A 57,671-nucleotide genomic window follows, 5' to 3' on the forward strand; every position below is an offset into this window, starting at 1 on the left:
TTATCCAACTGTGGTTTTCCTTTAGCGACAATGGTCCGTCCATCATTGGTCTGCATCACGTAGTTACTGGAGCAGGCGGCGAGGGTAAAAGTTAACATCAGGGCAGAGATAACTGCGGCTGTCTTCTTCATTTTGGACTCCTTGTAGTTTTAAATGCTGCGAAAACCTTTTATGTGATTTAACACCGTAGCTTAGTGCGCACATAACAGCATAACAAACTCACCTATAATTTCCAGGCGATGAATCCTAATATGCGGGATAGCTTGTCTCCGGCGATAAAATAGGACAGGATCGTTCATTGACTCAAGCCAATGACAATCAGGGTATGACACCTTTTAATCCCATCGACTTTCGAAATCAGTTTCCTGCCTTGCAGCAAGCGGGTATTTATCTCGACAGCGCCGCCACCGCGTTAAAACCTTTGACGGTCATCGCCGCTACGCAGCAATTTTATCGTGACGATGCTGCCACGGTACACCGCAGCCAGCACCGTGCCGCGCAAGATTTGACTGCGCGTTTCGAGCAGGCGCGCCAACAGGTTGCTACGCTGATCAATGCCCCTTCAGCCGATGACATTATCTGGACCCGTGGTACCACCGAAGCCATTAATTTGGTGGCACAGAGTTATGCCCGCCCTCGGCTGCAACCGGGTGACGAAATCCTGGTCAGCGAGGCCGAACATCACGCCAACCTGATCCCCTGGTTGATGGTGGCGGAGCAAACGGGTGCACGGGTGGTCAAGCTGCCGCTCGGGGCGGACCGTCTGCCGGACCTGGCCCAGTTGCCGGGGCTGCTCAACGCTAGAACCCGCCTGCTGGCGTTGGGGCAAATGTCCAACGTCACCGGCGGTTGCCCGGACTTGGCACAGGCTATCACCTTGGCCCATCGCGCCGGCGCACGCGTGATGATCGACGGCGCGCAGGGCATCGTTCACTGCCCTGCCGATGTTCAGCGGCTTAACATTGATTTCTACGCTTTCTCCGGTCATAAACTCTATGGCCCGACCGGTATCGGGGCACTGTACGGTAAAAGCGAATTATTGGCGCAGATGGCGCCCTGGCAAGGCGGCGGCAAGATGCTGACCCAGGCGTCATTCGAAGGCTTCACCCCGCAAAAACCCCCGCACTGCTTTGAAGCCGGCACGCCCAATATCGCCGGCGTGTTGGGGTTGGCCGCCGCACTGGAATGGCTCGGCAGTCAGGATATGGCGGCAGCCGAGCGCTACAGCCGTGAGCTGGCCGACAGCGCCGAACAACGGTTGGCACTCCTGCCAGGGTTCCGCAGTTTCCGTTGCTCCGGCTCCAGCCTGCTGGCATTTGATATCGCCGGTATCCATCACAGCGATATCGTCACTCTGCTGGCAGAACAGGGCATCGCCGTACGCGCCGGTCAGCACTGCGCCCAACCGCTGATGGCTGCGTTGGGGGTCAGCGGCACGCTACGCGCCTCCTTTGCGCCTTACAATACCCAGGAAGATGTTGATGCGCTGGTGACTGCCCTGCTCAACGCCATCGACCTGCTGGCCGACTAGACTGAATGAACTCCGGAGACGTTATGCTTGCTCCCCATCCCTTTGGCCGCGACATCACCGCCGAGGCGCTAATCCAAAAATTTACCGCGCTGAAACAGTGGGAAGATCGCTATCGCCAACTGATCATGTTGGCAAAACAGTTGCCGCCGCTGCCGGAAGCACTACGGGCGGAGGAAATGGAGCTGAGCGGCTGTGAGAATCGGGTCTGGTTGGGGCATCAGTTGCTGGAGGACGGCACGCTGCACTTTTACGGTGACAGCGAGGGCCGTATCGTACGCGGCCTGTTGGCCGTCATCTTGACGGCGGTAGAAGGAAAAACGCCGCAACAGATCGCGGCGATGGACCCCTTGGCGTTGTTTGATCAGTTGGCGCTACGTGCCCAGCTCAGCGCCACCCGGGCCAGCGGACTGGAAGCGCTGGCTGCCGCCGTAAAAGCGATAAGCGCCCGCTACGCCTGACGCGCGGCTTTCGCCACCATCTTCTTCAAAGCGTGGGAAACGGCGACAAAGCCAAAGGTCGCGGTAACCATGGTTGCCGCGCCGAACCCCGCACTGCAATCCATGCGTTTTGGCCCTTCTGCGGTGCTACGCGACGCGCAAACGCTGCCATCCGGCTGCGGGTAAACCAAAGGTTCGCTGGAAAACACACAGTCGATACCCAGCTTGCCCTTGCTGTTTTTGACCACGTTAAAATCATTTTTCAGCCGCTCGCGCAGCTTGGCCGCCAGCGGATCCTGAATGGTTTTCGCCAAATCGACCACCGCAATCTGGGTCGGATCGATCTGCCCGCCGGCCCCGCCCGTGGTCACCACCGGGATCTTGTAGCGACGGCAATAGGCCAGCAGCGCCGCCTTCGGCCGCACGCTGTCAATCGCGTCGATAACATAGCTGAAATGGTTATCGAGCAGTTCGGCAACGTTATCCGCAGTAATGAAATCGTCAATGCAAGTCACCCGGCACTCTGGGTTGATCGCCAGAATACGCTCCGCCATCACTTCCGTTTTTGACTGCCCAACATGCTGACGCAGCGCATGGATCTGGCGGTTGGTATTGGTGACGCAGACATCGTCCATATCAATCAGCGTTATCGCACCGATACCGGTCCGCGCCAGCGCCTCTGCGGCCCAGGAACCCACACCGCCGATGCCAATCACGCAAATGTGCGCCTGCGCAAACAGCGCCAGCGCCTGCTGACCGTACAAACGTGCCGTGCCGCCAAAACGCTGCAGGTAGGCTTCAGAATAGGCTGTGCTCATAACGCTTTAATTACCTTAACATTGCAAATGATAAGGGCCGGAAGATCCGGCCCTTCAGATTGTTGACAAAGGGGGATAAAAGCGTGGTTTTTCCCCCTTTGTGTTATCAGCCGAAAATCAATGAATTGATTTTCCTGATTTATTTTCAAAACCTGTCGCGCCTGCCGCCAAACATTATCTGTTTGTCTGCAGTCTCAAGGGCCGGAAGATCCGGCCCTTGCGGGTCAATATCGGTATCCCTGTCGCCTTTCAAGCCGCAGTTAGGCGACCCGTTTGAAATTCATAGGGTATAACGATTGCCGTTAACGGGTGACCAGCAGCGAACCGCTGGAAGCGGAGCTTGTCTGGCTGGTGAACAACGGTGCGTTAACGTTAGCGCCTTTCAGCACCCAAACGCGGCCGTAGTGGTTGTAGAAACCAGCCGAATGACCGGCATCCGGCCCGATGCCCTGGTACATATCGAAGTGCTGGCCCTTGATTGCCCCACCCACGTCCAGAGCCACCATCAGGCGCATCTCATATTTTCCCGTGAATTTACCCTTGTTGTCCAGTAGCGGCACTTCCGCCAGCAGTGTGGTCCCTGCCGGGATCAGTGAACGATCGGAAGCTACCGAGGCTTTGGCGATCAACGGCACCGCACTGGCCCCCCGCACCGGGGCAAAAGGCTCAGGACGGAAGAAAACAAAGGAAGGGTTCTGTTCCAACAGCTCACGCACTTCTGCCGGGCTGTGAGTGTCCGCCCATTTGCGGATCGCCTGCATCGACATATCTGGCTTGGCCACTTCGCCGCGATCGATCAGCACTTTGCCAATGCTGCGGTAAGCATGGCCGTTCTTGCCGCCGTAGCCGAAGAACACCAACGGCTGACCGTTGCCGTAATCCACATAGCCACTGCCCTGGACTTCCATCATAAAGTTGTCCATCAGCGAGTTGGTGTACGCCACGATATAACGGTCATCCAGTGCACCGGAGTAAATGCCCGCGCGATCGGGCAGACGGCCTTTTCCTTTTGGCGGCATGCGGTACAGCGGGTAGCGGAACTCACCCTGTTGGGTGTAACGCGCCTGCAACACCGGCGTGTAGTAACCGGTAAACTGCACGTTGCCGTAGTTGTCCACGCCTTCCATTTGATAAGCGCTGAGACCGTATTGATTCAGGGTGCTGGTATCGGCGCCGGACGCCATCCAGCTTTGTACTGCCTGGAAAGTGGTGTTGTTGCGATTAAAAAGTGAAGGAGATGCGTATTTAATCTCCATCAGTTGATCCGAGTAATCCTTGGCATTAACCGGTATGCCTTTGGCATTGGGTTTATTCACCAACTCCAGCGACTGATCCAGCTGGCCATCCTTATACTGTTGTCCCCGATCGGTCGGTTTTGACGAACAGCCTGCCAATATCGCTACCATTAACCCGCCCAGCAGGTATTTGCCCCAACGTCCTTTCATCGCGCACACTCTCAACTGATATGATCTACCGGCAGAACGATAACAAACGCCCATAGATAAAGGAATCGCCACATATAAAAAAAGCCCTTGGCCGGATAATGATGAAAAAGAACGCAAGTTGCGGACTAATTCATCAGAAAGGGTGTTTTAGTTCAATAAAATGCAAAAAGGGTTGCAACAAAACTCACGGAGAGTATAGTGCGCTTCCATCGGACGCGGGGTGGAGCAGCCTGGTAGCTCGTCGGGCTCATAACCCGAAGGTCGTCGGTTCAAATCCGGCCTCCGCAACCAACCGATACTGCAATGACAGTATCAAGTAAAGTGTTGGATTCGATGAAAAAGTATTATACGGACGCGGGGTGGAGCAGCCTGGTAGCTCGTCGGGCTCATAACCCGAAGGTCGTCGGTTCAAATCCGGCCCCCGCAACCAACCGATACTGTACCAGCGGTATCTTATGAAAGTTGGTTTTCGATAATACAAGCATTAAGACGGACGCGGGGTGGAGCAGCCTGGTAGCTCGTCGGGCTCATAACCCGAAGGTCGTCGGTTCAAATCCGGCCTCCGCAACCAATCTTAATGACTACAGATAAGCACCTTAACGGGTGTTTTTTTGTATCTGAAATCCGCGCATATCAATTTACCGCAATCGGACAAAGCCCTCTCTCGTCCCCAAATGAAACCAGGTTAGTCCCCTCTCTTAATTAATCGTCATGACTTTCGCGTTTTTGCAACCACATCGCCCCCACGGCTAGCGCAGACACTACCGCCGGCACTGCCGCAAGCAACAACAGATCGGACGCCATCCAATGACGGGCAATCAGCGCGGCGCCCAATAGTGGGCCGAGCATAGAAGCGCCCTTCCGCCGCCAATCACAAAAAAGCTGGTTATCGAGGTAATATAGGTCGCTCGCTGACGCAGGGGACTGTATTCGGCCACCAAGGTGATGCAGTTGGGTAGAACCCCCTAAGCATTCGGCGTGGGCATCAACGGCCAGCCTGGATCGGAATACGGTCTATCATTGGAAGCGCGGCAGTTCATATCCTGCCGCCTCGGCCTATCTTTATCCGCGCGCTACTGCACCACCGTTAGCGAAATACGCCTTGATCCCCGCCAGAATGGATTCCGCCACCTGCTGCTGGAAATGCGTGGTGCGCAGTTTGCGCTCTTCCTCTATGTTGCTGATAAACGCCGTCTCAACCAGGATCGAAGGGATATCCGGCGCCTTTAACACCGCAAAACCGGCCTGATCGACACGATTCTTGTGCAAACGGTTAATTTTCCCCATTCGGTTAAGAACTTCCTTACCGAATTTCAGGCTATCGTTGATGGTTGCGGTTTGCATCAGATCAAACATGGTGTGATCCAAATAGCGATCGCCGCTTTTGCTGACGCCGCCGATTTGGTCCGATTCGTTCTGGGTCTGAGCCAGGAATTTAGCGGCCGAGCTGGTAGCCCCCTTGGTCGACAGCGCAAATACCGACGACCCGCGCGCGGCACGACTGGTAAAAGCATCGGCATGGATAGACACGAACAGGTCGGCACGCTGTTTACGCGCCTTCGCCACCCTCACCTTCAGCGGAATGAAGACATCTTCATTACGCGTCATAAACACCTTCATATTCGGCTCACGCTTGATTAAGGTGCTCAGCCGACGGGCAATCTGCAATACGATGTCTTTTTCACGCGTTTTGAATTTGCCAATCGCCCCAGGATCTTCGCCGCCGTGACCGGGATCCAGCATGATGACAATCGGCCGATCGCGCCCTGCCTTACCGGCCTGCGGCGCTTCCGCCGGCAACGTCCGCTCAAGATCGCCCTTGTTGTAATCTTCCAGTAACGCCAACAGCGGATCATAGTCTTCGCCGCTGCCGCCCTTACTCGGGTACAGATCCATCACCAGACGATTGCGGTATTCCGGTACCGGCGCCAGAGTGAACATGTGTGGGGTGACGCTGCGTTTTAGCTCCAGCACTAGCCGGACGGTGTTTTGATCAAACTGGCCGACCCGCGCCTGCTTCAGGTAGGGATCGTCGGCGCGCACCTGGCCGACAATGCCTTTCAGTACGCTATTGAGCTGCACGCCTTCGATATCCACCACCACGCGATCGGGATTGGTCAACGCAAACTGTTTATATTTCAGTTCGACGTTAGATTCGAGCGTCACTCGGGTATAGGTGGAGGAAGGCCAGACACGCACGGCGATGACGTGCGAAGAAGCAGCGATGCCTACGCGACTCACACTCAGCAACCAGCTAGCGGCAACCCCCTGCAATAAACGACGGCGGCCCAGATTGTGATTTGAGTTTGGCATGCGACTCCGGCAGTGGTAACAGATTAAAACAGATGAAAAAAACACCAGTCAAACGGGAATGCCGAAAACTTTAACCAATCATTCCGGCGCTGTCATCAGAAAATCTTTTTATGGTTTTTCAATTTATTAACCATTTAGCGCCCTTGGCAGAGAAATAGAGACAATTTCCCACTTGCCATTAGGGCAAGAAAAGAATAAAAATACAAAAATATCGTATAAATATGCAAATGAGGTTTGGCCGTGAAGGAGCGTAGTACAGAGCTGGTCCAAGGATTCCGTCACTCAGTTCCCTATATCAACGCCCACCGTGGCAAGACGTTTGTCGTCATGCTTGGTGGGGAAGCCATAGAACATGAGAACTTTTCCAACATCGTCAACGATATTGGGCTGCTGCATAGCCTGGGTATTCGTTTGGTGGTGGTCTATGGCGCGCGGCCGCAGATTGACGTCAATCTGGCGCAGCATAATTATGAACCGATTTATCACAAACATACTCGCGTCACCGACGCCCATACGCTTGAGCTGGTGAAGCAGGCCGCCGGCCTGTTGCAGTTGGACATCACCGCCCGCCTGTCCATGAGCCTCAACAACACGCCGCTACAGGGCGCGCATATCAACGTGGTCAGCGGGAACTTTATCATTGCCCAGCCGCTGGGTATCGATGACGGCGTGGACTACTGCCACAGCGGGCGAATTCGCCGTATTGACGAAGAGGCCATTCACCGTCAGCTCGACAGCAATGCTATCGTGCTGATTGGCCCGGTCGCCGTTTCGGTGACCGGCGAAAGCTTCAACCTGACGTCAGAAGAAGTGGCGACCCAGTTGGCGATCAAGCTGAAAGCTGAAAAAATGATCGGCTTCTGTTCCTCGCAAGGGGTGACCAATCAGGAAGGCAATATCATCTCCGAACTGTTCCCCAACGACGCGCAAAAACGCATCGAAGAACGGGAAGAGAACGGCGATTACCATTCCGGCACCGTGCGCTTCCTGCGCGGTGCGGTTAAAGCCTGCCGCAGCGGCGTGCGCCGCAGCCACCTGATCAGCTATCAGGAGGACGGGGCGCTGGTGCAGGAACTGTTCTCACGCGATGGTATCGGTACCCAGATCGTGATGGAGAGTGCGGAACAGGTACGCCGGGCGACGATTAACGATATCGGCGGCATCCTCGAACTGATCCGTCCGCTTGAGCAACAGGGTATTTTGGTTCGCCGCTCACGTGAGCAACTGGAAATGGAGATCGACAAGTTCACCATTATCGAGCGCGATAACCTGACCATCGCCTGCGCGGCGCTGTATCCGTTCCCGGAAGAGAAAATCGGTGAGATGGCCTGCGTGGCGGTTCACCCGGACTACCGTAGCTCGTCACGGGGCGAAATGCTGTTGCAGCGGGTGGAGAGCCAGGCGCGCCAGATGGGCCTGCGTAAACTGTTCGTATTGACCACGCGCAGCATCCACTGGTTCCAGGAGCGCGGTTTTACCCCGGCGGAAGTCGACGTGCTGCCAATGCAAAAACAGGCGCTGTACAACTATCAACGCCGTTCCAAAATTCTGCTGGCCGATTTGTGATCTTGGGCGGGCGCAGTCTGTGAACTGCGCCCCAACCTTTTCCCTTACGCCGTTATCTGCAACCGCTCCGCCAACCCACTGCGGCGTTGAGTCGGGGTGCGGATCGCCCGTAGCAAAACGGCTTCGGTGGCATACAGCGAAAGCTGCCTGCGCGCACGGGTGATCGCGGTATACACCAGTTCGCGGGTCAGCACCGGCAGGAAATGATTGGGCAACACCAGCACCGTATGGTCAAACTCTGATCCCTGCGACTTGTGCACCGTCATCGCATAAGCGGTTTCATGCGCCGGTAAACGGCTCGGCTGCACCGACTTAATGCTGCCATCCGGCAGTTGGAAATGAACGCGGAGCTCGCCGCTCTCGTCCCGCAAGGCAATGCCGATATCACCGTTAAACAACCCCAGCGCACTGTCATTGCGCCCAATCATCACGGGGCGACCTGAATACCAGCGCCCTGCAGCCCCCGGTTTACGCTGGATCAGCCCGGCACGCTGCAGCCCCGTTTCGATACGCTCATTCAACCCGGCAATACCAAATGGCCCCTCTCGTAGCGCACATAACACCTGGAAATGACCAAACGCCGCCAGTATCGCCACTGCATCGGCACCGGTTGCCACCTGACGTAAATAATCGCGATAACCCGCCACGCAGGCATCCAACAATGCCTGATAGTCTTGCGTTTCCGCCAACGGATACCCCGTAACGTCACTGAAGTTTCCGCTGAGCGCCCAAGCCGCCTGCTTTCCATCCCCGGCATTCACCGCAAAAGCCAGTTGGCCAATGCCCGAGTTAGCATCAAAACGATAGCTTTTGCGCAGCAGGCACAGGCTGTCGCGCACTGCCGCCTCGGCCTCGGCACTTTGCCCCTTAAGCCGGCAGCCGGTCAGACGCGAGAGCTGTTCTGCCCGTGCCACGCTGTAACCTTGCTCGGCAAAGCGGCAGATATCCCCCAGCACCGCACCAGCCTCAACCGAAGCCAATTGATCGCGATCGCCCAGGAAAATCACCCGCGCCTGGGCCGGCAGTGCGGCAATCAAGCGCGCCATCATCGGCAGGTCGACCATCGAGGCCTCATCGACCACCAGTACATCCAGATGTAACGGATTGCCACGGTGATAGCGCATGCGCTGGCTGTTGGGCTGAGCGCCTAACAAACGGTGAAGGGTGGAAGCTTCAGTAGGGAACAATGCACGTTGCTCGGGTGTTAACGTCAGTTGCCTGCCGGCACTGCCTAAGGATTCGGTCAAACGTGCAGCCGCTTTACCGGTGGGAGCCGCCAACTGAATGCGCAAACGTCGGCCCTCAGCCAGTTGCACCAGTGCAGCCAGCAGTTTGGCCACGGTGGTGGTCTTGCCGGTACCCGGCCCGCCGGAAATGACGGCAATGCGTCGCGTGGCAGCTACCGCGGCGGCAATTTTTTGCCAGTCCGGTTCGTCGGTCGCTTCGCCAAACAACCGGTCGAGAATGGCACGTAATTCGGCTTCTTCCACCGCCTGATGGAGGCTGTCACCGCTGATAAATTCGGCAACCTCGCCTTCGTTCTGCCACATTCGCTGCAGGTACAAACGCTGCTGTTGCAACACCATCGGCATCGCCGTGCTGCCGTCGCCAACCGCAGCACTGGCCGCCAGGCGTTGCTGCCAACTGGCTACATCCAGCCTTCCCGCCGCCACCCATGCGGCCTGCGCCAGCTCCGGCTGGCGCCCGTCAAAAAGATTCTCCGGCAACAACTGTTCCAGCATCAGGCAAACATGACCGGCTCCGGCCTCGGCACTGAGACAGGCAGCAGCCAACAAAATATCAGGCTCGTCCCCCCCAGCCACCACGCGGGCAAACTGCAGATCCAGCGGGCGCAACACGCCGAGCGCCTGCGCCTGCTCCAGTAGAGCGATCATGACTCATCCTCCGCCATAATGGCCTCGCCGCTGAACAACCTGTCCATGCCTTCGACTAACGCTTGCTCTGGCCGACAGGCGAAGATGCCATTGCCTGGATGCTGTGCATCAACCCCACGCAGGAACAGATAAATCACCCCACCGAAGTGCTGCTGATAGTCATAATCCACCAGCCTATGGCGAAGATAGCGGTGCAGTGCCAGGGTATATAACTGATATTGCAGATCGTAACGGTGTTCCGCCATCGCCTGCTCCATCGCCGGCCGGGTATAGGCGCTGCTGTCCTCTCCCAACCAGTTGGATTTGTAATCCAGCAGGTAGTATTTCCCCTGCCAGCAGAACACCAGGTCGATAAACCCTTTCAACATCCCCTGCACCTGTTGGAAATCCAGTGGCGGACAGCGGGCTGAGAGCGGATCGTAATTTTTCACCAATTTATCCAGCTCACGCGCTTGCAACAGCTTGTCGATCGGCAGATAAAACTGCAGTTCGGCTTGCTTGTGCTGCGGCGCCAGCGCCGACAGCACGACACCGGCATCATTGAGCGGAGTGTTCAACAGCACCTGCATCCACGCCAGCAGTATCGGTTGCCAATGCTCGGCAAAACCTTGCTGTTGCAGTTGCTCGAGCAACCACGGCTCATCGAGGGGTTGGGTAAAATCGAGCGTTTCGAACAGGCTGTGCAGGAAAGTCCCCGGGGTAGCGCCCCGCGGGAATGTATGCGGTGTGAGTGCTGGCTCACTGTCCTGCGCTTGCTCTCCGGCGGCATCAACATCCAGCCGCGGCAACAAATCCTGCATCAGGCCCACACCGTGCTGTTGCAGACCGGTATAACTGGTCACTCGCCAAAAATCCTGCACCTGACGTGAAAAACCTTTCGCGGCCAGTTCGCTCAAGACCGGGGTTTGCGGCAGCCAGGGCTGCTCATCCAGCGTATCGACCAGCGACAGCGCAACGCCGTCCCCGGCAAGCTGTTGCAGGCATTGCTGAAGATAGACCGCATCGCCGGCTTGACCGGCCTGCACCAGATACCCCAGCGCACTGCGGTGTAAATCGGTATCGCCCTGCTTCTTGCGGGTGCCCTGAATCAACGGCGCAATACCTATGCTGCAGTGGTAAACCGAACGGGTCAGCGCCACATACAGCAGGCGTAAATCTTCCGCCAGCCGCTCTTCCTCCGCCCATTCGATACTTTCTTCATCAGCATTGAGATCCAGCAAAGCCTGAAAACTCTGACGATCGTGGTACAACACCTGCTGCTGCTGGCGAAAATTGCCGACGAACGGCAACCACACCAGATCAAACTCCAGCCCTTTGGATTTATGGATGGTGATCACCTGCACCAAGTGCCGATCGCTTTCCAGGCGTAACTGCTGGTTGTCAGACTGGCGATTGGGTTGGGCGATTTGCTGTGCCAGCCAACGGACCAGCGCATGCTCGCTGTCGAGCTGTGCAGAGGCTTCCTGCAACAGTTCCCCCAAATGCATAACATCGGTCAATCGGCGCTCACCGCCGAGACTGGCCAGCAGGTTTTCAGCCAAATGGCGTTGCTTCATGACCTCACGCAGCATCGGCAATACGCCCCTGCGCAGCCAGAGCGTGCGATAGTCGTCAAACTCATTGACCAGCGCATCCCAGGCACGCTCATCCTGATTCAAACCGTCGAGCGCCGGTGCGTCCAATCCCATCAATCCGGTCGCCATGGCGCTGCGCAGCGTGCGTTCCTGCTCCGGTGCCAATACGGCCTGCAGCAACCACAGCAAGTCTTTGGCCTCCGGCGTATCAAACACGCTGTCACGGTTGGACAAATAAACCGAAGGAATGGCCAGCGCACTAAGCGCATCGCGCACTAACGCCGCTTCATTGCGGCTGCGCACCAGCACGGTAATGTCCGACGCCTGCACCGCACGCCGCTCATCGCCATCCACCAGCCAGGCCTGCTGCTGTTGCCCGGCACTGAGCCAATCGCGTATTTGCGTGGCGCACAGGCGTGCCATCAATTGTTGGTACTCACTAACACCCACGCCATCCCCTTGCTGCAGCCAAAACTGCATCGCCGGCTGCGGACGGTTTTGCAGTTCAAACGCCAGCCCACGGTTTTTCCCGGCGGCGGCGACCTCAATAAAGGGAATTTGGCCGAACAAAAAGGGTTTTTCCACCTGAGCAAACAGATGGTTAACGCTGCCGACCATTGCCGGTGACGAGCGCCAGTTGGTTTCGAGCGTGTAGTGGGCGCTTACCTCTGAGCGGGCGCGCATATAGGTAAAGATGTCGGCACCGCGGAAGGCGTAAATCGCCTGTTTCGGATCACCGATCAGCAGCAGACCACATTCCGGCCGGCCGACATAGAGCTTTTGGAAGATACGGTATTGCTGTGGGTCGGTATCCTGAAACTCATCAATCATTGCCACCGGGTAACGCTGACGGATCGCCTGCGCTAATCGATCGCCACCTTCGCTGCGCAGTGCGTTATCCAAACGGCTTAACAGATCGTCAAAACCCAGTTCGGCACGTTGGCGTTTTTCCTGCTGAATGGAGAGGCGTATCTCGCTCAGCGCCCGCGCCATAATCAAATCACGCAGCGTCAGCGGCTCATCAAACAGGTCGTCGATAGCCACAAACAGCGGATGACGCGGCGGTTCGCCTTTTTTGGTTTTATCCAACAACACCGACTGGCGGAACTTATCCAGCTCTTTCGGTAGCTGGTAGTCCTGTGTTTCCAGCACCACCCATTCGCCCACCTTATGCAACCAGTTGGGCAAGTGTTTGCTGCTGTAACTGCGCTTATCAACGCCGGACTGGCTGATTAACGCTTCCAAATCACCGGCTGCCGCCACCCACTGGGCTTTAATGGCGTCAATGCGCGCCACGATTTGCTCATGGCGCATCAGCACCGTTTCTTCATCTTTCGGCGGTCGTCGCAGCAACGGCGCTTCGCCGTGCAGATAGCCGGAAAGATCGGCCAGCAGCGCTTCCGGGCCGCTCCACTCCTGGCTTACCGCCCGAGCCACGCCCAGCGGCAACGGATAACAATGGCGACGCCAAAAATCCGCGCAGGCCTGGCGGCGCAATGGCAACTCATCCTGCACCAGGGTCTGCTCAAACAAAATGCCGGACTCGAAGGCATTGTGGGTCAGCATACGCTGACAAAAACCGTGGATGGTGTATATCGCCGCTTCGTCCATCTGCCGCTCGGCAGCCAGCAGCTGTGCGGCGGCATCGGGCAGATTTTTAATCTCCGCCATCAGCGAGGTAAATAACGGATCCTTGCTGCTGCCACGGACGCAGGCAATACGCAACCCATGGATATTACTGCGAATACGCCCACGCAACTCCTCGGTGGCAGCCTCGGTAAAGGTCACCACCAGGATCTCCTCTACCGTCAGCGGCCGGGGAAAGGCCGCCTCCTGGCCGAGACCAAGCAGCAGGCGCAGATACAATGCCCCGATGGTAAAGGTCTTGCCGGTCCCCGCCGAGGCTTCTATCAGCCGTTCGCCAAACAGCGGCAACGTTAGCGGATCAAGCCGCTGCGGGGCAGTCTCTGTCATGGCGTTGCGACCTTACGCGGTAGGGTTTGCTGCAATGCTGAGGCATCAGGATAGGTCACCCACTCCGGCTGCACGGCATAATCCGCCTTATCCTGGCCGCTGCCGCTCACCTGTGACAACACCGCCAGCCCCTGCGGCTGGATCACCGCCTGGTGGAAATAGTCCGCCAATGTGGTCGGCGTCAACTGCTTGATTTTCTCAATCAGCTTATGGCGGGTATCGAACGCGAAATTGCCGCGATCGAAATCATTGGCAAAGCGCCCGGCTTCTTCGCTCAGGGTTTGCGGGCGCTGTTTCAGTTCGTTGATCATCGCCTGCTTGTACTGTTCGAAGTCTGCCTCTTTCATCTCACGCAGGCGTTTTTCCGTTTTCGGGTAGAAGTCCTGATAGCGCTGGTACAGATACGCCGGCTGTTTGCTGTTGCTTTGCAGCAGGAAACCAATCCCCCACTGACGGCCCACGGACATCGGGAAAGCAAACACCGCATAGCCCAATTGTTCCTGGGTACGCAATTGGCTGTAGAACCATGGCTGAATAATCTGGCCCAGCAGTGAGCTGTATGCCATGCCGGTCACTTCGTCATAGCCGGTCGGCACATAGACCGCAGCCAGCGCCGAATCGGTGCTGCTACCGGCCCGCTGCAGGTTGGCCAACTGTGTTTTAGCCACTTCGACGTCTTCGCCGTGCCACCATTCAATGCCGGTGCAACCCAAGCGGTGTTTCAGCGTTGAGGCCAGAGTGTCCACCTGCTGCTTGCTCATATTGCCCACCACCAGTAACTCCGGCGTCGCATCAGCCAGCAGGCTGTCGCGGTAGGCCAACACGTCTTTCAGCGTCAGGGTTTTCAACACCTCACGACGCTCGCTGCGTTCGGAGTACGGCACGCGAGAAACCATCTGCACGGGCTGAATGGCCAGTTCGAAGGCTTTGCCCTTCTCTGCGGAATCCAACTGCTCCAAATACCAGGATTTGGCCTGCGCCAGTTGGTCTTCGGTCGGCGTGAAGCTGGAGTATCCCTCGATCAGCGAAGTCAGCAATTGCGGCAGCCGCTGGGTAAAGCCGTTGGCGTTGAATTCCAGGCCGTTGTTCGGCGAGGTAGAGAAACTCAGCCCGCCCACCGAGGCCTGATAACTCAGTTGATCCAGCGAAATGCCCGCCAGGTAGTCAGTCAACGAGAACAGCACCTGATTGCGCGCTGAATCCATGGTTTTTGCATTGCGGAACGCCACTGTGACGTCGGCTTTAGGCTCATCGGCAAAGTAACGGCTCGGCATATACAACACGCGCAGGCCCGGTTGGTCGACCACCATCTCCGGTTTTTTGAACTCGTGCGAAGGTTTGGTCAGGCTGAAATCATCAGGAATATACGGGTTCAATGCCGGCAACGACAGGCTGATCCCCTTGCCCAATTGCTGCCACTGTTCAAAGCGTTGCGGCGTGATTTTATCGACCTGATAAGGCGCATTGACGAAGTAAGCCATTTTGTTATGCGGCTCATTCGGGCTGACAAACCAGATACGCGCGTTTTGCGGCGTCATGGCGTCCAGGCGCGCGGCAATGGCCTTGGCGTCATAGCGGTCGGCCAGGTATGGCGCGTCCAGCGTATGTTCGACCGGCACGCGCAGCATGGTATCCACCAGCCATTCGATGTAGTCCATATCACGGGTGATCGATGGATAACGGAAATCCAGGTTCAGTACGTGGGAGATCTCATCAAAATAGCTTTGTTTGATGCCTTCGCTGCGCAACATTTTCAGGTAATTGAAGATGGCGGCGACCACTTCGTCACGTTTGGCCAGGCCTTTATCGGTCAGCGAGACGCTGATCGAGAAGACGCCACCGTTGCGATCCACCATAGGATCGGCCCCGGCGTTGATTGCATCCGCCAGCCCCTGCTTTTGCAGCCAGTCCGACAACGTGTTTTGGCTACGGTTGCCAATCAGATAACTGATATAGGTGTCAGTCTTGCTGCGGAATTCAGCGCTGTTGTTGTCGATGCGGAACTCGACCTTCAGCTGCTTGCGTGGCTGGGCCGGCACATAGTGAATAATGATGCCCTGCTGCTCAGGCGTGACGGCCGGGACGGTTATCGGCGGTACGCCGGCATCATGGTTAGGCACACGGCCAAAGGTTTTGGCCGCCAGTTCGGCCAGTTCCGGCAAGGGTTGGTTGCTGTACAACACGCCCATCATCAGATTGGCAGAATAATAGCGTTGGTAGAATGCCGTCAGTTCGTCGTGCAGTTTGCTACCGGGTTTGTCTTTCAGGGTATCGAGGTTACCGCCGGAGAAACGTGCGCTCGGGTGAGCCGGGTTCAGCGTTTCCGCCCCGACCTGCGCCATACGCATCCCGTCACGCGAACGCGCCATCGTCAGTTCGGCATTGACTGCGTTACGTTCACGATCGGCATTGCCCGGATCCAACAGCGGTTCGGCGATGGCATCCGCCATGCGGTCTACCGCCGGGGCCAGTGCATCGTTTTCCACTTCCAGATAAAACGCGGTGCGGTAAGAGGCAGTGCTGGCGTTATGGCTGCCACCGTGTTTTTTCAGGAATTCCGACAGGTTTTCCGGCTGTGGGTAGCGCTTGGATCCCATCAGCACCATGTGCTCCAGGTAGTGCGCCAAGCCCAACTGGCTGTTCGGATCCTCCAGCGAGCCTACCGGCAGCGCCAGCGCCGCCAGCGATTTAGGCGCCTGAGGATCGGAAACCAGCAGCACGGTCATGCCGTTAGCCAATTTGATCGCCTGATACTGACGCGGATCGTGGTCGCTTTTGTTGATCTTCTCCGCCAGCGGTTGCCATCCTTGTGCGGCCCAGCTCAACGGCGCAAAAAACATAACCAATAATACTAACCCGGTGAGGCGGGCCAACTGTCTGCGCATATCCAAAATGAACCCCTATTCTGACGCCGTCGCGCCACATCCCTGACGTTGACGGCGTACATCAAAACAACTCAACACAATAATATCTATATGCTTGTATGTTATGTAAGACCGGAGTTAACCCCGATAGTTGAATATAACCCTAATTATTTTTACCACCTCCCGGCAATCAGTACCACCGGGGGATTGTTACCCAAGATTATGTCGCGCCACCGGCAGCAGGTAACGTTCTGTTTCGGCCAGAATTTGCGCTAAACAAGTATTATCCAACTGACGGAACACCCGCTGCACATAAGGATCTTCACCTTCCCCCGGAATGCGTTGATCACCCTGCCAGGTTTGCAACAGCTTGGCCCGCGCCTTGATTTGCACTTCTTCATCCCAATCAATCTGCTGCGTTTCCGGCTGGTAGCATTGACTCAGCCAAGCCCAGCCACTTTTATTCAACAGCAGCAACGGCTGACACAGACCGCGCTGATAACCGGCCACCAGTTCGGCCAGTTGCGCGCGAGCTTCCTCTGCGTTCAAGGCGGCAAAACGCCAGGCGGCACCTTTGCGCCCGTAAATGCGGCTTTCCCCCGTGCCACCGGCACAGCAGTACACCAGATGCTCCAGCCACAGCAATATCCCGTCGACGGCCGACAGGGTGGACGGCCGCCAGCGCAACAGCCCGTCTTCCTGAACCTGATGCAACCAGCCGCTAATGCGCACACCGGCAATGTCGATATCCAATTCCAGGCTGTGCCCTCCACTACGTTCGGCACGCACTTGCTCGGCCAGTTCGGTCATCTCCTCCTGCTGCTTCTGCCAGTAAATTTCACCGAAGGGGCCAAAAGGCAATCCGCCGGCGGCACGAACCCGCTGAAACAGACGAGTGGCGTCTTCGCCTTCAATCAAGGTATTCAGCAGTTGGCTGTTGAACTGATAACGGCTGAGATTATCCAGGGTGAAGGGTTCTTCATCCGGCAATTCGGTTTCTTCCAGGATGAAACTGACCCCCAGGCGCAGTTGGAAGAAGGCGCGGATCGGGTGGCGGTAGAAGCGCAGTAAATCATCCAGCAAAATCTGGGTCTGCGCTTCCGGCAGCAGTGGCTGATTAAACGGTGGATGCGCCGCACCTTTCCCATCGGCCGCCGGCAGCCATTCGGCGGCATAGCTCTGCTCTTCTGTGCCGGGCAGGAAATTCTCGGCGGCAAACGGCATGCGCGAATGCCAGTTAAGCAAGTGCTGACCCACGCGTTGCGCACTGCCATCAGCGTCTAATGCCTCATCCCCCGGCAGGCAGTAGCTCTGCTCAAGGTATTCCAGCAACTCGGTCACCAGCACCGAAGGATAACGCTCGCTGTTATCCTGAATGGAGCGGCCAATAAAGCTGATATACAACCGTTGCTGCGCCGACAGTATGGCTTCCAGGAACAAATAACGGTCATCGTCACGGCGGCTGCGATCGCCGCGTTTAACCTGTTGCGCCATCAGATCAAAACCTAACGGTGGCAACGTCCGGGGGTAAACCCCGTCGTTCATGCCCAGCAGGCAAACCACTTTGAACGGGATGGAACGCATCGGCATCAGCGTACAAAAGTTGATTTGTCCGGCCAGGAAACGTTGGCTGATACGTTCCTGATCGAGACGTGCCGCCAGTTCGTCACGCAGGATAGACAGCGGCACTTCATCGGGATAACGCGCCGCCAACCCAAACTCGAACAGCTTGTTCCACTGCTGCTCAATCAGGGCCAGCACCACTTCGGTTTCGCCGTCCTGCTCAAAAAAGGTCTCCAGCAGCTGACGACACAGCGGCTGCCACTCCGGCAAGGTTCGCAGTTGCCCCAGTCGTTGCCGCCAGCGGCTCAACGCCGCCAACAGCTCAGCCAACTGCCCGGCCAGCTCGGCAACCAACCCGCTCGATTCGTCGTAAGGCAAGACCCCTTGCCAGTCGCCGGCATTGCTGTCCATCGCGTAGCCCAACAGCATGCGCGTAATGCCGAATTGCCAGGTATGCTGCCCGGTGGCGGGCAAATCCAGTTCACGAACGTTGTCGTCATCCAGGCCCCAACGAACGCCGGACTCCCCCACCCAGTGACGCAACAGACGCAATCCTTCTTCCCGAATCGAGAATCGTGCCGCCAGTGCTGGCACCTCCAGCAGCGCCAGCACCTGTTCGGACGTGAAGCGGCTCTGCGGCAGATCCAACAGCGAGATAAACGCCTGCAGCGCCGGGTGCGCCTGGCTGGCTTTTCGGTCAGAAATGGCAAACGGCAGGTAGCGTTCAGGGGAAGCGTTACCGAATACCGCCTGAATATAGGGCGTGTAATTGTCGATATCCGCCACCATCACGATGATGTCGCGCGGCGTCAGTTCAGGGTCGTCCGCCAGCATGCTCAACAACTGATCGTGCAGCACCTCAACCTCTCGCTGCGGGCTGTGGCAGGCGTGCAGGCTGATGGAACGATCGGTAGGGTCGAGCAGCCGCTTGGTGGCGCTGCTTTCCAGCGTTTCCGGCGTGGTGCCGATAACCGCGCTGTTTTTCAGCTCCAGCATATCGTGCTGAATGGCATGCAGCAGATTGTCTGCGGGGATATCGACAAACGCAAAAATCTCCTGCGAGGATTCGATCTGCGAGAGTAAAAAGTGGTGGTCGCGCCCCAGCTTGCCCCATGAGGCCAACAGCGGGTTCGGCAGGTCTTGCTCACCGGCTTCATTAAACAGTGCGGCGGCATTATCAGGATCTTTGAATAACCCATACTCCGTTTGATCCTGATAATGACGTCGTTTGCGGCTCTGCAGTTTCGCCAGGAAGGACTGGCTCTGAATATCCCCCCAATAATAGTGGCACGGATTAGTGAACATCAGGTGGATATCGATGTGCCTGCCCAGCGCCTGCAGGGCCTCAAGATAGACCGGCGGTAATGCCGAGATGCCGCAGATAAACACCCGTGGCGGTAATCCCGCCGGGGGCTGATCCGCCTTTTCCAGTACGTTGATAAAACGGCGATACAGATTGGCGCGGTGCCATTCCGGCTGGCCCAATTCCTCGGTGTACTCGACTAACCGCGCCCACAGCGGCGCCTGCCATTGCTGCGCTTCCGCCAGTCCGTCAATACGTTCACCCTTTTGCCAGCTTTCCAGCCATTGCGGGCGATACACCAGATATTGGTCAAACAGGTCAGCCACCCGACCGGCCAGCTGATGAATTTTGCGTTTGTCGCCGTCGTCGGTGAGGTAATGCTGCAGCGGGGCAAACTCGGGCTGGGTGAGTAAATCGGGCAACAGCCACATCAACTTCCAGGTCATGGCATCTTTGCTGAAGGCGCTCTCTTTCGGGATCCCCGGTAACACGCGGGTGAACATGTCCCAAATGAAGGTGGCAGGCAGGGGGAAAGCGATATTGGCGGCGATACCGAACTGTTCCGCCAGTTGCATCTGTAACCACTGCGCCATACCGGGACTCTGCACCAGTACCACTTCCTGTTGAAAAGGATCGGCCAATGGCTCTCTGGCTATCAAAATGCTGGTCAGTGTTTTTAACACATCCAACTGATTGGAGTGATAAACCTTAAACATTGGGCGCTCCCTTAAAACAAAATATCTGCCGGATCACTGGCGTATGCAGTACCAACGACTGAGTTCCGCCCACTGCCGTTGGGGCGTTTGTATTCTTACCGTTAACCGCCGGCAGCCGACATCCGGGCTGCTTAAGCCGGTCTCACGCCGCCAACCGGGGGGCGGTGGCAATAGCGCGGCATCCACGCGCCCGGTAGCGGCGAAAACTTCCAATTGCTGATGCGCCAACGACCAGGCCTGTCGATACTGCCACTGACGCTGGAACGACTGCAACAGCACCTGATGATACTGTAACAATCCCAGCAGCGACACCGCGAACAGCAACGCGGCAATCAGGACCTCCGGCAAGCTGAAGCCCCGTTGGCCCCCTGGCGTTGCGCCGGACGCGTTATGCAGCTTAATCCGCACAGTCCGTCTGCTTTTTTTCAGGGCAGAAATCCAGCCAACCGCCGCTTTCCGCCCTTAGCCCGATCTCGCCGCCTGCCCCCTCAGGTTTGGCCCGTTGATATAACCGCAACGGCTCCCCGCCGGTGACCGGCGCTTCACCACGCACCAGCACAATCCCCGCCTGAGCGGATAATTTTGCACAGGCGCGTAATTCGGCGCTTTGCCGACACCACCAGCCGTTGTCGGTGAGTCGGCCACGCGGCCAAGACTGCGCGACGCCCCAACTGAGCGCAGAGGCGGCCTGCTGATATGCCTGTAGATAGCGCTTCTCGTCCGCTGCCAACAGTAAAGCGTTATCCAGTTGGCGATGCTGAGCATTCAACAACATCAGCCCCATCACCAGCAGCATCATCACTGCCGCCAGGGTACTGCCACCCCGTTCTGCGCCCATGTTCATGGCAGAGAGGCCATATTGACCGCCCAGACCAGGCTACGCCGTATGCCGCCATCCGCTTTCGAACGGCCACTCAATGCCAGCGTGGCCCAGGTTTTACCGCTGTCGCCCTGGTTCGTCTTTACGCTGAAAGCGTCGATGCGCACTTCGTCGTTATCGAGCAGGCGCTCCCAGCCCGTTCCCCGACAATGCTTCACGCCCCGCTGCCCTTCCAACATGCCCTGCCGCAGACGATAACCGAAATAACCGGCGTCAGCGCCCAGCGTTTCCCAGCGACCGCTGCGGGTGATGTCATAGGCGACTATCACGCAACTGCCTGCCGCCTCTCCGGGAACGCGGCTAATCAAGATGGGTTGCCCGCGGCACTGCCCAGCGCAGAAACCGGCCCGACGCAGATCTTTCTCGATGCCGAACGCCAATTGCCGTAGCACCGACTCCAGCCGATAGTGCCTGCCGACATCGACACTGTGCTGGCGCAACACCGGGTAGGTTTTCGCGGCTGCAAGCGTGATCAGGCTGCCAAATGTCAGTGCCAGCATGACCTCCGGCAAGGTAAAACCGCGTTCTAGGACTGACATGCTGCAATCCCCCGCATGCTCCCCTCTTCGCTGCATAACCGCAGCCGTCCTTTGGCGGACAACACCAGCCTAAGGCGGCCTGCACCGTTGCTGAGCACGAGATGCCCTGCCTGCGCATTGTTGCGCAGGCCATAAAACCCCATCTCTTTTTGGGTATGGCCCGCCAGTCGTACATCAGGGTACTGCGGTTTGAACACATCCTCGTCGAGCGCGGTGCAATTCACCGGCGCCTGACCTTCGCCGATACACCAGGGATCGCCGGTTTTAATCCCCAGCAACGCCGTGCGGTTACGCCAGTTGGCGTCTGCCTGCAACCGGCTGAGAAATGCCAGCAGTTGCTGCGCGGTATGTTCCAGACGCAAGGCCTGCTGATAATGACGCCAGTGGCTAACGCCCCAGCCCGTCAGCAGGCCCGCCAGGGTAATCACCACCAGCAGTTCAATCAGCGTCATGCCGCGCTGGCCATCATGGTTGAAAATCATCTCATCGTTCATGACGGCCAGTGTAATCAGGCACGCAGTACGATAAAGGGCGGTTTGTCCGGCTTGAAGCGCACTGCGCAAGCTTTCTATGCAATGGAGGAGACAGCGCAAAAAAATGCGAAGCAGTGCGCAGAGGTGCAACGGCAGAAAAAAGTAAGGGCGCAACCTGTGCGCCCCTGGGGATACCTTATACGGTAAGTATCAGATGGCAACCGGTGCCTTGATGGCCGGATGCGGATCATAACCTTCGATTTCAAAATCTTCGAAACGGTAATCGAACAGCGATGCCGGCTTGCGTTTGATCACCAACTTCGGCAACGCACGCGGTTCACGGGTCAGCTGCAGCCGGGTTTGTTCCATATGGTTGCTGTACAGGTGGGTATCACCGCCAGTCCAGACGAAATCACCCACTTCCAGATCACATTGCTGCGCCATCATATGCACCAACAGCGCGTAGCTGGCAATGTTGAACGGCAGGCCGAGGAACACATCGCATGAACGCTGGTACAGCTGGCAAGATAATTTGCCGTCCGCCACATAGAACTGGAAGAACGCATGGCATGGCGCCAACGCCATCTGGTCCAACTCACCCACGTTCCAGGCCGAAACTATGATGCGGCGTGAATCCGGATCCTGTTTCAGTTGGTTCAGCACCGTGGTCAACTGGTCGATCTGACGACCGTCAGCAGCCCCCCAGGCGCGCCACTGTTTACCGTACACCGGGCCAAGGCTGCCGTTTTCGTCGGCCCACTCATCCCAGATGCTGACCTTGTTTTCCTTCAGGTAAGCCACGTTGGTGTCGCCGTTCAGGAACCACAACAGTTCATGGATGATCGAACGCAGATGACACTTTTTGGTGGTCACCAGCGGGAAGCCTTCCTGCAAATTGAAACGCATCTGGTGGCCGAAAATCGACAGCGTGCCAGTGCCGGTACGGTCGGCTTTAGGGGTGCCCTCGGCGAGCACTTTGTTCATCAAATCCAGATACTGTTTCATTTGTTCCTCACGACAGTTGTTGCTGCGGGCGACGACGGTACGCCCAAATCATCATAATAATACCGGCCACCACCATAGGAACGGACAGGATCTGCCCCATGCTGATTACGCCGTCGAACAGGCCGAGCTGGGCATCCGGCTGGCGGAAAGCTTCGACGATAATGCGGAATATGCCATAGCCAATCAGGAACAGGCCGGAGACGGCCCCCATTGGCCGCGGCTTGCGGATAAACAGGTTCAGAATGATAAACAGCACCACGCCTTCCAACAGCAGTTCATACAGCTGAGACGGGTGGCGCGGCAGCACGCCGTACTGATTCAGGATCGGCAGCAACTGCGGATCGGCGGCGGCAAGCGCTACGTCTTCCGCACGCGAGCTGGGGAACAGCATCGCCCAGGGGGTATCGGTGGTCACGCGGCCCCAGAGTTCGCCGTTGATAAAGTTACCCAAGCGGCCGGCACCCAGACCGAAAGGGATCAGCGGGGCAATAAAATCAGATACCTGGAAGAAAGTGCGCTTGGTGCGGCGAGCGAACCAGAACATCACCAGGATCACGCCCATCAACCCACCGTGGAACGACATGCCGCCATCCCAGACTTTGAACAGGTAGAGCGGGTTATCCAGGAACAGCGGCAGGTTGTAGAACAGCACATAGCCAACGCGGCCACCGACGAACACACCGAGGAAACCGGCATACAGCAGGTTCTCTACTTCATCCTTGGTCCAACCGCTGCCCGGTTTGTTGGCACGGCGTACCGCCAGCCACATGGCAAAAACGAAGCCAACCAGGTACATCAGACCGTACCAATGCAGAGAAACCGGGCCGATAGAGAAAATCACCGGATCAAATTTAGGAAACGCCAGATAGCTATTGGTCATCTATCACCACAACATGTCTATTATTCTTCCCCATCCGGGGGCGGCAGGTGCCAAACGCGGTGAAACGCAGCGGGAGCACTCTTTTCCGTTGCTTTCAACACAGTTGAGGAGGCGGATAATAGCATAAGCTTAACCGCCTCCGGACTGGCCTGCAGGGAAAAGTTCTGTAAAAAAATCAGTCAGCCTACGGCGTTACTTGCCGCCGCGGATCAAACCGCCCATGCCGCGCCGTTCCATAAACGCCGCCACCTGATGACGCACCTCGGTGGTCATTTGGGCGCCGAGCACCCGCTGTGCCAGCGCTTCGGCGTCGGATAGCTCAATATGCCGCAGCAGATATTTGATGCGCGCCACGCTACGTCCGTTCATGCTCAGGTTGCGGTAGCCCATGCCCACCAGCAGCAAGGCCCCCATTGGATCGCCGGCCAGCTCGCCACACAGCCCCACCGGCAGCCCGACGGCCTGGGCCTGAACGGCAATCATCTTGAGCACCTGCAGCATGGAAGGATGCAGGCTGTCGTAAAGCGACGCCACTCGGGTGTTGTTGCGATCCACCGCCAGCAGGTATTGGGTCAGGTCGTTGGTGCCCACCGAAATAAACTCCACCCGCCCCGCCAGATGCGGGATCAGGAAGATCATCGACGGTACTTCCAGCATGACGCCGAGCTTGGGTTTCGGGATTTCATATCCCAACACTTCTTCCACTTCCCGCCCGGCGCGGTCGATCAGGCGGCGAGCCTCGTCGATCTCCTCCAGGCTGGTGATCATCGGCAGCAAAATGCCCAGGTTGCCGGTACCGGCATTAGCCCGCAGCATGGCGCGTACCTGGATAAGGAAGATTTCCGGCTGATCCAGGGTGATGCGGATACCGCGCCAACCCAGACACGGATTTTCTTCGCTGATAGGCATATAAGGCAGTTGCTTATCGGCACCAATATCCAGCGTGCGCAACGTCACCGGCTTGTTCGGATACAGCTGCAGCATGCCCTGATATTGGGCGACCTGTTCCTCTTCTGAAGGGAACCCGCTCTGCAGCATAAAAGGAATTTCGGTACGGTAGAGGCCAACGCCATCGACCCGCCCGCCCAGCAGTTGTTCGTGTTCAGGGCTAAGACCGGCGTTAAGCATCACCTGCACTCGCTCGCCGCTTTTGAGTTGGGCCGGCTGTTCGACGTCGTCTTCCGCCAAACGGCTTAATTCCAGTTCTTCGTTGATCAGCCGCTGGTATTCCTGGACCAGCACCGGCTCCGGATCAACCAACAATTCACCGCGATAACCGTCGACAATCAGCAGCCGCTGGCTGAGCAGCGCCGGCTGAATATCCGCCCCCATCACCGTCGGCACGCCCATTGCCCGCACCAGAATGGCGGCATGAGAGTTGGCGGCACCGTCGCGCACCACCACGCCCACCAACCTGTCTTGCGGCATTTCGGCCAACAGGGTAGCGGTCAATTCGTCAGCCACCAGCACAAAACGCGCCGGCCACTGGGTTGCGCCCTGGGTGGTATCGTCGAGGTGGAATAAAAGGCGCTGACCGAGCGCACGCAGATCGCTGGCGCGCTCACGCATGTAAGTGTCTTGCAGACTGGCAAACTGGGCGGCAAAGACTTCGATCACCTGTTTCACTGCCCATTCCGCCACGGAACCGGCATCAATCTCGGCAAAGAGTTCGCGCTTGAGTCGAGCGTCATTCAACAGGTGAGAGTAGAGATCGAAAATTGCCGCGCTCTCTTTTTGCGAGCTGGCGGCAAAGCGCTTGCTGAAACGGCGGAATTCCGCGCCGGCTTCTTCCAGCGCCTGGGTCAGGCGTTCCCGCTCGCTGGCGGTATCGAGCGTCGAGGCCTTGTAAACCTGATCGAGTGATGGCTGGCTGCTGTCCTGCCAACCTTCAGCCACCGCGACGCCTGGCGATGCCGCCAATGCACGGATGCGCGTCTGACGATATTGGCCAAAAAGGGCGTTAAGTTGCGACTGCGAGAGGATCCCGGCCATTTGCGTGGCCAGCGTCACCATGAAAGACTCTTCACTTTCATCGAACTGGCGCAGCTCACGCTGCTGCACCACCAGTACGCCCAGCAGTTGGCGACGATGAATGATCGGCACGCCGAGGAAGGATCGGAAACGATCCTCCTTCACCTGGGGAATATATTTGAAGCTGGGGTGGCTCTGCGCATCTGCCAGGTTGATCAGCTCCGCACGGCGTCCGACCAAACCAACGATGCCTTCATCAAATGCCAATGCGATGGCACGCCCACGCGGTTTTTTTAACCCGCGTGTCGCCATCAGGTAATAGCAGCGGCGGTCGTTATCCGCCAGATAGATGGAACAGACTTCCGTATCCATCGCCAGACAGGTTTCATTGACCAAAAGATCCAGCGCATCTGTCAGGCTGGCCGCCGCGGCCACCTTCTCAACAATTTCTCGCAAGCGCGTGAGCATAGTCGGCTTAACTTAACCTCTCTTCCGGCGATAAGCGGGGGTCTGCCGCTGTGCTGCCTGCTCCTGCATCGGCATCACGGTGACGGCGAATTCTTTCATCACCCGGCGGTAAACGTCGCGTTTGAACGACACCACCTGGCGCACCGGATACCAAAAACTCACCCAGCGCCAACCGTCAAACTCCGGCGTGCTGCTGCGTTGCATATTGATATCAGCGTCATTGCACATTAACTGCAACAGAAACCATTTCTGCTTTTGGCCGATACAAACCGGCTTTGTGTCCCAACGCACCAAACGTTTTGGCAATTTATAGCGCAACCAGTTGCGGGTTGAGGCCAGGATACGCACATCCTTTTTGCTCAGCCCCACTTCTTCGAACAGCTCACGGTACATTGCCTGTTCTGCGGTTTCGCCAGGGTTTATCCCACCTTGGGGAAACTGCCAGGAGTGTTGACCGTAACGGCGAGCCCACAGGACTTGCCCCTGACGATTACAGATTACGATACCAACATTCGGGCGGTAGCCATCATCATCGATCACCGGACTACCTCGATAAGCTTAAATTCGCATAGATGCCCTGATTGTTTCACACAAGCTACAGGCGGTAAACCACTGCTTTACCGCGCCGCAGACCGGATAACATTGGGATAACTCACAGATAATGGCAAAGTTATAAACATGCGAGGCAGTTTGCACGTGGTTTTATTCACTTTTTCTGTGGATAGGTGTGTGAAGAACTCAAGGGATAAGCCGGTAAAACTCTGGTGAACTCAAAAACGCCGTGAAAACATAAATCATATTATTAATTTAAAAACATGAAGTTATAAAACCATCAACAGCCATATGCAGGGCAAAAATGTGATCCAAGTCCGTTAAGGATCTTGCCCTGGTGAAAGATCCACCAACGTCGTTTTTATCCACAGATTATCCGTATGAGTTACGCACAAAACGGACAAATTCGCAAAAAAGTGGCTGAGTCAAGGCTGTAAATCGAACCAGTGATCGGTAAAAATTTGGGTTATCCCATAAATCTGTGGATAAATAGGTGTAAGATCCTGTTTATTGTCGGTGGCTTCAGGTGCACAAGCGTCGCCCGGAATTTTTTCCCCGCCATGAGCCAGGAAAAAAGTCATGGAAAATCATGCTACTATTATTCTTTTCCCCAGACCTTGCCCGCCAAGGTTCGCTGTGTACAAATACAGTACGTTTTTCAACCAAATCTAACAGGTTCGTATTATGGCGTTTTTATCTCCTCTGCCCCCTCCTCCAGAAAACGAACAACAACTGTTTGCACGGGCGCAGCAGCTTGCCGGCTGTCAGTTGGGTGAACTGGCGGCACGAGCGCAGTTAGCCATCCCCAATGACCTGAAGCGGGATAAAGGCTGGGTTGGCATGCTGCTGGAGCAGTACCTTGGCGCCATGGCGGGCAGCAAACCGGAGCAGGACTTTCCCGAGTTGGGCATCGAGCTGAAAACCATCCCGATAGACGCCGCCGGCAAGCCGCTGGAAACCACCTTCGTTTGCGTGGCCCCCTTGACCGGCAACAGCGGCGTGACCTGGGCCAGCAGCCACGTACGCCACAAGCTGGCGCGGGTGTTGTGGATACCGGTGGAAGGCGAGCGACAAATCCCGTTGGCGCAACGGCGCATCGGTTCACCGCTGTTGTGGAGCCCAAATGCAGAAGAAGAAGAGATGCTGCGCCGCGACTGGGAAGAGCTGATGGACTTGATCGTGCTCGGTCACGTAGAACGCATCACCGCACGACACGGTGAAGTGCTGCAACTGCGGCCCAAAGCGGCCAACAGTAAAGCCCTGACCGAAGCCATAGGCGAACAGGGCCAGCCGATCCTCACATTGCCACGCGGTTTCTATCTGAAAAAAAGCTTCACTGCGGCCTTATTGGCAAGACATTTCTTAATATGATCGCTTTTGTTTAGGCCGCGTTTAGCTAACAGTATCGCCGTATCAATAAACGCGTATAATTCAGCCTTTGCTTTTTATTAAGGTGTGGTTTGGCAATGTTCGAATGGATTATGGATCCCAATGCCTGGTTAGCGTTAGGTACGCTGACCATTCTTGAGATCATTCTGGGTATTGATAACATTATTTTCCTTTCCCTCGTGGTGTCTAAACTGCCGAAAGCGCAGCAGAACAAGGCGCGCCGCATCGGGCTGGCCGGTGCCATGTTAATGCGTCTGGGGTTGTTGGCCTCTATCGCCTGGGTGATCCGTCTGACCCATCCACTGTTTAGCGTCATGGATCACAGCGTTTCGGCCCGCGATCTGATCCTGCTGCTGGGCGGGCTGTTCCTGATTTGGAAAGCCAGTAAAGAGATCCATGAAACCATCGAAGGATCGGACGAAGAACACCACACGAAAGTGCACGGCTTCTTCGGTGCCATCGTGCAGATCATGTTACTGGATATCATTTTCAGCCTGGACTCGGTGATTACCGCGGTAGGCCTGTCCGATCATCTGTTTATCATGATGGCGGCGGTAGTGATTGCCGTGGGTGTCATGATGTTTGCCGCCCGGCCGATTGGCGAGTTCGTTAACCGTCATCCTTCGGTGAAAATGCTGGCACTGGCGTTCTTGATCCTGGTGGGCTTCACCCTGATGCTGGAAAGCTTCCAGGTGCATGTGCCGAAAGGCTACATCTACTTTGCGATGTTCTTCTCGATGTCGGTCGAAGCGCTCAACCTGATGCGCAGCAAGAAAAAAACCGCCTCTGAGTAATCCCCCAACGGGAGCCGCGCCAGCCGCTCCCGTTAATATTTGTCTCCCCTTATCCTGGTTTTAATGTCACTTTCTCTTACAGAGATAAGGACTTATCCGAAACACGACGCCCCCAGAGTTTGCTAATCTTAAAAGAAGCTTCTTTTTGCATATTTAACTGAGGATCCGCAGGATGAAAAAGTGGGTAATGGCAGTGTCTGCGTTGGTGATGGCCGTCGGGTTGGCGGGATGCTCCAGCGATTACGTGATGGCGACCAAAGACGGCAATATGATCCTGACTCAGGGCAAGCCCGAAATTGACCAAGATACCGGTCTGATCAGCTACAAAGACGAGAAAGGCAACAGTCGTCAAATCAACGGCGATCAGGTTTCACAGGTCATCGAACGCTAGTTTCCCGATCGGCTATCGCCCCAGTGCTGCGCGATAGCCCTCCCGCACTGAATCCACTTCCCCCATCTTCTCGGCTTGGTTATAGTCGGCAAAGGCGATATCACCGCCTTGCAGATTGTTTGGCTCCTGTTTTACCGGGTGTATAGCCCGTAAGCGCTAACACGAAAGGAAGGCCGTTAATGCAATACCACCGTATTCCCCACAGTTCTTTAGAAGTGAGCGTGCTGGGACTGGGCACCATGACCTTTGGCGAACAGAACAGTGAAGCCGATGCCCACGCGCAACTCGACTATGCATTAGCCGCTGGCGTCAACCTGATCGATACCGCAGAAATGTACCCGGTACCGCCCCGCCCTGAAACCCAGGGGCTGACCGAACAGTACATCGGCAGTTGGATCAAGGCGCGCGGCAACCGTGAGAAGCTGGTGCTGGCCAGCAAGATCGCCGGGCCGGTACGCGGAACAGACAGCAGTATCCGTCCGCAGCAGGCGCTGGATCGCAAAAACATCCGCGTCGCCCTGGATGCCAGCCTGAAACGCCTGAACACCGATTATCTCGATCTCTACCAGTTGCATTGGCCGCAGCGCACAACCAACTTCTTCGGTAAGCTCAATTATCAGTACACCGACGAGAAGGCTACCGTCACCCTGCTGGAAACGCTGGAAGCGCTGACCGAACAGGTGCGCGCCGGCAAAATTCGTTATATCGGGGTGTCTAATGAAACGCCTTGGGGCGTGATGCGTTACCTGCAACTGGCTGAAAAGCACGAGCTGCCGCGCATCGTCTCGATTCAGAACCCGTACAGCCTGCTGAACCGCAGTTTTGAGATTGCCCTGGCGGAGATCAGCCAACACGAAGGTGTCGAACTGTTGGCCTATTCCAGCCTGGCGTTCGGTACCCTGAGCGGCAAGTATTTGAACGGTGCCAAACCGGCCGGGGCGCGAAATACGCTGTTCAGCCGCTTTAATCGTTACTCTGCACCGCATACCCAGTTGGCGATTGCCGAATATGTCGCATTAGCCAAAAAACACGGGCTGGATCCTTCGCAGATGGCGCTGGCATTCGTACGCCAGCAACCCTTCGTGGCCAGCACCCTGCTGGGCGCCACCACGCTGGAACAGCTGAAAACCAACATCGACAGTTTCGACCTGGTGTTGAATGAAGACGTGCTTCAGGGGCTGGAAGAGATCCACACCCGCTTTACCATCCCTGCGCCCTAAATAATCAGGGGCGCCTAAACCGCGCCCCTTAGTTTGATGACAAACACCCGAAAAGCGTGGTTTTCGGATGTTTGAGGTAAACCTGAAGACATCATCCTTTGTTTTTATTCGTACACAAAACATAACGTTTCACTACAGAGGACTTTGTCAGCACTCTGAGGGGCGCCTAAACCGCGCCCCTTTGGTTATTTTGCCCGTCGTTGCGACAGCCACAGCGCGCTGATCGCCAGTGCGAACACCACGCCAAAGCCGATCCCCACGCCGACCACCGGCACGCTGACTTTAACCGCCAGAGAATAGAGCCCGAGCATCAACAGCATGGCGGTGTTCTCACCCAGGTTCTGCACCGCAATCGCGTTTCCTGCCCCCACCGAGTTTTTGCCTCGCTCCTGCAGCAGTGCGTTCAGCGGCACCACAAAGAAACCGCCCAAGACACCGATAATCAACAGCACCGCATAGGCATTAAACAGGGTGGTTTGCAGCGCAAATACCGCCACGGCCACGCCGATCAAAATCCCGGCCGGCATACAGCGTTTCACCGTCTCCAGCGTGACGAAGCGAGCAGCGGCCCCCGCACCAACCACAATTCCCACCGCCACCATGGCATTGAGCAACGTCGGCGTGGCGTTATCGGCGATACCGAGCGCCACCGGCACCCACAGCACCAGCAGAAAGCGCAGCGTGACCCCAGCGCCCCAAAACAGGCTGGTGCCAATCAATGAGAAACGCGTCTGGCCATCACGCCACAGCACCGCACAGGCGTTGAAGAAAGCGCGAGTCATGGCGCGCGGCGTCCATGAAGCCGCCGGATGCGCCGCCGGCAGGCGCGGAATATACAGGTTGGCAATCACCGCCGCAGCGTAAACCAGCGCACACACTGCGAGCGCCGCTACCACGTGCCAGTCGGCCAGAATGCCGCCGGCCACCGAGCCCATCAGGATCGCGGCGATAGTGGAAGCTTCCATCAGACCGTTGGCCTTGACCAGTTTCTCACCGCCGGTGATCTCGCCCAAAATCCCGTATTTGGCTGGTGAATAGGCGGCTGCGCCCACGCCCACCAGGCTATAGCCGAGGAACGGATTCAGCCCGAAACAGATCACCAACGCACCGGCCAGTTTCAGTCCGTTGGCCACCATCATCACCCGCCCTTTGGCAAAGCTGTCGGCAACCTGGCCGACAAAGGGCGCGAGAATGATGTAGGTGGCGACAAACGCCATCTGCAAAATCGGCTGGCTCCAATCGGGATAGAGCTGCTGCTTGATCAACGCCAATGTGGCGAACAGCAGTGCATTGTCGCCGAACGCGGAGAGAAACTGGGCGCAAATTACCGCGACCATGCTACGTGAAAGCAAGGGTGAGTCAGTATTCAACGACAGGTTCATCAGACAGTCTCCGGCTGTTCAGCCATATTACGCAGGGTCACAAAATCCGGTTTACCGCTGCCAAGCACCGGCAGCGTTTTCAACAAACGAATATCGCGCGGCACCGCCAGTTCAGGGCTGCCCAATTCGCGCGCGGCCCGCAGCAAGGCTTCGCGGGTCACGCCTGCATCGGTGGTGAACAGCACCAGCGCTTCGCCTTTGCTGCTGTCGCTTTTTACCGTGGCGGCGTGTTGCCCTTCCGGTGCCACGCGCTGTGCCAGCAATTCCACGCTTTCCAGCGAGACCATTTCACCCGCCAGTTTGGCGAAGCGCTTCACCCGGCCGCGGATCACGCAGTAACCCTGCTCGTCCAGCGTGACGATATCGCCGGTATCGTACCAGCCCGGTTGCAGGTTGCCATGCTCATCCTCTGCCGCCGGCGGCTCCAGCTCGCCGGGGTGTTCCACCCGAAGATAGCCTTTCATGATATTCGGCCCTTTCAACTGCAAGCGCCCGCCGTTATCGATGCCCGGCACCTTCATCAGCCGCGCTTCCATATTCGGCATAATGCGGCCGACGGTCCCCACTTTGGCCGCCAACGGAACGTTGATCGACACCACTGGGGCGCATTCGGTCACGCCGTAACCCTCCAGGATGCGGATACCGTATTTGTCCTGATAAATCTGTTTGGTGCTGTCCGCCAGTTTTTCCGCCCCCGCCACCACGTAACGCAAGCGCGCAAAATCATACGGATGGGCGAAGCGCGCATAGTTATTGAGGAAAGTGGCGGTGCCGAACAGCACGGTACAGTTGAGGTCATACACCAGCTCCGGCACCACGCGGTAATGCAGCGGGCTGGGGTACAGGAAGATACGGCTGCCGGTCATCAGCGGGGTCAGCAACCCGACCGTCAAGCCAAAGGAATGGAACAGCGGCAGCGACGACATAAAGCGGTCACGCGGGGTGAAATCGGCAATGGTACGGATCTGTTCAACATTGGCCAGCAGACTGGCATGGGAATGCACCACGCCCTTCGGATTGCCCTCCGAGCCGGAGGTGAACAAGATCATCGCCGCATCGTCCGGCTGCTGCGGCAGCATAGCGCGCGCCGGTTGGAGCAAGTGGCGCAGGATCCACAGCTTGTCCGCCAGGGTGACGGTATCTTTCAGATCCTCCAGATACACCCAATGGGCTTCTGGCACCTGCTGGGGCAAATGCGTCAGCTTGCCTTTCTCCAGGAACTGGCGCGAGGTGACGATAGTTTTAAGGCTGGCGGCGGTCATGGCGCTTTTCAGGCCGTTGGAGCCGGCGGTGTAGTTGAGCATCGCCGGAATGCGGTTGCGCAGCGAAGCGCCAAAAATCGCCGCGGCGGTGATGGTGGCATTCGGCAATAGCATACCCACATGCTCGCCCTCGGCGGTAAAGCGCTGCAGGATGCGGCTGACGCCCAGCGCTTTTTTGATCAGTGTCTGGTAGCTGTCTTCCTTGAAATTAATATCCTCAATGCACGGCTTGCGCCGACCGTAACGGTGCTGTGCCGCCAGCAAAGCACGGAACAGCGTCTGAGGTTCGCGGGTGTCCATACGCGCCTTCATCATGATCTGATGCAACCGGTCCCCGGCCAGCATACGACGTTCACGGGCGCGCGGCGCAACCGGCATCGGCAGTGACGTCGGCGGCAAAATACGAATGCTGATCTGCGGGAACCAACGGATCTTGAACACCCCGGCCATACGGCCAAAAGGGCTGAACTCGGCGCCATCGAGCCGAATCGGCACCAGGGTCGCCCCCGATTTGGCCGCGATAAAGGCGGCGCCGTCGTAAATCTTCATCAGCGAGCCGGTAACGGTAATGCGCCCTTCGGGGAACACCACAATCGGCCGCCCTTGTTCGACCATACGCACCAGTTGCTTGATGGCCATCGGCTTGGTGGGATCGAGCGAAACGAAGTCGATATAAGGCCGTAACCAGCGCATAAACCAGCGATCGCCAATGCTGGCGTAGACGGCAAACACCGGTTTGATCGGCAAAAACAGCGCCAACAAAATGCCGTCGAGGAAGGAGATGTGATTGGGCGTAATCAGCAGCTTTTTCTGGTCGAAATGCCGGGCGTCGCCCTCGACCCGTACCCGGTACAACAAGCGAAACAGCACCCGCAGCATTGAAAAGATCATGCCCTTCTCCCTTTGGCCAAGATGAGCGTAAATGGTTGTAGGGAAAAGAATACTATATGGCAGGCAAAAAAAAACCTACGCATCCGCGTAGGTTGGTGCAATTGAAAATGGCTTCAACATACAGAGTATGCTGATTTCTCACCAATCAATACCTCTGGGATCACCTACTCTAGAGAGGTGGCGATTAAGAAACTACCGATCAATCGCAAGAGTTTTGCTCTAAATGCAACCAGCTGTAAATTTCCCGCGACATGCTGAAATAACTCAATGAAATGTAAATAGTCCTGCGGAATAAAAATACAAAATCGGATTTTGCGCAGGCGGGACGGCGGGGCTACAGGCAAAAAAAAACCTACGCATCTGCGTAGGTTGGTGCAAATCAATATGGGCTCAACAAACAAGTTGCTGAAACTCACCAATCAATACCTCTGGGACGTTCAATTTACCCTGCTGAGCCGAAAACCGGCCAGCGACCAATCGCAACATTAGGGCGCAAAGTGTAACCAGCGGTGTATCCTCGTCGCCTTTCGTGCCGCTGCATGGCGAGCGACCATAGGCCTGAATGTTTAACGTACGCTCACCTCAACCAGGCAACTCATGGCGTTCGGCCCCTGGGTCAACGGCGAGGTGCCAATATCCAACGTTAATACGTTCGGATTGCCGGATTGCTCTACCTGCAGGCGCTGGGCGCCAAAACCCGGATCAAACCAGGCTCCGGTAGCCATCAGCACCACGCCCTGGGTGACGCCATCGGTGATCGCGACGCCCGCCAGACAACTGCCACGGGCGTTACTGACCTGCACCTCCGCCCCCTCACCAATGCCACGTTTTGCCGCATCTTCCGGGTGCATATACAGCGTTTCTCGCCCAGCAGTTTTATTGCCCTGCGCCAGCGGAGCCGGATCCATCTGGCTATGCAGACGGTCACTCGGCTGGATGGAAATCAGGTGCAGCGGCCACTCTTTGGCCTGCGGCGCGCCCAGCCATTCGACCGGCGGCTGCCACTGCGGATGCGGGGCAAAATCGGCATAGCGGTAACCGGCGATTTTCTCGCTGAACAACTCAATCTTGCCGCTCGGCGTTTGCAGCGGGTTGGCCTGCGGATCGGCGCGGAAGTCGTCAAAGAACACGAACTCTTTCGCCGGTGCCGGCAGTTCGACGTAGCCCTTGCGCCAGAAATCCTCAAACTCGGGCCATTCCACCCCGGTGCCCGCCTGCGCCTGTCCGCATTGTTGATAAATAGATTCGATCCAGGCCCGTTCGTCGCGGTTTTCGGTGAATTTTTCGCGGTAACCGAGCCGTTCCGCCAGATCGGCGAAAATATCAAAATCGTTACGCGCCTGATGCTGCGGCGCGATGGCCTGATGCATCGCCAGCACATAGCGGTCGCGTGATGAACCGCCGATATCGTTGCGTTCCAGTGACGTGGTGACCGGTAACACGATGTCTGCCATCTTCGCCGCGGGCGTCCACCAGATATCCTGCACAATCACCGTATCCGGCTTCTGCCACCCTTCCACCAGCCGGTTTAACTGCTGGTGATGATGGAACGGGTTACCGCCGGCCCAGTGCACCAGATGAATATCCGGATACTGGTGCGTCTCGCCACGGAACTGGTAAGGTTCGCCGGGTTGCAGCAGCATGTCGCAGATGCGTGCCACCGGGATAGCCAGCCCGCAAGGATTGGCGCCGACCGGCATCATTGGCCCCGGTGTGTCCACCCGCGGGTTACCGACGCCGTTCATCGAACCGTGGCCAAAGGAGAAACCGCCGCCCGGCAGCCCCACCTGGCCGAGCATCGCCGACAGGGCAATCATCATCCAGTACGGCTGTTCGCCACGGTGGGCACGCTGAACCGAATAGGAACAGGTGATAAAACTGCGCACACCGATCAGTTGCTGCGCCAGCAAGCCGATACGCGCCGCCGGAATGCCGGTGATCGCACTGGCCCATTCGGGCGTTTTCGCCACGCCGTCGTCGGTGCCGCGCAGATAATCCGCCAACTGCTGATAACCGGTGCAGTGGCTATAGAGGAAGGCTTCGTCCTGAGCGCCACGGCGCTGAATTTCATACGCCAGCGCCAGCATCAGTGCTACATCGGTGTTGGGCCGGATCGGGATCCATTCGGCATTCACAAACTCCGGGCAGTCATCGCGCATCGGGCTGATGTTGATCACCGGCGTGCCTTTCTGCACCAGCTTTTGCAGCCAGGGTTTGAGCGAATGTTCCGCCGCGCCGCCGGAGGAGACCTGGGCATTTTTCAGCGCCAGGCCACCGAAGGCCACAAACAGCTCACAGTGCTCGACCACGCTGGGCCAACTGGTGACGCGCCCGGTCAACGGGGTGAAAGTGCCGATCACATACGGCAGGAAGAATTGCGCCGCCCCCCAGCTGTAGTTGCCCAACTGGTCAACGCCACCGCCGCCACCGAAATAAAAACGCCGCACCAGCGAACGCGCGTGGTGTAAACGCCCGGCGGATGACCAACCATAGGAGCCGGTGAACAGGCCGGAGGGACCATAGCGATCACGCACACGCCGGTTTTCTTCCGCCACCAGATCAAGTGCCAGATCCCAGTCCACTTCGACAAAATCCTCACGGCCGCGCAAAGTGCGGTCACTGCCCTCGCGCTTTTGCAGCCAGGAGCGACGCACCGACGGCTTGCGGATGCGTTTGTCGGAATAGGCCATGGGCGCGATGGAATCGAGCATCGGGGAAGGGTCCGGATCGTCGGCAAACGGCTCACAGCGGATAAGCCTGCCGTCTTCAACCACGGCGGTATACGCCCCCCAGTGAGCAAGTTGCGGATAACGTTTAATCGACATGCGGTTCTCAGCCTGGAATAGATGCACAAAAATAACATTAGCCGGCGTGCCGCGCCAAAGCACAAATGGCTCTATCACTGAGCGGTGCAGGTCTAAGCGCACGATAAATCGCCCATATCTGCAACAGCCGCCACAAGTTACGATCGCCAGCGCTTGCAGCCCCGGACTTTTTCCGCAAGACTGAGGAATGTAAGCGATTACCCAGGATGTATGACAGATATGGCTACCATAAAGGATGTTGCCAGGCTGGCGGGTGTTTCCGTAGCCACGGTATCCCGCGTAATAAACAATTCTCCCAAGGCCAGCGAGGGCTCACGCACCGCAGTGCTGGCCGCGATGGAACAACTGCAGTACCACCCGAACGCCAACGCCCGCGCGCTGGCGCAACAATCGACCGAAACGCTAGGACTGATCGTTTCCGACGTGTCCGATCCTTTCTTTGGCGCCATGGTCAAAGCGGTGGAACAGGTGGCCTACGCCACCCACAATTTCCTGCTGATTGGCAACGGTTACCACGAGGCTGAAAAAGAACGTCAGGCGATTGAACAACTGGTGCGCCACCGTTGTGCGGCGCTGGTGGTGCATGCCAAAAAGCTGACCGATCGCGAGTTGAGCGGTTGGATGCAGCAGATCCCGGGCATGGTGCTGATTAACCGCACGCTGCCGGGCTTTGAATCACGCTGCGTGGCGCTGGATGACCGTTACGGCGCCTGGCTGGCGACTCGCCACCTGATCCAACAGGGGCATCAACGTATTGCCATCGTTTGCTCAACCCACCAGATTTCCGACGCCGCGGACCGCCTGCAGGGCTATCTCGATGCCTTGCAGGAGCATGGCATTGCGGTAGATGAAAAACTGATTGCCTACGGCGAGCCGGACGAAATTGGCGGCGAACAGGCGATGACCGAGCTGCTCGGACGCGGGAAAAACTTTACCGCCGTCACCTGCTACAACGACTCAATGGCCGCCGGCGCGCTTTCGGTACTGAGTGACAACAGCGTGGATGTGCCGGGCCAGATGTCGTTGATTGGTTTTGATGACGTGCTGATTTCACGCTACCTGCGGCCACGCCTGACCACCATCCGCTATCCGGTGGTGGCCATGGCGACCCAGGCGGCCGAACTGGCGTTGGCGCTGGCCAACAACCAGCCGCTGCCGGAGATCACCAACATGTTCAGCCCGACGCTGGTGCGTCGCCATTCGGTGGCCAGCATCAATAACGTTTACGAGCAGAACTAGATCAATTTCCGGTGGTACAGTCGCACCGGGCGATCGGGATAATCCAGCGCGTCGCCAATGTAGCGCCAACCGTGGCGCTCATAATAACCGCTGAAATCGCTGTACAGATAAAGCTCACTGAAACCGGCGCGCCGACTGTAGTCTTGCACATGCTGCTGCAACCGCAGACCCAGACCGCTGCCGCGCCGGCTTTCATCGACATACAGCGCCGCCAGCCAGGGCGTTAAATCCTGACGACCGATCAGATCACAGCGCCATAAGCCGACGGTGCCGACCAATTTATCGTCCAGCAGGGCAATAAAGGTGATGGGCAAATCCGCACCACGCAGTCCGCTGTCCACCACGCTGGCGAAAAATGCCCGGCTGCTTTCGCTGCCGAACGCCCGCCACAGCCAGTCAATCACCTGCTCACGATGCTGCGGATAATCCGCCAGAAGCACAATCTCCATCATGTCTTCCCTCTTTTCCCATTGCCTGGGGCCAGTCTACGGACGTTTTGCCACAACACAATCCTGACGAAAAAATGCCGCGCAGCCAAGGGCTAAGCCTATGCTAGACTGAGCGTTATTTGCCACAGCGGATGTTGAAAGGGGTAAGCCACTGATGATCACCATGTTGGATGTTTCCCTTCGCGCGGGGGTATCTAAAGCCACGGTTTCACGCGTGTTGAATGGCACCGGCCAGGTGAAAAAAAGCACCCGCGAGGCGGTGTTCAAGGCGATGGACGATCTGGGCTACCGACCGAACTTTCTCGCCCAGTCGCTGGCGAACAAAAGCTCCAACAGCATTGGGCTGGTGATGTCCAATTTCGACGGTCCCTACTTCGGGCGTCTGCTGCGCCAGGCCGCCAAGCTGATCGAGGCCAGCGGCAAGCATCTGATAGTGACCGATGGCCACGACACCCCGGAGGATGAACTGCAGGCGGTGCAGCTGTTGGCCGATCGCCGCTGTGACGCCATCATCCTGTATACCCGTTTCATGTCTGAAACTACGCTGATGAACCTGCTGGACAGCCTGCCAGTGCCGATCATGGTGATCAACCGGGATCTGCCGCAGGCGCGTGCACGCTGCGTGTTCTTCGAACAGCAAAGGGCCGCCTTCCGTGCGGTGGATTACCTGATTCAACAAGGACATCGCGAGATCGCCTGCATTACCGGCCCCATTGCCACGCCCACCGCTCTGGCGCGACTGGCGGGTTATCAACAGGCGCTGGAACAGCACCATATCGCCTTCAATGACGCCCGCGTGGCCTACGGCGACAGCAGCGTGCAAAGCGGTTATCAAGGCACCCGGCGTTTACTGGCCGAAAATATCGACTTCAGCGCGCTGTTCGCCTGCAACGACGACATGGCCGTCGGGGCGATGAAGGCGCTGCACGATGCCGGCAAGCGGCTGCCGCAGGATATTTCGCTGTTCGGCTTTGACGACGAACCCAGCGCCGCCTATTTGCAACCTGCACTGTCCACCGTTTATCTGCCGATCGACGTGATGATCGAAGCTGCCATCAGCCAGGCTTTTCGTCTGATCAATGGGGAAAACATACAGCCGCTTCCCCCGTTCACCGGCGAACTTCGGCTACGTGAATCTGTAGTTCCAGGCCCCTACGCCAACTGATCCCTTCGGGCGCTGCCGCTGATTGCGTACAGCGCCGCATTTCCTTCACTGCCGTTTCCCTTCCTTGCCGCCAGCCCGCATATTGTCACAACAATAACCTTTACACTATATAGCATATGGGCTATATTCGGAGCGTGGTATGTGGCAGGTCGTAACCGTCGAACGATTCGACAACTGGTTTTTATCATTAAGCGACGATCAACAAAAAAGTCTGCTGGTGGGGATCTTCAAACTGCAGGAGTTTGGCCCTTTATTGGCGCGTCCTCATGCCGACACGCTGCATCATAAGAACCCAATACAGCATCTGAAAGAATTACGCATTCAACATCGCGGTCGCCCATTGCGGATTTTCTTCGCTTTCGATCCGCAACGACAAGCGGTCCTGCTATGTGGCGGCGATAAAACCGGTAATAAGCGTTTCTATCAGCAGATGTTGCCGATCGCCGTCAAAGAGTTTTCACAGTATTTGGCAACCCAGAGGTAACGTAAATGGCCAAGCCTTTAGCAAACCTGATCGACAGGCTCGATCCCGTCGTCGTCGAAGCGGCGCGACAAAAAGCGGACAAAGAAATTTTTGAACTGCGGCTGGCAATGCTGCGGGAAGAACTGGCGGTATCTCAGGTAGAGCTGGCGAAGCGACTTGGCATCAGCCAGCCCTCGGTCGCCAATCTGGAAAAACGCGGCAGCGAAATTAAACTCTCTTCGCTCAAACGCTATATTGAAGCCATGGGCGGTACGCTGTCACTGGAAGTCCAGCTTCCCAACGGCCAGCATCGGCGGATGACGCTGTAAATCGGGCGCAGCAGTGAACTGCGCCCGAAAGCCTCAGATCAGTTCCAGCGCAATCAGCTCTTCAATAGTCTGGCGCCGACGGATCAGCCGCGGTTCGCCGTTCTCGAACAGCACCTCCGGCAGCAGCGGGCGGCTGTTATAGTTTGAAGACATTGACGCACCATAAGCGCCGGTGTCATGGAACACCAGATAATCGCCGACCTGCACCGGCGGCAACTCGCGGGTTTCAATGCCGCCACCGGCCTGTTGGGTAAAGACGTCGCCGGATTCGCACAGCGGCCCGGCAATCACGGTATCGCGCAGCGGCTGGCGTTCGGTATCGCGGCCATCGGCCGGCAGCAGAGAAATATGGTGGTAGCTGCCGTACATCGCCGGGCGCATCAAATCATTAAAACCGGCATCCACCAGCACGAAGTGCCGGCTGCCCATATCTTTCACCGCGCGTACCTCAGCGACCAGCACACCGGCCTCCGCCATCAGGAAACGACCCGGTTCGATTTCCAGTTTTACCGGATGCCCCAGGTGGGCGGCGATACGTTCGCGCGCACTGTTCCACAGGCCAAAATAGTGTTCGGTATCAATCGCTTCTTCACCGTACTGATACGGGATCGACAGACCGCCACCGGCGGAAATCGCGCTGATGTCCTGACCGAGGTCGATCACCTGTTGCACCATGGCATCACAAACGCGCTCCAGATGCTGGTAGTCCACGCCCGAACCGATATGCATATGCACGCCGATCAGTTTCAGACCATATTGCTGAATTTTTTCCACCGCCTGGGGTAAGTCGGCATACCAAATACCGTGCTTGCTGTTCTCACCGCCGGTATTGGTTTTCTGACTGTGTCCGTGGCCGAAACCAGGGTTAATGCGCAGCCACACCGGATGCCCGGTAGAGACCTGGCCCAGTTGCTCCAGCATGTCGATCGACCCGACGTTGACCGGGATTTTCAGTTCGCTGACGCGCGCCAGAGTTGCATGATCCAGCACGTCGGCGGTAAACACGATTTCGCTTGGCTCACCGCCCGGCTGAAAACCGGCCTGCAACGCGCGTTCAATCTCACCTAACGACACCGAGTCCACCTTAACGCCCTGCTCGCGCATCAGGCGCAAAATATGGATATTCGAGCAGGCCTTCTGGGCAAAACGGATCACATCAAAATGACGCAGTTGACTGATGCGCTCGCTGATAATCGCGGCGTCGTAGGCCCATACCGGGCAACCGAAACGCTGTGGTAAAGCCAGCAGGTTAGCGGCGTTAAGAGCAGTAGAAGTGTCGTGCAAAGCGCGTGGCATCGTGAAGTTCTCGGTTCGAAAATGGTATACCGTCAATATTGCCGCACTCTTCCCTGCGTGGAAAATATCTATTTAGCTATAGTCTATTCATCTATGATATGGCTTTGCTGATGATGGAATCGACCGATGCACGCCATAACCCTGCGCCAGATTGAAATCTTTTATGCGGTGATGACGACCGGTAATCTGACCGAGGCCGCCGCGCTACTACAGACCTCACAGCCCACCGTCAGCCGCGAGCTGGCACGCTTCGAGAAACTGATCCAACTGCAGCTGTTTGAACGGGTGCGCGGGCGGTTATCCCCCACGGTGCAGGGCCTGCGGCTGTTAGAAGAGGTTCAACGTTCCTATTACGGCCTGGATCGCATCGTCAATGCCGCCGCCGGCATTCGCCAGTTCCAACAGGCGCAACTCTCGATAGCCTGCCTGCCGGTATTTTCGCAGTCGCTGCTGCCGGCCGTGTGCAAACCCTTTATCGATCGCTACCCGAAAGTGAGTTTGAGCGTGATACCGCAGGAATCACCGCTGCTGGAAGAGTGGCTGTCGGCGCAGCGCCACGATTTGGGCCTGACGGAAAACACCCTGACGCCGGCGGGCACCGAGCGCATGACGTTAATGACGTTGAATGAAGTGTGTGTCTTGCCGGCCGGGCATCCGCTGCTGGCGAAAACACGGCTGACGCCGCAGGACTTTGCCGGGCAAAACTTTATCAGTCTGTCGAACACCGACAGTTATCGCCAACTGTTGGATTCGCTGTTCAGTGAGGAAGGCGTTAACCGCCGCCTGGTGATGGAAACCCACAGCGCAGCATCGGTCTGCGCCATGGTCAAAGCCGGTGTGGGGGTGTCGATCGTCAACCCGCTGACGGCGCTAGATTACGCCAGCAACGGCGTGCACGTGCGGCCATTCAGCGTTGATGTGCCCTTTACCGTTAGTCTGATTAGGCCGCTGCATCGCCCGGCATCGGCGCTGGTCACGGCCTTTACTCAACATTTGCAGCAGCAGGCGGAGACGCTGCCCGCCCGTCTGGCCGCCGTCATTACGCGCTAGCCGGGCGCTTGGCACGGCTGAAGGTCACCAGACACAGCACCAGCCCCAGCAGCGCGATCCCCGCAGCCGCCAGCGGCACGCTGGTCAGTCCCAGCCCCTGCGCAATCACCACACCACCGACCCAGGCACCGATGGCATTACCGACGTTAAACGCGGCAATGTTCAGCGTAGACACCAGGTTGGGCGCCTTTTTACCGTAGGTCACGACGTTGATCTGCAGCGCCGGCACGGCGGCAAACGCCGCGGCAGCCCACAGGAACAGGGTGATTTCTGCCGGTACCATTGAATGACTGGTCCAACTGAACAGCGCCGCGAAGAAGGCGATCACCAGGAAAGTGCAGGTCAGCGTCAACGGCAAACGCCAGTCCGCCAGACGTCCCCCCAGGATATTCCCCAGTGTCAGGCCCACGCCCATCAGCAACAGCGTCCAACTGACGCCATGCGACGAAACGCCGGTCACTTCTGTCAGCAACGGGGCAATATAGGTAAACAGCGCGAACATCGATGCGGCAAAGGCTACGGTCATCAACAACGATAACCAAATGCCGCCGCCGCGCAGCGCCGCCAGCTCTTTTTTCAGATCGGTCGGTGCCTCGTCCTGCCCCTTTGGCAACTTGCTATACAGCGCCAGCAAAGAGAACACGCCAATCACCGCCACCGCCCAGAACGTCGAACGCCAGCCCAGTGCCTGCCCCAGCGCGGTGCCGAGCGGAACGCCGAGTACGTTCGCCAGCGTCAGACCGGTGAACATCAGGGCGACGGCGGAAGCACGGCGGTTTGGCGGCACCAGATTCGCCGCCACTACCGCACCGATGCCGAAGAATGCCCCGTGGCACAGGGCGGTGACAATGCGCGCCAGCATCAGGAAGTTATAGTTGTACCCCAGGGCGCACATAATATTGCCGAAGATGAAAATCACCATCAGCAGCAGCAGAGTATTCCTGCGCGGCAACTTCGCGGTCAGCAATGCCATGATGGGCGCACCGATGGCCACGCCGAGGGCGTAACCACTGATCAGCCAGCCGGCGGAAGGAATGGAGACCTGCAGGTCCCCCGCCACTTCAGGCAGCAACCCCATGATAACGAACTCGGTGGTGCCGATAGCAAATGCACTTAATGCCAGTGCGAGCAGAGAAACAGGCATGCGTAAAGCTCCCAGTCAACAAAGCCCCGGTGTCAGGCACGCGGGGCCGGTAAAAACACATAAAATTGACGGGCAGCCCGGCAGGCTGCCCGCGAAAAAGGGTCAGAGAGGGTGTTCAAAGAGCGGGGTTAACATCTTAACCCTATAATTATTAAGTCTTATTCACACTTTTCACGCTACAGAAATAGCACGTCGACCCGCGTCAAAACCAGTGACAAAGCGACCGCTGCGCACAAAAAGCCATGCTTGGCCCGCTAAACGATTGAATGCGCTCATGATGAAAAATGTGTGCAAATGTTGCTGCCGTGTTAACGCTATCAGCGCAGCGTCGCCTGCCATTCCACATCGTTGGCAAACCACTCCACCAAAAAGTCCAACATGGTGCGCAACGTCGCCGGCATCTGACGGCGTGAAGTATAAATGCCGTAAATCCCCATGGATTGGGGCCGATAGTCCGGCATCAACTCAATCAATTCACCACTGGCCAGCAAAGGGGCCGCCGAATAGTAAGGCTGCATGGAAATACCGGTTCCCTTCACCGTCCCCGCCATCAATACCAGCGATTCGTTGGCGCTCAGATTACCGCTGACCGCGACCGCCGACTTCACGCCCTGAAGATCAAAATGCCACAGGCTTTTGCCAAAATAGGAATAGGTCAGGCAGTTGTGCAACGCCAAATCCTGCGGGTGACGCGGCGTGCCGTGCGCCGCCAGATAGGCCGGGGAAGCGCAGACCACGGAGGCACAGGAGGACAACGGCCGGGCTATCAGATTGGGATCCAGTTCATTGGTGATACGCAGCGCCAGATCGATACGCTCCTCCACCAGGTTCACCGTGCGATTATTCATTTGCAGATCCACCGCGACCTGCGGATGACGTTTCAGGTATTGCGCCACCGCGCCCACCAGCGCCGTCTGGCCCAGGGATTGTGAACAGGTAATGCGCAGCAAGCCGCGCAGTTCATCGCTCTGTTCCCCTTCGACCAAATCGATTTCACCCGCCAGCGCCAGCATCTGTCTGCATCGCTCCAGCGTGCGCTCACCGGCATCAGTCAGGCTGAGCTTGCGGGTGGTGCGATGCAGCAAACGCGCGCCGGCCCATTGCTCCATCTGAGCCAGATAACGCGTCACCATCGCCCGCGACATTTCCAAGGTTTCCGCTGCGGCAATCATGCTGCCACGGTCAACGATGGTGATAAAAACCTCAGCTGCGGTAATGCGATCCATGATTCGTCCGATTTACGCAATGAATAATTGCTCATTATCCGGTTTTTCTATCGCTTTATGCAACCTAACATCTATACAACATTAATTGCATCCCAAGGACCTCTGCCCATGTTTAATAAATCATTGTTGACCCTGGCCTTTGCCGGTATCGCCACAGTAAGCACCTACGCTACCGCAGCCAATACCCTGACGATGGAAGTGTATAACCCAGGTGAGAAAAGTGTGTTCCCGGTGTCCTCTGAAATCATCAGCGGCCAACACGAAGTTGCGCTGATCGACGCCCAATTCCAGCGCAACGACGCACAAGCGCTGGTGGAAAAGATCAAAGCGACCGGCAAGAAGCTGACTACCGTTTACATCAGCCATTCAGATCCGGATTTCTATTTTGGCCTGGACGTCATTAAAGCGGCGTTTCCAGAAGCTAAAATCATCGCGTCGCCGGGCACCATCGAAGAAATCAACGCCACCAAAGACGGCAAAGTGGCTTATTGGGGCCCAATCCTGAAAGACAACGCGCCAAAGTCGGTGGTGGTCCCTCAGGCGTTGCAGGGTGACAGCTTCACCGTTGACGGTCAGAAAGTGGAAGTGAAAGGCCTGACCGGCCCGACGCCGGAACGTACCTACGTGTGGATCCCGGCGCTGAAAGCGGTCGTGGGCGGTGTTCCGGTCGCCGGTGACAATATCCATCCGTGGATTGCCGATAACCAGACCCTGGGATCCCGCGCGCACTGGCAGCAAACGCTGGAAGGCATCAAGGCGCTGAAACCTGAGGTGGTGGTACCAGGCCATTTCCTGCCGGGCGCCGACCAGACGCTGAAATCCGTCACCTTTACCCAGAACTACCTGACCACGCTGGAAGCTGAACTGCCGAAAGCCAAGGATTCTGCCGAACTGGTTGCGGCAATGAAAAAGCACTACCCGACCCTGAAAGATGAATCCAGCCTGGAATTGAGCGCCAAGGTGCTGAAAGGCGAAATGAAGTGGCCGCAATAAGCACGCCGAAACACCCAGGCCAACGCGTTACTGCAACCCGGCCGTCGTAAAGGCGGCGGGTATAACGAGGAATAAACATGACCGGTACAACTCTGCATTACATTTTCGATCCGCTGTGTGGCTGGTGTTATGCCGCACTCCCGCTGTTGAATGCAGCCAAAACCATTCCAGGGCTGAGCATTACCCTGCATGCCGGTGGCATGATGACCGGCAACAATCGCCGTCAAATCACGGATGAATGGCGCAATTATGTGATGCCGCATGACAAACGTATTACGGAGTTAACCGGTCAGCCCTTCGGCGAAGCTTATTTTAACGGGCTGCTGCGTGATACTACCGCTATCCTGGATTCCGAGCCGCCGATTACCGCGATACTGGCGGCGCAAGCGCTGGCAGGACGCGGACTGGATATGTTGCACCGTATTCAAGAGGCGCATTATGAGGAAGGCCGACGCATCGCCGATACGCCGGTGCTGGAAGCGTTAGCGAAAGAGCTGGGGCTGCCCTCCGCCGCGTTTATCGCCGAAATGCGTTTTAACGCCGGAGCACCGACGGCACAGCACATTGCGCAAAGCCGGGCGCTGCTGGCCAAGGTTCAGGGGCAAGGGTTTCCGACTTTCGCGCTGCAAGACAGCGAAGGCCAACTGCGCCAGATCCCGGTGGGCAACTATCTGGGTCACGTTGATGCCTGGAAAGAGTTGTTGAGTGGTGCCGCCACCTGGGCGTAATGCCTGTTACAGCCCCGGCGTTCAGAGTATTGAATGCCCGGGGCTGATTATTCGACCCGCACAAAGCGCCCTTCTGCGCGCACGTTAAAACCGAAACCGCAATCCCCCTGTGTATGCATCTCCAGACTGTCGGCAGCGAATTGCATCACCACATCGCAGGCCATCACGTCTTCCGGCTCCCGTTGTCGGTACACCGCCTTGCCGTGCTCAATCGGCAACGTCTGGGTGAACTCGCCCATATTCGGCCCGTAATACAGCCCCATCTGCGGCATGTAATAGCCGGAGTAACTGATCAGCCAGCGCCCATCTTGTGGCTTGACCTCCACTTCACTCCAGACACCGCGCCCGGCGTATTGCCAATAGACACCGCCTGGCCCGACCAACGGCGGCCGTTTTGCCAACCGCTCTTGCAGCAACTGCATATTGTATTGGGATTTATTGTCCTTCGGCGCCAGTGCCAAATAGGCGCGCGCCTTAAGCAATTCGCCGGCGTGCATCAGCGCCAGTGCCACGTTGTTATAGGCGGTGGCCGTGGCTTCGCCGTCCAGACCGCAAAACTCACTCCAGGCGGCCTGATCGCGGAAAATATCGGCGGCACGCGGGAAATCACCGCGCTGATAGGCACTTTTTCCCAGTTCGGCATAGCTCGCAACCTTGTGACAATCGGCATCAATATCCGGCTCGTCAATCTGTGCCATCGCCTTCCCACCGGCAAGAGCGCCATAGGCCAACAGCAGGGGAACCCACGCCTTCATCACTTATCCTTTCCGCAGTAAACAAGCCAAATTTCGGCGCCAGTATAACCGCCATCGGTCACCACATCACCCCTGACGATTCAGCCGCAATATTTCAAACGGTTAGCTGCGTTAAAACTGCTTACAGTCAGGGTTTGCTTGTTACTTGTCCCCGGCTCATGCTGAAAAAAACAAAACCTGCGAGAGCCCATGAACGCGACCCCCACGTCCAAACACGCCGTCTGGCAACTGATCAAACCCTTCTGGGTCTCGGAAGAGAAACTTCGGGCCTGGTCAATGCTGATCGCCATTATCGCCTTGTCACTGGGGTTGGTGTACATCAGCGTGCTGATCAACCAGTGGAACCAGGTGTTCTACGACGCGCTGCAAAATAAAAACTACCCGGTATTCAAGGCGCAACTGTGGCGCTTCACCTATCTGGCGCTGATCTTCATCGTGCTGGCAGTGTTTAAAATTTACCTGACGCAGGGCCTGCAGATGCATTGGCGGCGCTGGATGACGGAAAAATTTATGGGGAAATGGCTGGCGCATCAGGCTTATTACCATACCGAACAGCAACAAATCGTCGATAACCCGGACCAACGTATCGCCGAAGATCTCAACGTGCTGACCCAGTACACGCTGTCGCTTTCGCTCGGGCTGCTTTCCAGCCTGGTGACGCTGTTTTCTTTTATCACTATCCTCTGGCACGTCAGCGGCCCCATCACCTTTGTCATTAGCCGGCATGCCGTTACCCTGCCCGGCTATATGGTGTGGTTCGCCCTGTTGTATGCCGGGCTGGGATCACTGCTGATCTGGTGGGTCGGCAAGCCGTTGGTGCAACTGGGCTTTAATCAGGAACGCTATGAAGCGAACTTCCGTTTCGGCCTGATCCGCATCCGTGAAAATAACGACGCCATTGCGCTGTACCACGGCGAGCCGCACGAAGCGCAGCAATTGGGCGGACGCTTTGACACCATCCGCGCCAACTGGTGGTCAATCATGCACATCACCCGGCGACTCAATATCGCCTCCAACTTTTACAGCCAATTCGCCATTGTTTTTCCATTGCTGGTCGCCGCGCCACGCTATTTTTCCGGCGCCATCCAAATGGGGGGAATGATGCAGATTGCCTCCGCTTTCGGGCAAGTGCAGGGCGCGCTGTCGTGGTTTATCGACGCCTTCACCGATCTGGCCACCTGGAAAGCCTGCGTTAACCGTCTGGCCGGTTTTAACGCCGCCGTGGATCAGGTCCACCATCAACAGCGCGGCATTCAATTGCTGCCGGAGAACGACCAGCCGATGATCCTGGAGCGCCTCAGCCTGCAACTTCCGGATGGCCAACGCTTGCTGGAACCGACCTCGATGACGCTCAAGCGTGGCGACCGCGTGCTGATCGTCGGCCCATCCGGCTGCGGCAAATCAACGCTGCTGCGCGCCATTGCCGGTATTTGGCCGTACGGCTCCGGCGCTATTGGGCTCGACGCCGCCAGCACCACGTTATTCCTGCCGCAACGCAGTTATATTCCGATCGGGACTCTGAGAGAGGCTCTCAGCTATCCGCATCTTGCGGCTGAGTACAGCGATGAGCAACTGCTGAAAGTCCTGGAGAATTGCCGTCTTAAACACCTTCAGCGCTGGCTGGATACCAGCGCCAACTGGAGCCAACGCCTGTCGCCGGGTGAGCAGCAGCGGCTAGCCTTTGCCCGCGCCATTTTGACTCGCCCGGATATTTTGTTCCTCGACGAAGCCACCAGCGCCCTGGACGACGAGACCGAACAACTGATGTACTGCCTGTTGGTGGACGAACTGCCGGAGGTGACGCTGGTCAGCGTGGCGCACCGTAACAGCGTGGCGAAGTATCATCAGAGCTGCTGGCGCTTTAGCCGCACGGAAGAAAGCCAGCCGGCACGCATGGCACTCAGCCCGCTGCCCACCGCCGGCTAACTCCCCGGGCGCAGCCTTTCCGGTTGCGCCCGGCCCGATTCAGATGCCGTCGGTCTGCACGTCCTCGCATTTTACCCGGCGTCTTTCGTGCCACAGGCTGGTCAGCCCGCGTTTGCCGCACGCCAGCGCCACCTCGCGAAACTCATCGAGACTCAACCCCTCTCGTTCCAGCATCATTTCCGCCGCCAGCTGCATGTTCACCCCGGTCAATACTTCGCAGTCTCCGCGCTCATCCGCCAGCTCGCTGGCACAGCGGAACGGCGAACCGCCAAGCATGTCGGTGAGAAACACCACGCCGTCCGTCTGGGCCACCTCGACCAGCGCCGCGCTCAGGGCAGCCCTGAGCTGAGTGGTGCTCATCTGTTCCGGGAAATTAACCGCAACGCAGTTATCCTGCGGCCCCACTACCTGTTCCACCGCCTGCAGCAGCCCGCTGGCGAAGCCACCGTGGCCGGTAATCACAATGCCTGGCATAGCCCTTTCCTCACAGTAACCCGATAAATTTGCCTACCACCCCAATCACCACCGTCACGCCAATCAGCTTCACCGGCGAGAAGCCCCGCTTCATCAGGAAGAAAATCAGCAGCGTAAAGCACAGCGGCAGCAGATTGGGCATCAGCTTGTCCAGCACATCGGTCTGCAACGCCACACTGGCCTTACCGGCGTGCATCACCAAAGGGGTGGAAAGATGGACATAGGACGCCACCAGCGCCCCGATCACCGTCATGCCGACAATCGAGGCGGCGTGGGATATTCGTCGGGTGTGGGTTTTCAGCAGCGCCAAAGCGCTGGTGCCGGCCTGGTAGCCATAATGCGCCAGCCCGAAACGCAAGCCGAAGTGAAAAACGTTAAACAGCAGCAGGAAGACGATTGGCCCGAACAGGCTGCCCTCCAGCGCCAGCGAGGCGCCGATCCCGGCGCAGATTGGCAGCAACGTCAGCCAGAACAACGCATCGCCAATGCCGCCCAGTGGCCCCATCAGCGCCACTTTTACCGCTCGAATGGTGGAGATTTTCTCCTTGTTCTGTTCCATCGCCAGCACCAGACCGGACAGGAAGGTGACGTCGAACGGATGCACGTTGATAAACTCCATGTGCATCTTCATCGAATTGGCCAGATCCTGCGGATTGCGGTGGATCTTGCGCAACCCGGGGATCAACTGATAAAGCCAGCCACCGGCCTGCATGCGTTCGTAGTTAAACGACGCCTGCAGCAGCAAGGAACGCCATGCCATGCGGTTGATGTCGCCACGGGTCAAGGCTTCGGCGGGCTGGCTGTCGACATAATCGTCCTGCTCTACCTGGCTGGTCGCTAATGCCTGCGCCATTCGCTGATCTGCTTTTTGCGCCAGCAGATCGTCGGGATCATTAAATGCCATCTTCAGCATCCTCCTGTTGTACGGGCGGTTTAGCCACGTCCACCCCGGATCGTTGGCTGTTAAAGAAATCGATCAATGCGATCGCCAACGCACCCAGCGCTACCGCCAGGATCGGCAGTTTCAGGAAGGTGACGGAAATAAAGCCGAGGATAAAATAGGCCACATAGGTCTTTTTCATCATCACTTTCATCAGCAGCGAGAAACCGATCGCCGGCATCATGCCGCCCGCAACCGCCAGCCCATCCAGCAGCCAGGTCGGTGCCTTTTGCACCATGGCGCTGGCCGCATCGGCGCCGAAATAAATCGGCAGAAACGCCACCACAAAATAGAACGCGAACAGGATACTGATACCGAGATAATTCACCCGCTCAATGCCACGCCAGTTCAGCTCTTTCACCATCCGATCGCAGCGGTGCATCATCGGCGAAAACAGGGTGAACAGCAGCGTAATACAGCCCTGCACCGCGATAGAAAACGGCACCGCCACGCCAATCGCCACCTTGGGATCGGCCTTGGTCAGGATGGCGAACGCCGTGCCGATCACCCCGCCGATCACCACGTTTGGCGGTTGGGCGCCCGCAAGCGGCACCATGCCCATCCACACCAGCTCCAGGGTGCCGCCGACCAACAGGCCGGTGTACACATCCCCCAGGATCAGGCCGACCAGCGGCCCCAGCACCACCGGGCGGTGGAAGTGGGTCAGACCGTCAAACAGATCGACCCCCGCCAGCCCGGCCAAGAGTGCAATCAATAACGCATCAGTCAACATGATTTCCCCCGCACTCAAAACAGCAGCTTGCCGATCGCCTCACCCGCTTCATCCGGCACCCGGCGCACCTCACATTCGACGCCAAGTGCCGCCAGCTCGCGAAAGGCGGCAACGTCGCCCTCATCCAGCGAGACCGTCTTGTGCACCTGCCGCTTCCCCTCGGCAAAATGCATGTTGCCGACGTTCACGAAACGGATCGGTACCCCGCCCTGCACCAACCGCAAGACATCCTGCGGCGTTTTGCACACCAGAAAGATCTTCTGTCGATCCGCCGCCTTGTGGATCACGTCGATGGTTTTTTGCAGTGTGAAATAGCGCGTTTGCACCCCCTCCGCCACCACCATGTCCATCAGGTTTTGCTGCACCGGGTCGGCGGCCGCTTCATCGTTGGCCACCACCACCAGATTGGCGCCCAGGGTATTGGTCCAGGTGACGCCGACCTGGCCGTGAACCAGTCGGTTATCGATACGAGTCATCAAAATATTTGGCATTTCAATGCACCTCCGGATAGCAGGCGGCATGATAATCATCGAGCACCTGCGTCACCTTGTGCATCACCCAATCCTGCGGATCCTCGCTCAGTTCTCCGGCATTCATCGCGCGAGCCTGGTCGGGCAGATATTGGCTCAACAGTGCCAGCGGTACCGGGTGGCGGCGCAGGTTGTCCATCAGGCTATCTACCGCCAGCTGGACCTGTGGCTGCGGCCAGTAGTAACGCACCCGGTCACTCAGGCTGTAGTGACGATCGAGGTATTGTTGATGCGGATTGCCGTGGTAGTAGCGGCTCCACTGCTGCGGTTGTTCGCGCATCACCTGTTCCAGCGTCGCGCACAGCTGCGCCGACTGATGCTCCCCCAGCCACTCACGTTCGATATGATCAAGGGCAAACAGCGCTTCGCGCAGCGCAAAAGTCAGTGCCGGCCCGACTTTCAGGATGGCGAAATGATCGCCCACCAGTTGTCGGTAGGCCTGCGGCGGTTGGTAATCCGTTGAATGCGCCTCGTAGACCATGCCCGGCTGCCGTTCGATAAAGCGGCTCAGTTCGTGGGCCCGCTGCGGTTGATAGTGTTCCACGCTGTGATGATCAAACTCCACGCCCGGCTGCACCACCAGCGCAATGGTTCGCGTCCAGGCATCGACCAGTTCCGCTTGCTGCCAGGCCTGGCGATGGACTTCCAGCGTTTGCTGCACCGCCTGCGGAGTGGTGACCTGCATGCCTTCCAGCGCCTCCTGCGCGCCGCCCGGTACCGGCACTTCGGTTCCGATGACATACACCGGCGGCTCACCGCCGCTTTCCCGCCAGGCGCGTTCCGCAACGGCACACAAACGTGCCGCTCGAACGGCAACGGTTTCATCATTCAGGGGGAAGGGATCGCCGACGCAAGACATCGAGCAATCGAGGTGAATTTTGCGAAAACCGGCGCGAACATAATCGTCGATCAGCGTTTCCGCCAATGACATAGCCTCTTCCGCCGGTCGATCTTGCCAGGCGTTGGGGCCGAGATGATCGCCCCCCAGCCAGAGGCGGTCACGCGCCAGCCCGACCTCATCCGCCAGTCGCCACAGAGCGTCGCGAAACTGCTCCGCCGTCTGGCCGGTGTAACCGCCAAACTGATTGACCTGATTCGAAGTCGCCTCAACCAGCACCGGCGTACCGCGCGTTTTGGCCTGTCGCAGGGCCGCTTTCAGCACCCAGGGGTGAGCGGAACAAACGGAAAAGATCCCGACCGGTTTGCCGGCCTTGTGCTGCTCAACAAGCTGTAACAACTGCTGCATGAATCCCCCACGCAGGCGCCGTACTACCGATCGGCGATGACTACCTCCACGCCCAACTCGGTTAACGCCCGCTCGTAATCGTCCGGAAGAAGGCTGTCGGTAATCAGCCTATGAATTTGTCCGGCTTCGCGAATCATGCAAAAGCTCTTGCGACCAAACTTGCTGGCATCCGCCACGGCGATAATCTCGCGCGCCACCTCACACATCACGCGGTTGAGGTGCGCCTCTCCAGGGTGAGGCGTGGTGATACCGGCAACCAGATCGAAACCGTCGACACCCAAAAACAGTTTGTCGAAGCGATACTGGCGCAATTGCTGCTCGGCAGCCGGACCGTAGAGCGAGTAGGAGTTACGGCGCACGCTGCCGCCCAGCACCATCACCTCCACCCCATCGTTACCGGAAAGCTCATAGGCAATGTTCAGCGCATTGGTCATCACCACCAGATCGCGTCGTCCTTTCAGGAACGGCACTATCTGGGTGGTGGTGGAACCGGAATCGAGGATCAGCGCGTCGCCATCACGTACATAGCTTGCCGCTACGCTTGCGATCTGCGACTTCACATCGCGGTTCAACCGTCCCTTGTCATGCAGTGGACGATCGAAGGCAAATTGCTGATTGAGCATTGCGCCACCATAAGCCCGTAGCGCACACCCTTTTCGTTCCAGAAAGCGCAGATCGTTGCGGATCGTCACCGTGGATACTGCAAACTGCTTGCTGAGCTGCTCCACGCGCACGCTGCCGTGTTCGCATAACAGATCGATAATGTGTTCACGGCGCTTTGCGGTATTCACTGGCATGAGCTGCGGTCCTCAGGTTTCCGGCCAGGCCGGGGAGAAGATGGCTTTCGCTCTACTGCGCAGGCATTACAGCAAAGCGAAAGCAATGAAATTGTGATCGAGGCTACAGCGCTGTTTTAGCAGAAAAAGAGGCTGAAAACCTTTCGAATCGAAATGAAGTGAAAATTTAAGGACGCCGTAAAAGGCAAAGTGAAATGTCAGGGACAGCGCGCCAGCCGGGGTGAGGAACCCACCGATGGGCAGAGAACGAAAGAGCCGGCGCAGCGGCCGGGTTGAACGACTTTTAGTTCAGCAAGTGATCGGGATCACATAACAGTAATTATACCGATCCGGTGTTCCGCTTCCGACGCCCGAATAGCTTGCGCATGGCTTCATCGGCCCCTTGTCAGCTCAAGGGTTCTTCCCTACACTTGCGCGCAGATATCGGCCCCCTGCCGGTACGTAAGCGTTAACGTCAATCAACGCATCATGCCGTGCAGAATTGATTGACTGCATGCCCTGGTGCGAGGAACTCATGCCCCAATCCGCTGTAACCCCAACGCCTGCCGTCACAAAGCGCAGCCGTTTACGTCATCCATTATTACTGGTCGCCGGCATTATGCTGGTCGCGGCCAACCTGCGCGCCGCACTGACCAGCGTGGGCCCGCTGCTGGAACAAATCCAGCGGCAGTTGATGCTGTCCGCCACTTCGGCCGGCCTGCTTAATTCGCTGCCGCTGATTTTGTTTGCCGTGCTGTCTCCGGTGACACCCGGCCTGGCCAAACGTATCGGCATTGAACGCACGCTGGGCATGGCGCTGGCGCTGCTGGTGATCGGCATTGTGCTGCGTTCCCTGCCACAACCCGGCATGCTGTGGCTGGGCAGCGTGTTGATCGGCGCCGCCATCGCCTTTGCCAACGTGGTGTTGCCAACGCTGGTGAAGCGTGACTTTCCTGGGCGCGCCGCCGCCATGATCGCCGCCTATGCGGCGGTGATGTCGCTGGTGGCTGCAACCGCCTCCGGTTTGGCGGTGCCGCTGGCGACGTTGAATGAACTTGGCTGGCGTTTTTCCCTGCTGTGTTGGAGCCTGCCGGCCCTGTTGGCGCTGATTGTCTGGCTGCCGCAACTGCGCCGTTCGCCCCCCCAGACGGCCGACAGTGCCGCGTCGGTTCAACCTGCACCGTCCCGTTCGCCCTGGGGCAGCGCACTCGGTTGGCAGGTGGCGTTGTTTATGGGCTTACAATCCATCACCTTCTACACCATTATCGGTTGGTTCAGCGCCTTCGCCGCCAGCCATGGCACCTCGCCGCAACAGGCAGGTTTTGAGCTGTTCATCTATCAGGTGGTGGCGATCGTCGCCAACTTTGTCATGGTGTTTATCCTGCCGCGAGCACGCGATCAGCGGGCTATAGCCCTATGCAGTTCTCTGCTGATTTTTATCGGCGTCGCCGGTCTGCTGCTGCTGCCGGGCCATTCTCTGGTATGGTTGGTCTTTGCCGGACTGGGGGCGGGGAGTTCTCTGGTGTTGGCGCTGTCGTTCTTTGGCCTGCGCAGTAGTCATCATCAGCAGGCCACGCAACTGTCGGGCATGGCGCAATCGGTAGGTTACCTGTTGGCGGCGCTGGGACCGACGCTGTTCGGCTTATTGCACGATCTGACTCAAGGCTGGCGCTGGCCGCTGGTGATCCTGCTGTGCTTAACGCTGTTGCAGATGTTGTTCGGCATATTGGCCGGGCGCAATCGGGTTATTGTTTAACGTCGGGGATAAGTGGGGGCTTCTGCCCAAGCTCAGTGGCATCTTCCTCTTGCCAGAGATCGTTAATAAAATCCCGTTGCTCAGTCGTCAACTGCCAGGAAGGGGGGATTTTGGCCGGACTTTCATTCCGGTCGCCCCCTGTGCGCTTTACGCGTTTTTTATCCATCACCCTATTCCCTAAATAAACAGCCAATAAATCACGGCAGCGACGGCCAGCCAAAACACCCCGCAGCCGATAAATACGCACAGCCAAGCTTTACGTTTGATATCCGCGTCATCCTTGCTTATCACAGCGGCCTCATCCAATAGATTAAAGTAATCGATAAACGATTATTGATCTATTTAAACGATCAATAAAGGAGTTTGTTCCTATGGCAATTATAGGAATCCATGCTACACATGAAATTAATGTCATAAAAATTATGGGATAACGCCCTGAACTCCCTGTTCTGGCCGAACAAAAATGAGGCCGAAAAAAGGGATCCAGTCCGTTTTTTTATGGTACTACGAGCAGAACAAAGCAATGGGTAATACGAGCTTTTTTGAAATAAAAAACCAATAAAAAACCCAATCAATCGCACGATCGACTAAGACCATAATCATTGGAGGGGTGAATAGCACTCCGAAAGGGGTATCCATGGGGATAGCCCGAGCTGCTAACACAGCCCGGGTGGCTTTAATCAAGATGCGAAACAGAGTCTTTACTGGCGAGTTCACGCTCACTGCCGGTCAATTCGCTGAGGTGCCCATCACGCATTTGCAACAGGCGGTCTGCGTGCTCGAAATAATGGTCGTCGTGGCTAATGGCAAATACCGTTTTCCCCAGCGCACGCAGCTGCGGTAGCAGTTCGCGGTAAAAGATGCGGCGAAATTGCGGGTCCTGATCCGCCGCCCATTCATCCAATAACAGGATATCCCGCTCTTCCGCTACCGCCAGCAACAGCGCCAACCGCTTGCGTTGCCCCTGGGACAATTGAGGATTGGTCACCCGAAGGCCGTCAAACTCCAGTTTGTTTTTCATGTTCAAACGATTAAGCCAGCTCTCCACCAATTCAGCATCCGGCGGTTCGCCCCCAGGCCCCTGCAAATGGTGGAACGGATGAAAATCGGTGAAAATGGCCGAAAACAAGCGGCGATAATCGTGCATGTCCGCCAGATCCTGTTGAATGCCGTCCAGCAATATCTGTCCACTGACCGGTTGATACAGCCCGGTCAGCAGCATGGCCAGAGTTGATTTGCCGCTGCCATTACCGCCGATCAGAAACACCAATTCGCCGCGACGCAGCGTCAGATCGAGGGGGCCCACGGCGAAACCGGCCTTATCCTCCGTCGCGCCATAGTGAAACATCACCCCGCGCAGCTCCAGCGTTTGCCAGGCTTTGGCCGCAACCGCAGGAAACTCCGGCTGATACTCGGCAAGCCGCAGGGATTTGACCTTGTTGAAGGCCACTTCTGCGCTAATCAGCGTAGGGAATGCCCCCACCGCCTGCAACAACGGCGTTCGCAGGAACAACAGCGTCAGTGAATAGGTC

Annotated in this window: 50 protein-coding genes and 3 tRNA genes (2 of these 53 cut by a window edge); 19 read left to right on the forward strand and 34 right to left on the reverse strand. The window is 57.3% G+C overall.

Annotation, left to right across the window (positions count from 1 at the left end):
- On the reverse strand, positions 1-131 hold the 5' portion of the coding sequence (locus ACGS9J_RS20265; RefSeq protein ID WP_442232568.1) for a YgdI/YgdR family lipoprotein. It extends 94 nt beyond the left edge of the window; 131 of the gene's 225 nt are visible here — the first part of the coding sequence; its start codon is at positions 129-131; its stop codon lies beyond the left edge, outside the window.
- A 194-nt stretch (positions 132-325) separates the two neighbouring features.
- Between ACGS9J_RS20265 and csdA the strand changes: the two genes are divergently transcribed.
- Together csdA and csdE are read left to right on the forward strand one after the other, a co-directional pair.
- Positions 326-1,531 carry a cysteine desulfurase CsdA gene (csdA, locus tag ACGS9J_RS20270; RefSeq protein WP_442232687.1) on the forward strand — a complete coding sequence of 402 codons (1,206 nt, stop codon included), beginning with the start codon at positions 326-328 and terminating at the stop codon, positions 1,529-1,531.
- Between the two features lie 23 nt (positions 1,532-1,554).
- Positions 1,555-1,989: a cysteine desulfurase sulfur acceptor subunit CsdE gene (gene csdE, locus ACGS9J_RS20275; protein WP_442232569.1), complete on the forward strand. Its 435-nt coding sequence runs from the start codon at positions 1,555-1,557 to the stop codon at positions 1,987-1,989.
- On the opposite strand, the gene tcdA is transcribed toward csdE, so the two are convergent.
- Positions 1,980-2,786 carry a tRNA cyclic N6-threonylcarbamoyladenosine(37) synthase TcdA gene (tcdA, locus tag ACGS9J_RS20280; RefSeq protein WP_262241021.1) on the reverse strand — a complete coding sequence of 269 codons (807 nt, stop codon included), beginning with the start codon at positions 2,784-2,786 and terminating at the stop codon, positions 1,980-1,982. The genes csdE and tcdA overlap by 10 nt on opposite strands.
- Positions 2,787-3,088: 302 nt before the next feature.
- Positions 3,089-4,231: a murein transglycosylase A gene (gene mltA / locus ACGS9J_RS20285; protein ID WP_442232570.1), complete on the reverse strand. Its 1,143-nt coding sequence runs from the start codon at positions 4,229-4,231 to the stop codon at positions 3,089-3,091.
- Between the two features lie 214 nt (positions 4,232-4,445).
- On the opposite strand from mltA, the gene ACGS9J_RS20290 reads away from it, so the two are divergent.
- The 3 genes from ACGS9J_RS20290 (at position 4,446) to ACGS9J_RS20300 (ending at position 4,802) form a co-directional block, all read left to right on the forward strand.
- A tRNA-Met gene (locus ACGS9J_RS20290) sits at positions 4,446-4,522 on the forward strand.
- A 62-nt stretch (positions 4,523-4,584) separates the two neighbouring features.
- Positions 4,585-4,661: transfer RNA gene (locus ACGS9J_RS20295), tRNA-Met, on the forward strand.
- 64 nt (positions 4,662-4,725) lie between these two features.
- Positions 4,726-4,802, forward strand: a tRNA-Met gene (locus tag ACGS9J_RS20300).
- Positions 4,803-4,933: 131 nt separating this feature from the next.
- Here ACGS9J_RS20300 and ACGS9J_RS20305 read toward each other — a convergent pair.
- Positions 4,934-5,080, reverse strand: a complete 147-nt coding sequence (locus ACGS9J_RS20305; protein WP_442232571.1) for a hypothetical protein — start codon at positions 5,078-5,080, stop codon at positions 4,934-4,936.
- A gap of 213 nt (positions 5,081-5,293) precedes the next feature.
- Positions 5,294-6,544 (reverse strand): N-acetylmuramoyl-L-alanine amidase AmiC, encoded by a 1,251-nt coding sequence (gene amiC / locus ACGS9J_RS20310; protein WP_442232572.1) that lies wholly within the window; start codon positions 6,542-6,544, stop codon positions 5,294-5,296.
- 240 nt (positions 6,545-6,784) lie between these two features.
- On the opposite strand from amiC, the gene argA reads away from it, so the two are divergent.
- Entirely contained in the window at positions 6,785-8,110 is a 1,326-nt protein-coding gene (argA, locus tag ACGS9J_RS20315; RefSeq protein WP_442232573.1) for an amino-acid N-acetyltransferase, read from the forward strand.
- Positions 8,111-8,154: 44 nt separating this feature from the next.
- Here the strand turns inward: argA and recD are convergent, their stop codons facing one another.
- The 12 genes from recD to rppH form a co-directional block, all read right to left on the reverse strand.
- Positions 8,155-10,005, reverse strand: a complete 1,851-nt coding sequence (recD, locus tag ACGS9J_RS20320; protein WP_442232574.1) for an exodeoxyribonuclease V subunit alpha — start codon at positions 10,003-10,005, stop codon at positions 8,155-8,157.
- On the reverse strand, positions 10,002-13,553 hold the full coding sequence (recB, locus tag ACGS9J_RS20325) for an exodeoxyribonuclease V subunit beta (RefSeq protein WP_442232575.1): 3,552 nt from the start codon (positions 13,551-13,553) through the stop codon (positions 10,002-10,004). Before recB ends, recD begins: the two co-directional genes overlap by 4 nt.
- Positions 13,550-16,438 (reverse strand): pitrilysin, encoded by a 2,889-nt coding sequence (gene ptrA, locus ACGS9J_RS20330; protein WP_442232688.1) that lies wholly within the window; start codon positions 16,436-16,438, stop codon positions 13,550-13,552. Before ptrA ends, recB begins: the two co-directional genes overlap by 4 nt.
- Before the next feature lie 189 nt (positions 16,439-16,627).
- On the reverse strand, positions 16,628-19,999 hold the full coding sequence (gene recC / locus ACGS9J_RS20335; protein WP_442232576.1) for an exodeoxyribonuclease V subunit gamma: 3,372 nt from the start codon (positions 19,997-19,999) through the stop codon (positions 16,628-16,630).
- 33 nt (positions 20,000-20,032) lie between these two features.
- On the reverse strand, positions 20,033-20,407 hold the full coding sequence (locus ACGS9J_RS20340; RefSeq protein ID WP_442232577.1) for a prepilin-type N-terminal cleavage/methylation domain-containing protein: 375 nt from the start codon (positions 20,405-20,407) through the stop codon (positions 20,033-20,035).
- The gene (locus tag ACGS9J_RS20345) at positions 20,397-20,843 is read right to left on the reverse strand and encodes a YgdB family protein (protein ID WP_442232578.1); all 447 of its coding nucleotides are present in this window, start codon (positions 20,841-20,843) and stop codon (positions 20,397-20,399) included. Before ACGS9J_RS20345 ends, ACGS9J_RS20340 begins: the two co-directional genes overlap by 11 nt.
- Complete coding sequence (locus tag ACGS9J_RS20350; protein ID WP_442232579.1) at positions 20,840-21,418, reverse strand: prepilin peptidase-dependent protein; 579 nt, start codon at positions 21,416-21,418, stop codon at positions 20,840-20,842. The genes ACGS9J_RS20345 and ACGS9J_RS20350 overlap by 4 nt, the downstream gene beginning before the upstream one ends.
- Positions 21,406-21,912, reverse strand: coding sequence for a prepilin peptidase-dependent protein (locus ACGS9J_RS20355; RefSeq protein ID WP_442232580.1), 507 nt, complete (start codon positions 21,910-21,912; stop codon positions 21,406-21,408). Before ACGS9J_RS20355 ends, ACGS9J_RS20350 begins: the two co-directional genes overlap by 13 nt.
- A gap of 189 nt (positions 21,913-22,101) precedes the next feature.
- A complete protein-coding gene (thyA, locus tag ACGS9J_RS20360; RefSeq protein ID WP_442232581.1) occupies positions 22,102-22,896 on the reverse strand; it encodes a thymidylate synthase in 795 nt (264 codons plus the stop codon).
- A 7-nt stretch (positions 22,897-22,903) separates the two neighbouring features.
- Positions 22,904-23,776, reverse strand: coding sequence for a prolipoprotein diacylglyceryl transferase (gene lgt, locus ACGS9J_RS20365; protein WP_262241013.1), 873 nt, complete (start codon positions 23,774-23,776; stop codon positions 22,904-22,906).
- A 192-nt stretch (positions 23,777-23,968) separates the two neighbouring features.
- Positions 23,969-26,215 carry a phosphoenolpyruvate--protein phosphotransferase gene (ptsP, locus tag ACGS9J_RS20370; protein ID WP_442232582.1) on the reverse strand — a complete coding sequence of 749 codons (2,247 nt, stop codon included), beginning with the start codon at positions 26,213-26,215 and terminating at the stop codon, positions 23,969-23,971.
- A 12-nt stretch (positions 26,216-26,227) separates the two neighbouring features.
- Complete coding sequence (rppH, locus tag ACGS9J_RS20375; protein WP_012146527.1) at positions 26,228-26,755, reverse strand: RNA pyrophosphohydrolase; 528 nt, start codon at positions 26,753-26,755, stop codon at positions 26,228-26,230.
- 696 nt (positions 26,756-27,451) lie between these two features.
- Here rppH and mutH point away from each other — a divergent pair.
- From mutH to ACGS9J_RS20395, 4 genes are all read left to right on the forward strand, one after another.
- Positions 27,452-28,138 (forward strand): DNA mismatch repair endonuclease MutH, encoded by a 687-nt coding sequence (gene mutH / locus ACGS9J_RS20380; RefSeq protein WP_442232583.1) that lies wholly within the window; start codon positions 27,452-27,454, stop codon positions 28,136-28,138.
- A 95-nt stretch (positions 28,139-28,233) separates the two neighbouring features.
- A complete protein-coding gene (locus ACGS9J_RS20385) occupies positions 28,234-28,950 on the forward strand; it encodes a TerC family protein (protein ID WP_442232584.1) in 717 nt (238 codons plus the stop codon).
- Between the two features lie 172 nt (positions 28,951-29,122).
- Complete coding sequence (locus ACGS9J_RS20390; protein ID WP_442232585.1) at positions 29,123-29,341, forward strand: YgdI/YgdR family lipoprotein; 219 nt, start codon at positions 29,123-29,125, stop codon at positions 29,339-29,341.
- Positions 29,342-29,520: 179 nt separating this feature from the next.
- Entirely contained in the window at positions 29,521-30,561 is a 1,041-nt protein-coding gene (locus tag ACGS9J_RS20395; RefSeq protein WP_442232586.1) for an NADP(H)-dependent aldo-keto reductase, read from the forward strand.
- Between the two features lie 185 nt (positions 30,562-30,746).
- Here the strand turns inward: ACGS9J_RS20395 and lplT are convergent, their stop codons facing one another.
- From lplT to ACGS9J_RS20410, 3 genes are all read right to left on the reverse strand, one after another.
- Positions 30,747-31,943, reverse strand: coding sequence for a lysophospholipid transporter LplT (gene lplT / locus ACGS9J_RS20400; protein ID WP_442232587.1), 1,197 nt, complete (start codon positions 31,941-31,943; stop codon positions 30,747-30,749).
- The gene (gene aas, locus ACGS9J_RS20405) at positions 31,943-34,096 is read right to left on the reverse strand and encodes a bifunctional acyl-ACP--phospholipid O-acyltransferase/long-chain-fatty-acid--ACP ligase (protein ID WP_442232588.1); all 2,154 of its coding nucleotides are present in this window, start codon (positions 34,094-34,096) and stop codon (positions 31,943-31,945) included. The genes lplT and aas overlap by 1 nt, the downstream gene beginning before the upstream one ends.
- A gap of 566 nt (positions 34,097-34,662) precedes the next feature.
- Positions 34,663-36,921, reverse strand: coding sequence for a molybdopterin guanine dinucleotide-containing S/N-oxide reductase (locus ACGS9J_RS20410; RefSeq protein ID WP_442232589.1), 2,259 nt, complete (start codon positions 36,919-36,921; stop codon positions 34,663-34,665).
- Between the two features lie 219 nt (positions 36,922-37,140).
- Here ACGS9J_RS20410 and galR point away from each other — a divergent pair, with 219 nt between their 5' ends.
- Complete coding sequence (gene galR, locus ACGS9J_RS20415; protein WP_442232590.1) at positions 37,141-38,160, forward strand: HTH-type transcriptional regulator GalR; 1,020 nt, start codon at positions 37,141-37,143, stop codon at positions 38,158-38,160.
- Here galR and ACGS9J_RS20420 read toward each other — a convergent pair.
- Complete coding sequence (locus ACGS9J_RS20420) at positions 38,157-38,612, reverse strand: GNAT family N-acetyltransferase (RefSeq protein WP_442232591.1); 456 nt, start codon at positions 38,610-38,612, stop codon at positions 38,157-38,159. The genes galR and ACGS9J_RS20420 overlap by 4 nt on opposite strands.
- Before the next feature lie 151 nt (positions 38,613-38,763).
- On the opposite strand from ACGS9J_RS20420, the gene ACGS9J_RS20425 reads away from it, so the two are divergent.
- The 3 genes from ACGS9J_RS20425 to ACGS9J_RS20435 all read left to right on the forward strand — a co-directional run bounded on the left by ACGS9J_RS20425 (position 38,764) and on the right by ACGS9J_RS20435 (position 40,566).
- Entirely contained in the window at positions 38,764-39,774 is a 1,011-nt protein-coding gene (locus tag ACGS9J_RS20425; protein WP_442232592.1) for a LacI family DNA-binding transcriptional regulator, read from the forward strand.
- A gap of 139 nt (positions 39,775-39,913) precedes the next feature.
- Positions 39,914-40,258: a type II toxin-antitoxin system RelE/ParE family toxin gene (locus tag ACGS9J_RS20430; RefSeq protein WP_442232593.1), complete on the forward strand. Its 345-nt coding sequence runs from the start codon at positions 39,914-39,916 to the stop codon at positions 40,256-40,258.
- Between the two features lie 5 nt (positions 40,259-40,263).
- Complete coding sequence (locus ACGS9J_RS20435) at positions 40,264-40,566, forward strand: helix-turn-helix domain-containing protein (protein ID WP_442232594.1); 303 nt, start codon at positions 40,264-40,266, stop codon at positions 40,564-40,566.
- A gap of 33 nt (positions 40,567-40,599) precedes the next feature.
- Here the strand turns inward: ACGS9J_RS20435 and lysA are convergent, their stop codons facing one another.
- The gene (lysA, locus tag ACGS9J_RS20440; protein WP_442232595.1) at positions 40,600-41,862 is read right to left on the reverse strand and encodes a diaminopimelate decarboxylase; all 1,263 of its coding nucleotides are present in this window, start codon (positions 41,860-41,862) and stop codon (positions 40,600-40,602) included.
- Positions 41,863-41,988: 126 nt separating this feature from the next.
- On the opposite strand from lysA, the gene ACGS9J_RS20445 reads away from it, so the two are divergent.
- Positions 41,989-42,912 (forward strand): LysR family transcriptional regulator, encoded by a 924-nt coding sequence (locus ACGS9J_RS20445; protein ID WP_442232596.1) that lies wholly within the window; start codon positions 41,989-41,991, stop codon positions 42,910-42,912.
- Here the strand turns inward: ACGS9J_RS20445 and ACGS9J_RS20450 are convergent.
- Both ACGS9J_RS20450 and ACGS9J_RS20455 read right to left on the reverse strand, forming a co-directional pair.
- A complete protein-coding gene (locus tag ACGS9J_RS20450) occupies positions 42,902-44,056 on the reverse strand; it encodes an MFS transporter (protein WP_442232597.1) in 1,155 nt (384 codons plus the stop codon). The two genes, ACGS9J_RS20445 and ACGS9J_RS20450, sit on opposite strands and share 11 nt — an antisense overlap.
- Before the next feature lie 317 nt (positions 44,057-44,373).
- The gene (locus ACGS9J_RS20455) at positions 44,374-45,282 is read right to left on the reverse strand and encodes a LysR family transcriptional regulator (protein ID WP_442232598.1); all 909 of its coding nucleotides are present in this window, start codon (positions 45,280-45,282) and stop codon (positions 44,374-44,376) included.
- Positions 45,283-45,390: 108 nt separating this feature from the next.
- Here ACGS9J_RS20455 and ACGS9J_RS20460 point away from each other — a divergent pair, with 108 nt between their 5' ends.
- Both ACGS9J_RS20460 and ACGS9J_RS20465 read left to right on the forward strand, forming a co-directional pair.
- On the forward strand, positions 45,391-46,275 hold the full coding sequence (locus ACGS9J_RS20460; RefSeq protein ID WP_442232599.1) for an MBL fold metallo-hydrolase: 885 nt from the start codon (positions 45,391-45,393) through the stop codon (positions 46,273-46,275).
- 77 nt (positions 46,276-46,352) lie between these two features.
- Positions 46,353-47,003, forward strand: a complete 651-nt coding sequence (locus ACGS9J_RS20465; protein WP_442232600.1) for a DsbA family protein — start codon at positions 46,353-46,355, stop codon at positions 47,001-47,003.
- 47 nt (positions 47,004-47,050) lie between these two features.
- Here the strand turns inward: ACGS9J_RS20465 and ACGS9J_RS20470 are convergent, their stop codons facing one another.
- Entirely contained in the window at positions 47,051-47,758 is a 708-nt protein-coding gene (locus ACGS9J_RS20470; protein WP_442232601.1) for a tetratricopeptide repeat protein, read from the reverse strand.
- Positions 47,759-47,947: 189 nt separating this feature from the next.
- On the opposite strand from ACGS9J_RS20470, the gene ACGS9J_RS20475 reads away from it, so the two are divergent.
- Complete coding sequence (locus ACGS9J_RS20475) at positions 47,948-49,684, forward strand: ABC transporter ATP-binding protein/permease (protein ID WP_442232602.1); 1,737 nt, start codon at positions 47,948-47,950, stop codon at positions 49,682-49,684.
- Positions 49,685-49,723: 39 nt separating this feature from the next.
- On the opposite strand, the gene agaF is transcribed toward ACGS9J_RS20475, so the two are convergent.
- Genes agaF through agaR form a run of 6 tightly spaced genes read right to left on the reverse strand, consistent with a single transcriptional unit; the run spans position 49,724 to position 54,404 of the window.
- Positions 49,724-50,158 carry a PTS galactosamine/N-acetylgalactosamine transporter subunit IIA gene (gene agaF, locus ACGS9J_RS20480; protein WP_442232603.1) on the reverse strand — a complete coding sequence of 145 codons (435 nt, stop codon included), beginning with the start codon at positions 50,156-50,158 and terminating at the stop codon, positions 49,724-49,726.
- A 10-nt stretch (positions 50,159-50,168) separates the two neighbouring features.
- On the reverse strand, positions 50,169-51,062 hold the full coding sequence (locus ACGS9J_RS20485) for a PTS system mannose/fructose/sorbose family transporter subunit IID (RefSeq protein WP_442232604.1): 894 nt from the start codon (positions 51,060-51,062) through the stop codon (positions 50,169-50,171).
- Positions 51,052-51,831 carry a PTS N-acetylgalactosamine transporter subunit IIC gene (gene agaW, locus ACGS9J_RS20490; protein ID WP_442232605.1) on the reverse strand — a complete coding sequence of 260 codons (780 nt, stop codon included), beginning with the start codon at positions 51,829-51,831 and terminating at the stop codon, positions 51,052-51,054. The genes ACGS9J_RS20485 and agaW overlap by 11 nt, the downstream gene beginning before the upstream one ends.
- A 14-nt stretch (positions 51,832-51,845) precedes the next feature.
- Entirely contained in the window at positions 51,846-52,322 is a 477-nt protein-coding gene (gene agaV, locus ACGS9J_RS20495; protein WP_442232606.1) for a PTS N-acetylgalactosamine transporter subunit IIB, read from the reverse strand.
- 1 nt (position 52,323) lies between these two features.
- Positions 52,324-53,607: a D-tagatose-bisphosphate aldolase, class II, non-catalytic subunit gene (locus ACGS9J_RS20500; protein WP_442232607.1), complete on the reverse strand. Its 1,284-nt coding sequence runs from the start codon at positions 53,605-53,607 to the stop codon at positions 52,324-52,326.
- Positions 53,608-53,630: 23 nt separating this feature from the next.
- Positions 53,631-54,404: a transcriptional repressor AgaR gene (agaR, locus tag ACGS9J_RS20505; RefSeq protein WP_012146552.1), complete on the reverse strand. Its 774-nt coding sequence runs from the start codon at positions 54,402-54,404 to the stop codon at positions 53,631-53,633.
- Positions 54,405-54,918: 514 nt separating this feature from the next.
- On the opposite strand from agaR, the gene ACGS9J_RS20510 reads away from it, so the two are divergent.
- Complete coding sequence (locus ACGS9J_RS20510) at positions 54,919-56,139, forward strand: CynX/NimT family MFS transporter (RefSeq protein WP_442232608.1); 1,221 nt, start codon at positions 54,919-54,921, stop codon at positions 56,137-56,139.
- Here ACGS9J_RS20510 and ACGS9J_RS20515 read toward each other — a convergent pair.
- From ACGS9J_RS20515 to ACGS9J_RS20525, 3 genes are all read right to left on the reverse strand, one after another.
- Positions 56,129-56,305 (reverse strand): hypothetical protein, encoded by a 177-nt coding sequence (locus ACGS9J_RS20515; RefSeq protein ID WP_442232609.1) that lies wholly within the window; start codon positions 56,303-56,305, stop codon positions 56,129-56,131. The genes ACGS9J_RS20510 and ACGS9J_RS20515 overlap by 11 nt on opposite strands.
- A gap of 11 nt (positions 56,306-56,316) precedes the next feature.
- A complete protein-coding gene (locus ACGS9J_RS20520) occupies positions 56,317-56,430 on the reverse strand; it encodes a YmiA family putative membrane protein (RefSeq protein ID WP_442232610.1) in 114 nt (37 codons plus the stop codon).
- A gap of 385 nt (positions 56,431-56,815) precedes the next feature.
- On the reverse strand, positions 56,816-57,671 hold the 3' portion of the coding sequence (locus tag ACGS9J_RS20525) for a multidrug ABC transporter permease/ATP-binding protein (RefSeq protein ID WP_442232611.1). The gene runs 797 nt beyond the window's last position; only the last 856 of its 1,653 coding nucleotides appear in the window; its start codon lies beyond the right edge, outside the window; the stop codon is at positions 56,816-56,818.

The sequence above is a fragment of the Serratia quinivorans genome (assembly GCF_052113645.1).
Lineage (GTDB): Bacteria > Pseudomonadota > Gammaproteobacteria > Enterobacterales > Enterobacteriaceae > Serratia > Serratia quinivorans_B.

Bases quoted from the DNA above. Each gene is read 5' to 3' on its own strand.
- ACGS9J_RS20470 (WP_442232601.1), bottom strand. From the start codon at position 47,758: ATGAAGGCGTGGGTTCCCCTGCTGTTGGCCTATGGCGCTCTTGCCGGT.
- lysA (WP_442232595.1), bottom strand. From the start codon at position 41,862: ATGCCACGCGCTTTGCACGACACTTCTACTGCTCTTAACGCCGCTAAC.
- ACGS9J_RS20390 (WP_442232585.1), top strand. From the start codon at position 29,123: ATGAAAAAGTGGGTAATGGCAGTGTCTGCGTTGGTGATGGCCGTCGGG.
- ACGS9J_RS20345 (WP_442232578.1), bottom strand. From the start codon at position 20,843: ATGAACATGGGCGCAGAACGGGGTGGCAGTACCCTGGCGGCAGTGATG.
- ACGS9J_RS20455 (WP_442232598.1), bottom strand. From the start codon at position 45,282: ATGGATCGCATTACCGCAGCTGAGGTTTTTATCACCATCGTTGACCGT.
- ACGS9J_RS20475 (WP_442232602.1), top strand. From the start codon at position 47,948: ATGAACGCGACCCCCACGTCCAAACACGCCGTCTGGCAACTGATCAAA.
- csdA (WP_442232687.1), top strand. From the start codon at position 326: ATGACACCTTTTAATCCCATCGACTTTCGAAATCAGTTTCCTGCCTTG.
- ACGS9J_RS20460 (WP_442232599.1), top strand. From the start codon at position 45,391: ATGTTTAATAAATCATTGTTGACCCTGGCCTTTGCCGGTATCGCCACA.
- csdE (WP_442232569.1), top strand. From the start codon at position 1,555: ATGCTTGCTCCCCATCCCTTTGGCCGCGACATCACCGCCGAGGCGCTA.
- agaF (WP_442232603.1), bottom strand. From the start codon at position 50,158: ATGCCAGGCATTGTGATTACCGGCCACGGTGGCTTCGCCAGCGGGCTG.
- ACGS9J_RS20430 (WP_442232593.1), top strand. From the start codon at position 39,914: ATGTGGCAGGTCGTAACCGTCGAACGATTCGACAACTGGTTTTTATCA.
- ACGS9J_RS20410 (WP_442232589.1), bottom strand. From the start codon at position 36,921: ATGTCGATTAAACGTTATCCGCAACTTGCTCACTGGGGGGCGTATACC.
- lgt (WP_262241013.1), bottom strand. From the start codon at position 23,776: ATGACCAATAGCTATCTGGCGTTTCCTAAATTTGATCCGGTGATTTTC.
- mutH (WP_442232583.1), top strand. From the start codon at position 27,452: ATGGCGTTTTTATCTCCTCTGCCCCCTCCTCCAGAAAACGAACAACAA.
- ptrA (WP_442232688.1), bottom strand. From the start codon at position 16,438: ATGCGCAGACAGTTGGCCCGCCTCACCGGGTTAGTATTATTGGTTATG.
- ACGS9J_RS20355 (WP_442232580.1), bottom strand. From the start codon at position 21,912: ATGAACGATGAGATGATTTTCAACCATGATGGCCAGCGCGGCATGACG.
- ACGS9J_RS20485 (WP_442232604.1), bottom strand. From the start codon at position 51,062: ATGGCATTTAATGATCCCGACGATCTGCTGGCGCAAAAAGCAGATCAG.
- aas (WP_442232588.1), bottom strand. From the start codon at position 34,096: ATGATCTTTTCAATGCTGCGGGTGCTGTTTCGCTTGTTGTACCGGGTA.
- tcdA (WP_262241021.1), bottom strand. From the start codon at position 2,786: ATGAGCACAGCCTATTCTGAAGCCTACCTGCAGCGTTTTGGCGGCACG.
- ACGS9J_RS20445 (WP_442232596.1), top strand. From the start codon at position 41,989: ATGCACGCCATAACCCTGCGCCAGATTGAAATCTTTTATGCGGTGATG.
- ACGS9J_RS20450 (WP_442232597.1), bottom strand. From the start codon at position 44,056: ATGCCTGTTTCTCTGCTCGCACTGGCATTAAGTGCATTTGCTATCGGC.
- ACGS9J_RS20350 (WP_442232579.1), bottom strand. From the start codon at position 21,418: ATGTCAGTCCTAGAACGCGGTTTTACCTTGCCGGAGGTCATGCTGGCA.
- ACGS9J_RS20305 (WP_442232571.1), bottom strand. From the start codon at position 5,080: ATGCTCGGCCCACTATTGGGCGCCGCGCTGATTGCCCGTCATTGGATG.
- agaV (WP_442232606.1), bottom strand. From the start codon at position 52,322: ATGCCAAATATTTTGATGACTCGTATCGATAACCGACTGGTTCACGGC.
- lplT (WP_442232587.1), bottom strand. From the start codon at position 31,943: ATGAACCTGTCGTTGAATACTGACTCACCCTTGCTTTCACGTAGCATG.
- ACGS9J_RS20500 (WP_442232607.1), bottom strand. From the start codon at position 53,607: ATGCAGCAGTTGTTACAGCTTGTTGAGCAGCACAAGGCCGGCAAACCG.
- recB (WP_442232575.1), bottom strand. From the start codon at position 13,553: ATGACAGAGACTGCCCCGCAGCGGCTTGATCCGCTAACGTTGCCGCTG.
- ACGS9J_RS20465 (WP_442232600.1), top strand. From the start codon at position 46,353: ATGACCGGTACAACTCTGCATTACATTTTCGATCCGCTGTGTGGCTGG.
- ACGS9J_RS20510 (WP_442232608.1), top strand. From the start codon at position 54,919: ATGCCCCAATCCGCTGTAACCCCAACGCCTGCCGTCACAAAGCGCAGC.
- ACGS9J_RS20420 (WP_442232591.1), bottom strand. From the start codon at position 38,612: ATGATGGAGATTGTGCTTCTGGCGGATTATCCGCAGCATCGTGAGCAG.
- thyA (WP_442232581.1), bottom strand. From the start codon at position 22,896: ATGAAACAGTATCTGGATTTGATGAACAAAGTGCTCGCCGAGGGCACC.
- recC (WP_442232576.1), bottom strand. From the start codon at position 19,999: ATGTTTAAGGTTTATCACTCCAATCAGTTGGATGTGTTAAAAACACTG.
- ACGS9J_RS20515 (WP_442232609.1), bottom strand. From the start codon at position 56,305: ATGGATAAAAAACGCGTAAAGCGCACAGGGGGCGACCGGAATGAAAGT.
- ACGS9J_RS20435 (WP_442232594.1), top strand. From the start codon at position 40,264: ATGGCCAAGCCTTTAGCAAACCTGATCGACAGGCTCGATCCCGTCGTC.
- ACGS9J_RS20395 (WP_442232586.1), top strand. From the start codon at position 29,521: ATGCAATACCACCGTATTCCCCACAGTTCTTTAGAAGTGAGCGTGCTG.
- galR (WP_442232590.1), top strand. From the start codon at position 37,141: ATGGCTACCATAAAGGATGTTGCCAGGCTGGCGGGTGTTTCCGTAGCC.
- recD (WP_442232574.1), bottom strand. From the start codon at position 10,005: ATGATCGCTCTACTGGAGCAGGCGCAGGCGCTCGGCGTGTTGCGCCCG.
- ptsP (WP_442232582.1), bottom strand. From the start codon at position 26,215: ATGCTCACGCGCTTGCGAGAAATTGTTGAGAAGGTGGCCGCGGCGGCC.
- amiC (WP_442232572.1), bottom strand. From the start codon at position 6,544: ATGCCAAACTCAAATCACAATCTGGGCCGCCGTCGTTTATTGCAGGGG.
- ACGS9J_RS20425 (WP_442232592.1), top strand. From the start codon at position 38,764: ATGATCACCATGTTGGATGTTTCCCTTCGCGCGGGGGTATCTAAAGCC.
- ACGS9J_RS20385 (WP_442232584.1), top strand. From the start codon at position 28,234: ATGTTCGAATGGATTATGGATCCCAATGCCTGGTTAGCGTTAGGTACG.
- agaW (WP_442232605.1), bottom strand. From the start codon at position 51,831: ATGTTGACTGATGCGTTATTGATTGCACTCTTGGCCGGGCTGGCGGGG.
- mltA (WP_442232570.1), bottom strand. From the start codon at position 4,231: ATGAAAGGACGTTGGGGCAAATACCTGCTGGGCGGGTTAATGGTAGCG.
- agaR (WP_012146552.1), bottom strand. From the start codon at position 54,404: ATGCCAGTGAATACCGCAAAGCGCCGTGAACACATTATCGATCTGTTA.